49 protein-coding genes and 1 tRNA gene (2 of these 50 running past the window's edge) are annotated in these 57337 nt (G+C 66.3%); 34 read left to right on the top strand and 16 right to left on the bottom strand.

The genetic code is table 11. From position 1 onward, the window contains the following. The 3 genes from AC1MLZ_RS07150 to AC1MLZ_RS07160 form a co-directional block, all read left to right on the top strand. Positions 1 to 739: the 3' end of a molybdopterin cofactor-binding domain-containing protein gene (locus AC1MLZ_RS07150; RefSeq protein ID WP_480961017.1), read on the top strand. 1466 nt of this gene lie to the left of the window's left edge; 739 of the gene's 2205 nt are visible here — the last part of the coding sequence; its start codon lies beyond the left edge, outside the window; it ends in the stop codon at positions 737 to 739. A 116-nt stretch (positions 740 to 855) separates the two neighbouring features. Beyond that, complete coding sequence (locus tag AC1MLZ_RS07155; protein WP_480961018.1) at positions 856 to 1779, top strand: XdhC family protein; 924 nt, start codon at positions 856 to 858, stop codon at positions 1777 to 1779. Continuing rightward, positions 1766 to 2383: a nucleotidyltransferase family protein gene (locus AC1MLZ_RS07160; protein WP_480961019.1), complete on the top strand. Its 618-nt coding sequence runs from the start codon at positions 1766 to 1768 to the stop codon at positions 2381 to 2383. The genes AC1MLZ_RS07155 and AC1MLZ_RS07160 overlap by 14 nt, the downstream gene beginning before the upstream one ends. On the opposite strand, the gene AC1MLZ_RS07165 is transcribed toward AC1MLZ_RS07160, so the two are convergent. The 4 genes from AC1MLZ_RS07165 to AC1MLZ_RS07180 all read right to left on the bottom strand — a co-directional run bounded on the left by AC1MLZ_RS07165 (position 2358) and on the right by AC1MLZ_RS07180 (position 7215). After that, complete coding sequence (locus AC1MLZ_RS07165) at positions 2358 to 3566, bottom strand: ABC transporter permease (protein WP_480961020.1); 1209 nt, start codon at positions 3564 to 3566, stop codon at positions 2358 to 2360. The genes AC1MLZ_RS07160 and AC1MLZ_RS07165 overlap by 26 nt on opposite strands. A 70-nt stretch (positions 3567 to 3636) precedes the next feature. Then, on the bottom strand, positions 3637 to 4293 hold the full coding sequence (locus AC1MLZ_RS07170; RefSeq protein WP_480961488.1) for an ABC transporter ATP-binding protein: 657 nt from the start codon (positions 4291 to 4293) through the stop codon (positions 3637 to 3639). Between the two features lie 55 nt (positions 4294 to 4348). Beyond that, positions 4349 to 5734: an efflux RND transporter periplasmic adaptor subunit gene (locus AC1MLZ_RS07175; RefSeq protein ID WP_480961021.1), complete on the bottom strand. Its 1386-nt coding sequence runs from the start codon at positions 5732 to 5734 to the stop codon at positions 4349 to 4351. Beyond that, entirely contained in the window at positions 5734 to 7215 is a 1482-nt protein-coding gene (locus tag AC1MLZ_RS07180; protein ID WP_480961022.1) for an efflux transporter outer membrane subunit, read from the bottom strand. Before AC1MLZ_RS07180 ends, AC1MLZ_RS07175 begins: the two co-directional genes overlap by 1 nt. Before the next feature lie 556 nt (positions 7216 to 7771). Here AC1MLZ_RS07180 and otsB point away from each other — a divergent pair. From otsB to AC1MLZ_RS07195, 3 genes are read left to right on the top strand one after another with little or no spacing between them, the layout of a single operon-like run. Beyond that, positions 7772 to 8545, top strand: a complete 774-nt coding sequence (gene otsB / locus AC1MLZ_RS07185) for a trehalose-phosphatase (protein ID WP_480961023.1) — start codon at positions 7772 to 7774, stop codon at positions 8543 to 8545. Further along, a complete protein-coding gene (locus AC1MLZ_RS07190; protein WP_480961024.1) occupies positions 8545 to 10341 on the top strand; it encodes a glycoside hydrolase family 15 protein in 1797 nt (598 codons plus the stop codon). The genes otsB and AC1MLZ_RS07190 overlap by 1 nt, the downstream gene beginning before the upstream one ends. Continuing rightward, on the top strand, positions 10338 to 11726 hold the full coding sequence (locus AC1MLZ_RS07195; RefSeq protein ID WP_480961025.1) for an alpha,alpha-trehalose-phosphate synthase (UDP-forming): 1389 nt from the start codon (positions 10338 to 10340) through the stop codon (positions 11724 to 11726). Before AC1MLZ_RS07190 ends, AC1MLZ_RS07195 begins: the two co-directional genes overlap by 4 nt. A 128-nt stretch (positions 11727 to 11854) precedes the next feature. Here AC1MLZ_RS07195 and AC1MLZ_RS07200 read toward each other — a convergent pair whose 3' ends face one another. Beyond that, complete coding sequence (locus tag AC1MLZ_RS07200) at positions 11855 to 12940, bottom strand: mechanosensitive ion channel family protein (RefSeq protein WP_480961026.1); 1086 nt, start codon at positions 12938 to 12940, stop codon at positions 11855 to 11857. A gap of 265 nt (positions 12941 to 13205) precedes the next feature. Between AC1MLZ_RS07200 and AC1MLZ_RS07205 the strand changes: the two genes are divergently transcribed. The 6 genes from AC1MLZ_RS07205 (at position 13206) to AC1MLZ_RS07230 (ending at position 20944) form a co-directional block, all read left to right on the top strand. After that, on the top strand, positions 13206 to 14876 hold the full coding sequence (locus AC1MLZ_RS07205) for an MFS transporter (RefSeq protein WP_480961027.1): 1671 nt from the start codon (positions 13206 to 13208) through the stop codon (positions 14874 to 14876). Beyond that, positions 14873 to 16048, top strand: coding sequence for an HlyD family secretion protein (locus AC1MLZ_RS07210; RefSeq protein ID WP_480961028.1), 1176 nt, complete (start codon positions 14873 to 14875; stop codon positions 16046 to 16048). Before AC1MLZ_RS07205 ends, AC1MLZ_RS07210 begins: the two co-directional genes overlap by 4 nt. Beyond that, entirely contained in the window at positions 16048 to 17625 is a 1578-nt protein-coding gene (locus AC1MLZ_RS07215; RefSeq protein WP_480961029.1) for an efflux transporter outer membrane subunit, read from the top strand. The genes AC1MLZ_RS07210 and AC1MLZ_RS07215 overlap by 1 nt, the downstream gene beginning before the upstream one ends. 217 nt (positions 17626 to 17842) lie before the next feature. After that, entirely contained in the window at positions 17843 to 18562 is a 720-nt protein-coding gene (locus tag AC1MLZ_RS07220) for a phosphocholine cytidylyltransferase family protein (RefSeq protein WP_480961030.1), read from the top strand. Then, positions 18559 to 19671, top strand: a complete 1113-nt coding sequence (locus tag AC1MLZ_RS07225) for a hypothetical protein (RefSeq protein WP_480961031.1) — start codon at positions 18559 to 18561, stop codon at positions 19669 to 19671. Before AC1MLZ_RS07220 ends, AC1MLZ_RS07225 begins: the two co-directional genes overlap by 4 nt. Before the next feature lie 154 nt (positions 19672 to 19825). Beyond that, the gene (locus AC1MLZ_RS07230; protein ID WP_480961032.1) at positions 19826 to 20944 is read left to right on the top strand and encodes a CDP-alcohol phosphatidyltransferase family protein; all 1119 of its coding nucleotides are present in this window, start codon (positions 19826 to 19828) and stop codon (positions 20942 to 20944) included. Positions 20945 to 21070: 126 nt separating this feature from the next. On the opposite strand, the gene asnB is transcribed toward AC1MLZ_RS07230, so the two are convergent. Further along, entirely contained in the window at positions 21071 to 22999 is a 1929-nt protein-coding gene (gene asnB / locus AC1MLZ_RS07235) for an asparagine synthase (glutamine-hydrolyzing) (protein ID WP_480961033.1), read from the bottom strand. A gap of 122 nt (positions 23000 to 23121) precedes the next feature. Between asnB and AC1MLZ_RS07240 the strand changes: the two genes are divergently transcribed. From AC1MLZ_RS07240 to AC1MLZ_RS07310, 15 genes are all read left to right on the top strand, one after another. After that, positions 23122 to 24465: a lipopolysaccharide biosynthesis protein gene (locus tag AC1MLZ_RS07240; protein ID WP_480961034.1), complete on the top strand. Its 1344-nt coding sequence runs from the start codon at positions 23122 to 23124 to the stop codon at positions 24463 to 24465. Between the two features lie 109 nt (positions 24466 to 24574). Further along, a complete protein-coding gene (locus AC1MLZ_RS07245; RefSeq protein WP_480961035.1) occupies positions 24575 to 25039 on the top strand; it encodes a DUF2141 domain-containing protein in 465 nt (154 codons plus the stop codon). A gap of 176 nt (positions 25040 to 25215) precedes the next feature. Beyond that, entirely contained in the window at positions 25216 to 26208 is a 993-nt protein-coding gene (locus AC1MLZ_RS07250; protein ID WP_480961036.1) for a diacylglycerol/lipid kinase family protein, read from the top strand. A gap of 13 nt (positions 26209 to 26221) precedes the next feature. Continuing rightward, positions 26222 to 27127, top strand: coding sequence for a hypothetical protein (locus tag AC1MLZ_RS07255; protein ID WP_480961037.1), 906 nt, complete (start codon positions 26222 to 26224; stop codon positions 27125 to 27127). Further along, entirely contained in the window at positions 27124 to 27879 is a 756-nt protein-coding gene (locus AC1MLZ_RS07260) for a nucleotidyltransferase family protein (protein ID WP_480961038.1), read from the top strand. Before AC1MLZ_RS07255 ends, AC1MLZ_RS07260 begins: the two co-directional genes overlap by 4 nt. A 158-nt stretch (positions 27880 to 28037) precedes the next feature. Then, positions 28038 to 28766 carry a 4-hydroxy-tetrahydrodipicolinate reductase gene (gene dapB, locus AC1MLZ_RS07265; RefSeq protein ID WP_480961489.1) on the top strand — a complete coding sequence of 243 codons (729 nt, stop codon included), beginning with the start codon at positions 28038 to 28040 and terminating at the stop codon, positions 28764 to 28766. Continuing rightward, a complete protein-coding gene (gene nth / locus AC1MLZ_RS07270) occupies positions 28763 to 29452 on the top strand; it encodes an endonuclease III (RefSeq protein WP_480961039.1) in 690 nt (229 codons plus the stop codon). The genes dapB and nth overlap by 4 nt, the downstream gene beginning before the upstream one ends. A gap of 51 nt (positions 29453 to 29503) precedes the next feature. Next, positions 29504 to 29580, top strand: a tRNA-Arg gene (locus tag AC1MLZ_RS07275). A gap of 486 nt (positions 29581 to 30066) precedes the next feature. Next, entirely contained in the window at positions 30067 to 30774 is a 708-nt protein-coding gene (locus AC1MLZ_RS07280) for a sugar transferase (protein ID WP_480961040.1), read from the top strand. A gap of 83 nt (positions 30775 to 30857) precedes the next feature. Beyond that, positions 30858 to 31988 carry a glycosyltransferase gene (locus AC1MLZ_RS07285; RefSeq protein WP_480961041.1) on the top strand — a complete coding sequence of 377 codons (1131 nt, stop codon included), beginning with the start codon at positions 30858 to 30860 and terminating at the stop codon, positions 31986 to 31988. Beyond that, on the top strand, positions 31985 to 33121 hold the full coding sequence (locus tag AC1MLZ_RS07290) for a glycosyltransferase (protein ID WP_480961042.1): 1137 nt from the start codon (positions 31985 to 31987) through the stop codon (positions 33119 to 33121). Before AC1MLZ_RS07285 ends, AC1MLZ_RS07290 begins: the two co-directional genes overlap by 4 nt. Further along, positions 33118 to 34092 carry a glycosyltransferase family 2 protein gene (locus AC1MLZ_RS07295; protein ID WP_480961043.1) on the top strand — a complete coding sequence of 325 codons (975 nt, stop codon included), beginning with the start codon at positions 33118 to 33120 and terminating at the stop codon, positions 34090 to 34092. The genes AC1MLZ_RS07290 and AC1MLZ_RS07295 overlap by 4 nt, the downstream gene beginning before the upstream one ends. Positions 34093 to 34144: 52 nt before the next feature. Beyond that, positions 34145 to 34717 (top strand): polysaccharide biosynthesis/export family protein, encoded by a 573-nt coding sequence (locus AC1MLZ_RS07300; RefSeq protein WP_480961044.1) that lies wholly within the window; start codon positions 34145 to 34147, stop codon positions 34715 to 34717. A gap of 5 nt (positions 34718 to 34722) precedes the next feature. Continuing rightward, a complete protein-coding gene (locus AC1MLZ_RS07305) occupies positions 34723 to 36027 on the top strand; it encodes an outer membrane beta-barrel protein (protein ID WP_480961045.1) in 1305 nt (434 codons plus the stop codon). 5 nt (positions 36028 to 36032) lie between these two features. Beyond that, positions 36033 to 38192, top strand: coding sequence for a GumC family protein (locus AC1MLZ_RS07310; RefSeq protein ID WP_480961046.1), 2160 nt, complete (start codon positions 36033 to 36035; stop codon positions 38190 to 38192). A gap of 13 nt (positions 38193 to 38205) precedes the next feature. Here AC1MLZ_RS07310 and AC1MLZ_RS07315 read toward each other — a convergent pair whose 3' ends face one another. Then, a complete protein-coding gene (locus tag AC1MLZ_RS07315; protein WP_480961047.1) occupies positions 38206 to 39117 on the bottom strand; it encodes a glycoside hydrolase family 26 protein in 912 nt (303 codons plus the stop codon). Positions 39118 to 39335: 218 nt separating this feature from the next. Here AC1MLZ_RS07315 and AC1MLZ_RS07320 point away from each other — a divergent pair, with 218 nt between their 5' ends. Then, complete coding sequence (locus AC1MLZ_RS07320; protein ID WP_480961048.1) at positions 39336 to 40646, top strand: hypothetical protein; 1311 nt, start codon at positions 39336 to 39338, stop codon at positions 40644 to 40646. Here the strand turns inward: AC1MLZ_RS07320 and AC1MLZ_RS07325 are convergent. Both AC1MLZ_RS07325 and AC1MLZ_RS07330 read right to left on the bottom strand, forming a co-directional pair. After that, positions 40633 to 40824: a hypothetical protein gene (locus tag AC1MLZ_RS07325; RefSeq protein WP_480961049.1), complete on the bottom strand. Its 192-nt coding sequence runs from the start codon at positions 40822 to 40824 to the stop codon at positions 40633 to 40635. The two genes, AC1MLZ_RS07320 and AC1MLZ_RS07325, sit on opposite strands and share 14 nt — an antisense overlap. 189 nt (positions 40825 to 41013) lie before the next feature. Further along, the gene (locus AC1MLZ_RS07330) at positions 41014 to 41967 is read right to left on the bottom strand and encodes a glycosyltransferase family 2 protein (protein WP_480961050.1); all 954 of its coding nucleotides are present in this window, start codon (positions 41965 to 41967) and stop codon (positions 41014 to 41016) included. Between the two features lie 71 nt (positions 41968 to 42038). Between AC1MLZ_RS07330 and AC1MLZ_RS07335 the strand changes: the two genes are divergently transcribed. After that, complete coding sequence (locus AC1MLZ_RS07335) at positions 42039 to 43016, top strand: glycosyltransferase family 2 protein (RefSeq protein WP_480961051.1); 978 nt, start codon at positions 42039 to 42041, stop codon at positions 43014 to 43016. Next, on the top strand, positions 43013 to 44509 hold the full coding sequence (locus AC1MLZ_RS07340) for a lipopolysaccharide biosynthesis protein (protein WP_480961052.1): 1497 nt from the start codon (positions 43013 to 43015) through the stop codon (positions 44507 to 44509). The genes AC1MLZ_RS07335 and AC1MLZ_RS07340 overlap by 4 nt, the downstream gene beginning before the upstream one ends. Before the next feature lie 163 nt (positions 44510 to 44672). Here AC1MLZ_RS07340 and AC1MLZ_RS07345 read toward each other — a convergent pair whose 3' ends face one another. Next, the gene (locus AC1MLZ_RS07345; RefSeq protein ID WP_480961053.1) at positions 44673 to 45689 is read right to left on the bottom strand and encodes a polysaccharide pyruvyl transferase family protein; all 1017 of its coding nucleotides are present in this window, start codon (positions 45687 to 45689) and stop codon (positions 44673 to 44675) included. A gap of 586 nt (positions 45690 to 46275) precedes the next feature. On the opposite strand from AC1MLZ_RS07345, the gene AC1MLZ_RS07350 reads away from it, so the two are divergent. From AC1MLZ_RS07350 to paoC, 4 genes are all read left to right on the top strand, one after another. Beyond that, positions 46276 to 47184 carry a LysR substrate-binding domain-containing protein gene (locus AC1MLZ_RS07350; RefSeq protein WP_480961054.1) on the top strand — a complete coding sequence of 303 codons (909 nt, stop codon included), beginning with the start codon at positions 46276 to 46278 and terminating at the stop codon, positions 47182 to 47184. 279 nt (positions 47185 to 47463) lie between these two features. Beyond that, the gene (gene paoA / locus AC1MLZ_RS07355) at positions 47464 to 48105 is read left to right on the top strand and encodes an aldehyde dehydrogenase iron-sulfur subunit PaoA (RefSeq protein WP_480961055.1); all 642 of its coding nucleotides are present in this window, start codon (positions 47464 to 47466) and stop codon (positions 48103 to 48105) included. Beyond that, a complete protein-coding gene (locus AC1MLZ_RS07360) occupies positions 48102 to 49049 on the top strand; it encodes an FAD binding domain-containing protein (RefSeq protein ID WP_480961056.1) in 948 nt (315 codons plus the stop codon). Before paoA ends, AC1MLZ_RS07360 begins: the two co-directional genes overlap by 4 nt. Then, positions 49046 to 51241 (top strand): aldehyde oxidoreductase molybdenum-binding subunit PaoC, encoded by a 2196-nt coding sequence (paoC, locus tag AC1MLZ_RS07365; RefSeq protein ID WP_480961057.1) that lies wholly within the window; start codon positions 49046 to 49048, stop codon positions 51239 to 51241. Before AC1MLZ_RS07360 ends, paoC begins: the two co-directional genes overlap by 4 nt. 164 nt (positions 51242 to 51405) lie before the next feature. On the opposite strand, the gene AC1MLZ_RS07370 is transcribed toward paoC, so the two are convergent. The 6 genes in view from AC1MLZ_RS07370 to AC1MLZ_RS07395 are tightly spaced (at most 5 nt apart) and all read right to left on the bottom strand, a layout consistent with a single transcriptional unit that may run on beyond the window. Further along, on the bottom strand, positions 51406 to 52257 hold the full coding sequence (locus AC1MLZ_RS07370; RefSeq protein WP_480961058.1) for an HpcH/HpaI aldolase/citrate lyase family protein: 852 nt from the start codon (positions 52255 to 52257) through the stop codon (positions 51406 to 51408). Continuing rightward, complete coding sequence (locus tag AC1MLZ_RS07375) at positions 52254 to 52706, bottom strand: MaoC family dehydratase (protein ID WP_480961490.1); 453 nt, start codon at positions 52704 to 52706, stop codon at positions 52254 to 52256. Before AC1MLZ_RS07375 ends, AC1MLZ_RS07370 begins: the two co-directional genes overlap by 4 nt. Then, positions 52706 to 54559, bottom strand: coding sequence for an acetyl/propionyl/methylcrotonyl-CoA carboxylase subunit alpha (locus tag AC1MLZ_RS07380; protein WP_480961059.1), 1854 nt, complete (start codon positions 54557 to 54559; stop codon positions 52706 to 52708). The genes AC1MLZ_RS07375 and AC1MLZ_RS07380 overlap by 1 nt, the downstream gene beginning before the upstream one ends. Positions 54560 to 54561: 2 nt before the next feature. Then, complete coding sequence (locus tag AC1MLZ_RS07385) at positions 54562 to 54837, bottom strand: barstar family protein (protein ID WP_480961060.1); 276 nt, start codon at positions 54835 to 54837, stop codon at positions 54562 to 54564. A gap of 5 nt (positions 54838 to 54842) precedes the next feature. Next, on the bottom strand, positions 54843 to 56438 hold the full coding sequence (locus AC1MLZ_RS07390) for a carboxyl transferase domain-containing protein (protein ID WP_480961061.1): 1596 nt from the start codon (positions 56436 to 56438) through the stop codon (positions 54843 to 54845). After that, on the bottom strand, positions 56438 to 57337 hold the 3' portion of the coding sequence (locus AC1MLZ_RS07395) for an isovaleryl-CoA dehydrogenase (RefSeq protein ID WP_480961062.1). The gene runs 270 nt beyond the window's last position; only the last 900 of its 1170 coding nucleotides appear in the window; the start codon falls outside the window, past its right edge; its stop codon occupies positions 56438 to 56440. The genes AC1MLZ_RS07390 and AC1MLZ_RS07395 overlap by 1 nt, the downstream gene beginning before the upstream one ends.

Below are 57337 nucleotides of genomic sequence, written 5' to 3' on the forward strand. Positions count from 1 at the left end.
GCCAGTGACCGACGTGAACGTGCGGCTCGGTGATACCGACTTCCCGCCGAGCGCGGGGTCGGGCGGGTCGTTCGGGGCGGGCAGCGCGTGTTCGGCCGTGGTCCTGGCGTGCGAGGATATCCTTGGCGAACTCGCGCTCAGGATGAATGCGGCGCCCGAGGATCTGAGCCTGCACGATGGCTGCGTGAGCGCGGGCGGTCGTCAGGTGAAGCTGGCCGATCTCGTCCGCGGCGAACCGATCGTGGCGATGGGCAAGACCGGGCCGGGTGCCGAGAGCAAGCGCACCAGCCAGGCGAGCCACGGCGCGCACTTCGTCGAGGTCGCGGTGAATGCGGTGACGGGCGAAACGCGCGTACGGCGGATGCTGGGTGTGTTCGACGTCGGGCGGGTGCTCAACCGCAAGACTGCGACGAGCCAGATCACCGGCGGGATGGCGTGGGGGATCGCCTATGCGCTGAGCGAGGAGGGCATCGTCGACACGCGGACGGGGGCATTCGTGAACCCCGATTTCGGCGAGTATCATGTCGCGGTGAATGCGGACATCCCGCAGCTCGAGGTGCATTTCATCGAGGAGATCGACACGTCCGCGAACCCGGTCGGGGCGAAGGGCGTTGGGGAGCTTGGCATTTCGGGTGCGGGGGCTGCGGTCGCGAATGCTATCTATAATGCGACGGGTGTAAGGGTTCGGGCCTTTCCGGTGACGCTCGACAAGCTGTTGGCGGGTTTGCCGGCTATTTGACGGAACTCCTCCGTCACCCCGGACTTGTTCCGGGGTCCACCGGACCGCACATCGAACGCTGAGGGTTTGCGGCACCGTGGATGCCGGAACAAGCCCGGCATGACGGAAGAGACAACATGGCCGAAAACGATAGCGTGCTTGCTGCTGCGAAGAGCTGGAAGGGCGAACCGATGGCGATCGCCACGGTGGTCTCGACCTGGGGGTCCGCACCGCGGCCCAAGGGGAGCCATATGCTCGTCCATGCCGATGGGCGGTTCGAAGGGTCGGTGTCGGGCGGGTGCGTCGAGAGCGACATCCTCGCGACCGCTGCCGAGGTGATCGCCGGGGCGCCGTTCCAGGTGCGGAACTACGGCGTGGCAGATGCGGCTGCGTGGGAGGTCGGGCTGCCCTGCGGTGGCGAGATCGCGGTGATGGTGCAGCCGGTGTCGGCCGAGGGGTTCGATCCCGAACTGTTCGACCGGATCGCCGATGCTCGCGATCGAGGCGATGCGCTGACGGTGACGACCGATCTCAATACCGGGCACAGCGACGCGCGGCCGCTGGAAACGGGGGAGGTGTTCGTCAACCGATACGATCCGCCGCGCCGCCTGCTGATCGTCGGCGCGGTGCAGATCGCGCAGGCCTTGGCCGGGCTCGCGCGCGAACTCGGAATCGAGACGGTAGTAATCGATCCGCGCGCGCGCTTCCTGACCGAGGAGCGCTTTCCGGGCGTGACGCTCGACGATCGCTGGCCGGACGAGGCGATCGCCGCCTATCGCCCGGGGCCGTCGACCGCGGTCGTGACGCTGAGCCACGACATCAAGATCGACGACCCCGCGCTGATCGCTGCACTCGCGTCCGATGCCGCGTATGTCGGTGCGCTCGGCAGTCGCAAGAGCCATGCGGCGCGGCGCGAGCGGCTTGCCTCGGAGGGCGTTACGCCCGAGAACATCGACCGGATCGATGCGCCGGTCGGGCTCGACATCGGCGCGATCGGACCTTCCGAGATTGCGCTGTCGGTCGCCGCGGCGATGATAGGAGCGTTCAATGATCGCCGCTGAAGACGTCTTCCTGATCCTGCTGGCCGCGGGCCGCTCGGAGCGGTTCGGCATCCCGAACAAGCTCGAGGTGCCGTTCCTGAACAAGCCGCTCGGCATGCATGTCGTCACCGCGTTCGAGAACATTCCCTTCAAGCGGCGGCTGGTGGTCACCGACGGATGCAAGCTGGACTTTATCAGCCACCATTTCGAGGTGGTGCATAACGACGATCCGTCGTCGGGCATGTCGCAGTCGGTGAAACTTGGCGTGCAGTGCGCGAAGGACGAGGGCGCGCAAGCCGTGCTGATCGCGCTCGCCGACATGCCGCGCGTGACCGCGGCGCATATCTACCGGATGCTCGATGCCGCCGACAGCGCGGACGCGGTGGTCGCGTCGAGCGATGGCGAGAAGCCGTCGCCCCCTGCCCTGTTCGGACGCGAGCGGTTCGATTTCCTGCTGACGCTGGACGGCGATGCGGGCGCGCGCGATCTGGTGAAGGCGGGGCGGCACGTCGTGACTGCGCCCGCCGAGCTGATCGATATCGACACGCCCGAGGATCTGGACCGGCTGCAGGCGCTGGTCCATGATCCCAAGGCTGCGATCACTCGTGCCTTAACGCGTCGATAGGGTTCATCGCCGCCGCGCGTCGCGCCGGGAAATAGCCGAAGACGACGCCGATCACGGCCGAGATGGCGAAGGCGAAGATGTTGATCTCGGGCACGAACAGCCACTGAACCTTGATCAGTGGCGCGATGATCGCGATCGCGGCCTGCGCGACGATCAGGCCTATGACGCCGCCAAGACACGAGAGCGCGATCGCCTCGACGAGGAACTGCATCAGCACCTCGCGCGCGACCGCGCCGATCGCGAGGCGGATACCGATCTCGCGCGTGCGCTCGGTCACCGACACCAGCATGATGTTCATGATGCCGATTCCACCGACCACCAGGCTGATCCCGGCGACCGCGGCAACGATGCCGGTGAGCAGCGTGGTGGTGCCGGTCAACGTGTCCGAAATCTGCTTCGTGTCGAAGATGTTGAAGTCGTCTTCCTTGCCCGCGGTGATCGTGCGGCGTTCGCGGAGCAGGTCGGTGATCGAGGCCTGGACGGTCGCGGTTGAGAATTTCTGGTCGACGCCGACGAGCATCAGGCGGATATCGCGGCTGCCGGTGAAGCGGCGCTGGACCGCCTTGATCGGCATGATGACCACGTCGTCCTGATCGCCGCCGAATCCGGCCTGGCCGCGGGCGGAGAGCACGCCGACCACGTCGCAGCTGATCGCGCCGATCCGCATCCGCAGGCCGACCGCGTCGCCGCCGCGGAAGAGGTTGGTGCGGACCGTGTTGCCGATGATGCAGACGGCCTTGCCCGCGGCTTCCTCGACCGGCGAGAAGATGCGGCCCGCGGCGAGCGGCCAGGGCTGGACCTGGAAATAGGCGGAGGTGGTGCCGTTGATCGTGGTCGACCAGTTCGCGCCTTCGTAGATCGCGGTGGCGGTGGCCTGCGCTTGCGGTGCGACTGCGGTGACTCCGGCGATCTGGTTGCCGATGGCGTCGACGTCTTCCGGCTTGAAGTCGGGCGGACGCGGCCCGCCGCCGCCGCGACCGAAGCCCTGGCCGGGGCGGATCTGGAGGATGTTGGTGCCGAGCGCGGAGATCGATTGCTGGACGGCCGCGGTGGTGGCCTTGCCGAGGGTGACCATCGTCACCACCGCGCCGACGCCGATGACGATGCCGAGGATGGTGAGGAACGACCGCAGGAGGTGGCGGCGGATCGAGCGGAGCGCGAGGGAAAGCGTGGTGCCGAACATTAGACTTCTTCCCCGCGCAAGACTTCTGCCCCCCCACCCGCTTGCGGGAGGGGGGAAGATAGTGGCGCGCTCACGATTCCACGCTTTCGCCTCGGCGGTGCTGGCTTTCGATGCGTTCCACCAGGCCGTCCTTGAAGTGGACCACCGTCCGGGCGAACGCCGCCATGTCGGGTTCGTGGGTGACCATCAATACCGTGATGTTCTTTTCCGCGTTGAGGCGCGTGAGGAGCTGCATGATCTCCACCGAGCGTTCGCTGTCGAGGTTGCCGGTCGGTTCGTCGGCAAGCAGCACGTCGGGGCTCGTCACCAGCGCGCGGGCGATCGCGACTCGCTGTTGCTGGCCGCCGGAGAGTTCCGCCGGGGTGTGATCCCACCAGTCCGCGAGGCCGACCGTGTCGAGGCTCGCCATCGCCGCATCGCGACGCGCGCGCTTTTCGTCGCCGCGGTAGAGCAAGGGCAGTTCGACATTCTCCAACGCGGAGGTGCGCGAGAGGAGGTTGAAGCCTTGGAACACGAAGCCGAGATATTTCCGCCGGAGCAGCGCGCGCTGGTCGCGGTCGAGCGTCTCGACATGATGCCCGCGGAACAGGAAGGTGCCGTCGGTCGGCACGTCTAGGCAGCCGAGGATGTTCATCGTCGTCGACTTGCCCGACCCGGACGGCCCCATCACCGCGACGAAATCGCCCGCCGCGATATCCAGGTCGACGCCCTTGAGCGCCTGGAACATCGTCGCGCCCTGCCCGTACGTCTTGGTGACGCCGCGTAGGGAGATCAAAGGATCGTTACTGGCCACCGCCCCCGCCCTTGCTCGCGCCGCCCGAGCGGCGTGCGCCGCCGCTGCGCTTGGTGTCGTCGCCGCCGCTGGCGAGCTGTCCGGTGATGACCTGCGCGCCGGGCTGGAGATTGCCCGACAGGACTTCGGTCATCGTGCCGTTGGTGTCGCCGGTGGTGATCTGCACGGGCTGCGGCGTGCCGTCCGCGCCCTTGACGTAGACCGTCTGCTGGGCGCCGCGGCCGAGCGTCGCGGTCCGCTCCGCACCGCCGCCGCCACGACGTGGCCGGAAGGTCAGCGAGCCCGCGATGCCGCCACCTGCATCGCCCGTCGCAGCGCTCGGCTTGAAGCGCAGCGCGGCGTTCGGGACGAGCATCACGTTGCGCTTGTCCGAGGTGACGATGTCGGCGGTCGCGGTCATGCCGGGACGCAACGTCAGCGACGGGTTCGCAACGGTGAGGTCGGCGGCATAGGACACGACCTGCCCCGTGGTGGCCGTCGTCGTGGTCGAGGTGGACGAGGTCGCCGAACTGACCGTCAGGTTCGAACCGAGATCGACGCGGCTGATCGTCGCGGGGAAGGTCTGGCCGGGGAACGCGTCGACCGTGAAGCTGGCCTTCTGGCCGATCTTGACCTCGCCGACGTCCGCCTCGTCGATCGCGACCTCCAGCTTCATCTTGGTGAGGTCTTCGGCGATCACGAACAGTGTCGGCGTGTTGAACGACGAGGCGACGGTCTGGCCCGGATCGATCTGGCGCGCGAGCACGACGCCGGTGACGGGCGAGCGGATGATCGCGCGCGCGCGCTGCGTCTGGTTCTGCGCGAGGAGCGCGCGGCTGGCGGCGACGTTGGCCTCGGCGACCTTCTGTGCGGCGACTGCACGCTGGTAATTCGCGCGGCCGGTCTGGAGTTCGGTCTTCGACGGCACCCGACCACCCGACAGGCGCGAGACCTCTTCGAGGCGGTTCAACTGCGCGCGCGCCTCGGCGACGGTGGCCTGCGCCTGCGCGACCTGCGCCTGGTTCGCCGCGAGCTGTGCGCTGGTCTGGCGGATCTGGTCGTCGAGCTGTTCGGGATCGATCAGCGCGAGTGGCTGGCCTGCGACGACGCGATCGTTGACGTCGACGACGACCTGGGTGACGAGACCCGACAGCTGCGAGCCGACCGTGACCTGCGTCGTCGGCGCGAGCTTGCCGGTCGCCGAGACCGTCACCGTAAGGTTCCCGCGTTGCGCAGGTGCACTCGAATATTGCGTCTGTTCCTTCGCCGCGAAGCAGCGTGCGAGCAACAGGCAGAGCAGGACCACGCCGATCGCGATCGCGACCCACTTCACATAGCGTTTCCAGGGGGCCTGCGGCTTTACGCCGAGGAAGTCGTCGATCGATGCGTCGGCCATCAGCGTGCCTCTGGATTGGTTGGCGCGCGAACCGGCGCTTCTGGAATGACGGTGGAGTCCCAGCCGCCGCCTAGTGCCGCGTAGAGGGCGATAAGCGCGGTCGCGGCGTCGGCGCGCGCTTGCGTCGCGCCGTTGCGCGCGGACAGGAGCGCGGTTTCCTGCTGGTTGAGCGTGGTGAAATCGGTGAGGCCGGCGCGGTACTGGCTGCGGCTGAGGATCGCGGAATTGTTCGAAGCGTCGAGCGCGATGGCGAACTGGCGCTCGCGTTCCTGCGCAGTCTGCAGCGCGACGACGGCGTTCTCGACATCCTCCAGCGCGGTGAGGACGGTGGATTTGTAGAGCGCGAGCGCGCCGTCGGCGGCGGCTTCGCTGGTGCGGACTTGGCTTCGCAACCGTCCGCCGTTGAAGATCGCCTGCGTCAGGCCGGCGAACAGGCTGCCCGTGATCGCATCGCCGATGTTGCCGATCGAGGTCGCATTGGTGTTCAGATTGCCGGTGATCGCGAGCGCCGGGTAGAGCTGCGCCTTCGCGACACCGATCCGCGCGGTGGCGGCGGCGAGCGCGCGTTCGGCCGAGCGGATGTCAGGGCGCTGGCGCAGCGTGTCGCCGGGGATGCCGACGCCGACCGCGGCGGGACCGGTCGGGATCGCCTTTGCGGGCGCCATCAGCGGGCGCAGCGCGCCGGGAGCCTGGCCGATCAGCACGCCGATCCGCGCGACGGCGGCGGCATATTGCTGGTCGAGGCTGGGGATCGTCGCGGCGGTCTGGGCACGCTGGGCGCGCGCCTGTTCGACGTCGACGCTGGAGACGAGGCCGGCCTGGACGCGGAAGCCGGCGATTTCGAGGTTGTCGTCCTGGATCGCGAGCGAGGCGCGGGCGTTGGCGAGCTGCTGTTGGTAGAGGCGCGCGAGGACGTAGTTGCGCGCGACCTCGCTCTCGACCGAGATCAGGACGGTGGCGTAGTCGTAGCCGGATGCGGCGTAGTCCGCGCGGCTGGCCTCGACGGTGCGGCGGATCTCTCCGAAGACGCCGACCTGGTAGCTGGCGCTGGCGCCGAGCGTGAAGCTGTTGGCCCCGCCACCGCCGGTATCGACGACGGTACCGTCGGGCAGCGTGAACGAGCGCCCGCCGCCGCGGACGTTCTCGTTGCGCTGGTACCCGGCCGAGCCGTTGACCGTAGGGAGGAGTGACGCGCGGTTCTGGAGCAGGCTTTCGCGGGCCTGGCGGAGGCGGGCGACGGACTGTGCGATGTCGAGGTTGGCGGCGGCGGCCTGCTCGACGAGCTGGCCGAGGACGGGGTCGTCGAACTTCTGCCACCAGCGGGTTAGGTCTTCGGGGCTGGTCGTGGGGGTGACCGAATAGGCGTCGGGGACGCCGAGCTCTGCCGCCGCCTTGGGGTGGTAGTCGGGGCCGACGGTGCAGCCGGCTAGCAGGACGCCCGCGGATACGGGTGCGAAGAGAAGGACGCGGACGCGGGACATGGGCGGCAGGCATGACCAAGCGGCGTTTGCTAGTCCAGCGGTTTTGTGTCGCGAGGTGTCGCAGAGGGGGTGGATGGGGGGGGGCGGCAGCTTTGACTAGCCCCGTCAACGCGGGCTTGCTTCGCAGCTGTTCCGATGGGACGCGGATGCGCTGTCCAACGCAGGTCGCGGCCGCTGCTTTGTTCTCCCGCGAAGGCGGGAGTCCAGTCTGGGTCCCCGCCTTCGCGGGGAAACAAGGTTTGCTGGCGCCTCCGTCGCCCCGGACTTGTTCCGGGGTCCACCGGTCCGCATTCTCTCGAGGTTCTGAAGATGCGGAACGGTGGATGCCGGAACAAGCCCGGAATGACGGAGGGGGTGTGAAGTGCGCATCCGCCACACACCACCACCCCGGCGAAGACCTGGGGGCCAGAGTTACGGGCGGTGCGCTGCTGGGTCCTGGGCTCCTGCGTTCGCAGGAGAACATGAAGGGGCGGTCGCGTCAGTCGATCGCTCCGCCCTAAAAATCGAACCGCACCCGTTCCAATTTTGCAGTGCAGCGGAACGGAGCGATGGCGCCATGGGTTCAGGGATGATGCTAGCCGAACGCCAGCCCGCGACTGATGTCCTCGCGCCGCCTCTTGCCGTGCCCGACGCCGTGAGCCTGTTCTTCGATTTCGACGGCACGCTCGTCGATCTTGCCGCGACGCCCGATGCGGTCGTGATCGACCAGACCCTGCTCGATGCACTCGATACGCTCGCCGAGCGCTTCCGTGGACGGGTAGCAATCATCAGCGGGCGATCGATCGCGCAGCTTGACGCGATGCTCGGGCGACACGCGCATCTGTTCGCGGTCGCAGGCAGTCACGGGGCCGAAACGCGTACGCCCGACAACGGCCATGTCGCTGCCGAGCGCCCTGCCTCGCTCGAAGCCGCGGCCGACGCGTTGCGCGCCTTCGCCGATGCCAACGGCCTCGTCTACGAAGCCAAGAGCCTTGGCGCCGGGCTGCACTACCGGATGGCACCGGACTTCGAACCCGCCGCCGTCCGCCTCGCCGAGGACCTCGCCGTCGCCCACGGCCTCAAGCTTCAGCGCGGCAAGATGATGGTCGAACTGCGCACCCCCGGCGACAAGGGTTCGGCGATCCGCGCACTGATCGCCGCGCCGGAAATGGCGGGCAGCACGCCGTTCTTCTTCGGCGACGACGTCACCGACGAGGACGGGTTCGAGGCCGCGCGCGATCTCGGTGGAGCGGGCATATTGATCGGCGAGCTGCGCCCTACCGCCGCCACCTACCGCCTCGGCGACGTCGCCGCGCTTCGCGGCTGGATTGCCGCCATACTGGAATTATGATGACTGCACCGACAAAAACCGCCGACATGAACCTCTGGCCGATCGGCAATTGCCAAGTCTCCGCGCTGATCGACAAGACCGGCACGTTCGTCTGGGGCTGCGTGCCCCGGGTCGACGGCGACCCGGCATTCTGCGCGTTGCTTGGCGGCGATGCGCCCAAGACCGGGTTCTGGGCGATCGAACTCGAGGGCGGTGCGAAAACCACGCAAGCCTATATCCGCAACACGCCGATCCTGGTAACCCGGCATGAGGACGAGGCGGGCAATGCGGTCGAGGTGATCGATTTCTGCCCGCGGTTCGTCCGTGAAGGCCGCACCTATCGTCCGACCAGCTTCGTGCGGATCGTCAAGCCGGTCGCCGGCTCGCCGCGGATCCGCGTCCGCATGCGCGTTGCGACCGATTGGGGAAAGCCGACCGAGCATACGCAGGGCTCGAACCACATCCGTTTCCTGATGGATGATCAGACGTTGCGCCTCACCACCGATGCGCCCGTCGGGCATATCGTCGGCGAGAACTGGTTCCGGCTCGAGCGCCAGATGCACCTGTTCCTCGGTCCCGACGAGAGTTTCGCGGGCGTGCTCCACGAGGCCGCCGAGGCGATGCTGTCGCGGACCAAGGACGAGTGGCGCCACTGGGTGCGCGGCCTCGCGACGCCGGTCGAGTGGCAGGACGTCGTCATCCGGGCAGCGATCACGCTGAAGCTCTGCCAGCACGAAGAGACCGGCGCGATCGTTGCCGCGCTGACCACCTCGATCCCTGAGCATGAGGGGTCGGAGCGCAACTGGGACTATCGCTACTGCTGGATCCGCGACGCCTACTATACGGTGCAGGCGCTCAACCGGCTTGGCGCGCTCGACGTGCTGGAGGGGTATCTCGAATATCTGCGCAACATCGTCGATGCGTCGAAGGGCGGCCATGTCCAGCCGCTGTACGGGGTCGGTGGCGAGGCGACGCTGATCGAGCGGATCGAGAGCGACTTGCCCGGCTATCGCGGGATGGGCCCGGTGCGCGTCGGCAACCAGGCGTACGAGCAGATCCAGCACGACGCGTACGGCCAGATCATCCTCTCCGACGTCCAGGCGTTCTTCGACAAGCGGCTGTTCCGGATGTCGAGCGCGGAGGACTTCAAGAGCCTCGAACTGGTCGGCGACCGCGCGTGGGAGACGTACGACAAGCCTGACGCGGGGTTGTGGGAGTTGCGCACCAAGGCGCACGTCCACACCTATTCGGCGGCAATGTGCTGGGCGGCGTGTGATCGGCTGGCCAACGCAGCGGAGGTGCTCGGGCTCGAGGATCGCCGGACGTTCTGGGAAGAGCGCGCGAGCACGATCCGGGCGACGATCGAGCAATCGGCATGGCGCGAGGATACGCAGCGTATCTCGGCGACGTTCGGTGGCGACGATCTCGACGCGAGCCTGATCCAGTTGCTCGACCTGCGCTTCTTCGCGCCCGACGATCCGCGGTTCCAGTCGACGCTGAAGGCGGTCGAGGAGGGTCTACGGCGCGGCAGCCACATGCTGCGCTATGCGACCGAGGATGATTTCGGACTGCCACATACCGCGTTCAACGTCTGCACCTTCTGGCTGATCGAGGCGCTGCATGCGACCGGCCGGACTGCGGACGCGCGCGCGCTGTTCGAGGAAATGGTCGCGCGGCGCACCCCTGCCGGGCTGTTGTCGGAAGATATCGATCCAACGACTGGCGAACTGTGGGGCAATTACCCGCAGACCTATTCGCTGGTTGGGCTGATCAATTGCGCGGTCCTGCTCAGCAAGCCGTGGAGTGCCGTCCGATGAGCCGCCTCGTCGTCATTTCGAACCGCGTCCAGTCGGTCGATGCGCCTTCGGGCAACCAGGGCGGCCTCGCGGTCGCACTGCTCGCGGCGCTTCGCGAAAAGGGTGGCGTGTGGTTTGGCTGGTCGGGCGAGATCACCGATACCTTCACCGGCCACATCAACTTCCAGCAGGGCAAGGGCGTCACCACCGCGACGATCGACCTCGAAGAGCAGGATTTCGACGAATATTATAATGGGTACGCGAACCGCACGCTGTGGCCGCTGTTCCATTACCGGATCGACCTGACCGAGTTCGAACGCGATTTCTCCAGCGGGTACGCGCGCGTCAACAAGCGGTTTGCGGAGACGGTGCTGCCGCTGATCGAGCCCGACGATCTGGTGTGGGTGCACGACTATCATCATGTCCCGCTTGGCCAGGAACTGCGCAAGCTCGGCGTCGAGAACAAGATCGGGTTCTTCCTCCATATCCCGTGGCCGCCGATGGCGATGCTGTTGTCGCTGCCTAGCCACCGGGCACTCGTCGAATCGATGTTCGCGTATGACGTGGTCGGGTTCCAGACGCAGGACTGGCTCGACAGCTTCCTGCATTACGTCACCAGCCAGCTCGATGGCGTGGTCGGCAACGATGGCTGGGTGACGGTCGGCGACCGCACCATCAAGGCGATCACCACGCCGATCGGGATCGAGACCGCGGATTTCGAGAAGTCGGCGAACAGCGACACGGCGCGCCATTCCAAGGAGCGGATGTATATGTCGGCGACCGGGCGCAGCCTGATAGTCGGGGTCGACCGGCTCGATTATTCCAAGGGTCTGGCCGAGCGGTTTGCCGGCTACGAGCGCTTCCTTGGCGCAAATCCCGATCGGCGCGGGCTGGTCTACATGCTCCAGATCGCGCCGCCCTCGCGCGAGAAGGTGGATACGTATCAGGAGATCCGCGCGAACCTCGATTCGCTGTCGGGGCGGATCAACGGCGAATATTCCGACATCGACTGGACGCCGATCCGCTACGTCAACCAGGGCTTTCCGCGCGATGTGCTGGCCGGGATTTATCGCGCCGCTCGCGTCGGGCTGGTGACGCCCCTGCGCGACGGGATGAACCTAGTCGCGAAGGAGTATGTCGCGGCGCAGGACCCCGAGGATCCGGGCGTGCTGATCCTCTCGCAGTTCGCGGGGGCCGCGGCACAGTTGCCGGACGCGGTGCTGGTCAATCCGTACAGCCCGGAGGAACTGTCCGACGCGATCGCGCGGGCGCTGAAGATGCCGTTGGCCGAGCGGAAAGAGCGTTGGGAAAAGCTGATCGACAACGTCCGCAAGGAGGACGTGATGTGGTGGTGCGAGCTGTTCATCACCGCGCTCGAGGCTGTGCCGGAGCATGTCGAAGCCTAAACCGCCTCCCCAATCGCCCCGTCATCCCGGACTTGTTCCGGGATCCACCGGTGCCCCTGCTCATCGGCCATTGATTGCGCGGACGGGTGGATGCCGGAACAAGTCCGGCATGACGGACGATTTTGGGGTTAGTTCGGAGGACGGCTAACCGGGTCCGTGGCCATCAGCAGGCGGTTGCGCGGGATCGCTTCGGGCATGTCTTCACGGATATATTTCAGTAGCGCCTCTCGCACGTCACAGCGCAGATCGAACGCGATCGCGGCGTCCTTCGCGGTCATCAGTCCGCGCAGTTCGATGCAGTCCGTCTTCACGTCGGTGACCTGGAGGTTGTAGAACCGCTTGTCCCAACGCGGGTTGGCGGTAACGATCTCGCCCAGTTTCTCGCGCAGTCGCGGCACGTCGGTTGCCGGGTCCACGTACCAGAACACCGACCCGAGCAACTGGCTAGTCTCACGCGTCCAGTTCTGGAAGCTCTGTTCGAGGAACTTCGACACCGGCACGACCAGGCGGCGTTCGTCCCAGATCTTGATGACCACGAAGGTCAGGTTGATCTGCTCGACGCGCCCCCATTCTCCGTCGACGATCAGCACGTCGTCGAGACGGATCGGCTCGGTGAACGCCATCTGCACGCCGGCGATCAGGTTCTTCAGCGCAGGCTGAGCGGCCGCACCGACGACCAGGCCGGCGATACCCGCCGACGCCATCAGCGTGACGCCGATCGAGCGAATGCCAGGTACGCTCAGCAGCATCAGGCAGACGCTGATGAAGACGATGAAGAACGTCCCGATCCGCCCGAGGATCGCCGCGCGCGTGCGCTTGCGGCGGGCGCGCAGATTATCCTCGACGGTGATGTCGGATCGGATCTCGATCACGTCCTGGAACGCACGCAGCGCCGCGACCGCGAGCCAGCCGAGCAGCGCGGGAACGAGGAAGCCGAGCATCTGCTTCCACAAATCCTCGATGTCGTTGTCCATCGGCAGGATCCGCGCGACGAACGCCACGGAGACGGCGACGAACACCGCGCGTAGCGGGCGCCGGACGCGGGCGAGGACGAGACCGTCGGTCTTGGCCGTGGTGCGGCGCTGGGCATGGCCGGCGATCCGCATCGTCAGCCAATGCGCGACCAGCGCGAGGAGGATGGCCGCCGAGACGACGGCGACGCTCTCCAGCCAGACCCATTCGGAGGGGACGTGGAGCGATCTGAACATGCGCATTCAGGCGCAACGGTCGGGCGCGGGAGGGGTTCCGCTGCGGTGCAGCATTTTGGTTGGGGCCGTATTCGAGAGTACCACCACCCCGGCGAAGGCCGGGGCCCAGTTGGGGGACGGAATTCACTGCGGGCAGTCCGTCGTTACTCCAACCTTTCCAACTGGGCCCCGGCCTTCGCCGGGGTGGTGCGCGCTTTCAAATTCCGGTTGCGCATGATCACCACTGTTAGCCGATGACGTCCCTCCACGATCATGCCAGAACCACCCAACCATGATCGCCCAGAGAATCAGACACTTCCTGAGCGAAGAGGACTGGCAGTTCGCCGATCACGAACGTCCCATCCTGCCGGGCTCGCCAGGCTCCCCGCTGCACCCGCGACGCCGCCAGATTGCCTATGCCCTGATCGGCGTCCTCCTCGGCCTGACGGTCGGCTTCGGCAACGCGCTGATCAGTGCCAACACCTACACGCTGCAGGGCGCGCTCGGGCTCGACCCGGCCGAGATCGCGTGGCTGCCGACGGTGTATGTGATGACCAACGTCAGCATAAATCTGTTGATGATCAAGTTCCGTGCGCAGTTCGGCCTGCGTCCGTTCGCGATGATCTTCCTCCTGCTCTACGTGCTGATCACGCTCGCGCATCTGTTCGTGCACGGCTTCGCGACCGCGATTGCGGTGCGCGCGATCAGCGGGATGGCGGGCGCCGCGCTGAGCAGCCTGTGCCTGTATTACGTGATGCAGTCGCTCCCGGCGAAATGGCGGCTGAAGGCAGTCGTGCTCGGCATCGGCATCCCGCAATGCGCGACGCCGCTCGCCCGCCTGTTCTCGCCGGACCTGCTGGCGATGTCGCAATGGCGCACGCTGTACCTGTTCGAACTCGGCCTCGCACTGCTCTCGCTCGCCGCGGTCGCCGCTCTGCGCCTGCCGCCGACGACGCGGAGCAAGGCATTCGAGCCGCTCGATTTCCTGACCTTCGTCCTGTTCGCAGGCTCGACCGCGCTGTTCGCCGCCGTGCTGGGGCTCGGGCGGATCGTGTGGTGGACCAACGCGCCGTGGATCGGTTGGGCGCTGATCGTCGCGATCCCGATGTTCGCCGCCGCGATCGTCGTCGAGCACCACCGCGCCAACCCGCTACTCAACACGCGCTGGCTGGGCAGCGCCGACATCGTCCGCTTCACCATCGTCATCGTAATGGCGCGGATCGTGCTGTCGGAGCAGACCTATGCGTCGGTCGGGCTGCTGACGGTGCTAGGCCAGAACAACGACCAGCTCGTGCCGTTCTTCCTGATCATCTTCGTCGCGTCGGTCGCGGGCGTGATCGCGAGCGCGGTGACGCTCGACGTCGAGCGGCTCGGCCACCCGATCATGCTCGCCATCGGTCTGGTCGCGGTGGCGGCGTGGTTCGATTCCTACGCGACCAGCCTGACGCGTGCGCCGCAGATGTACGTGACGCAGGCGATCATCGGCTTTTCCGCGACGTTCTTCCTCGGGCCGGCGTTGCTGTTCGGGATGACCCGCGCGCTCAAGGAGGGCGCGGGGCACATCATCAGCTTCATCGCGCTGTTCGGGATCATCAATTCGCTCGGCGGGCTCGGCGGCACCGCGTTGCTCGGCAGCTATCAGGTGATCCGCGAGAAGGCGAACAGCGCGGCCCTGGTCCAGCAGATCTCGCCGACTGACCCGATCGTCACGCAACGTCTGGCCGCCGGCGGCGCCGCAGTCAGCCGGGTGATCGTCGACCCGACCCTGCGCAACGCCGAGGGTGCGGCGATCCTGTCGCAAACCACGACACGCGAGGCGAACGTGCTTGCGTATGCCGACGTCTTCCGGTTGATCGCCGTTCTTGCTGGCGGGACGTTCGGGTATCTGCTGTTCCTGCTGGCGAGACGCGCACGACGCGAACGGCGTGCGCGGCTGGAGGGCCCGGCTGAGGGGATGACATGAGCGACGCACGCAGCCCGGTAGCCGAGGAGCCGGCGACCGAAGAGAGACTGGCGGAAGAGAAATTGGCCGAGGTGGCGCCGACACCTGCTGCGCCCGTAACGCCGGTCGGCTCGGGTTGGCGTCCGCAACCGCCGAGCGGTACGGTCATCGTCGTCATCGTCCTTCTCGCGATCGCCGGCGTGTGTGCGGTGCTGGCGGCGTGGCGCCTGCCGCCGTTCGCGACCGCGTATCAGTCGACCGACAACGCCTATGTGCGCGGCCGGACGACGGTGATCAGCCCGCAGGTCAGCGGCTATGTGACGCAGGTACTGGTGCGCGACTTCGCCGACGTGAAGCAGGGCGATCCGCTGGTGAAGATCGACGACCGCATCTACCGCCAGCGGGTCGATCAGGCGCAGGCGCAGCTCGACGCGCAAGCGGCGACGCTGGCGAACAGCCGCCAGACCGCCGCCAGTCGCGAAGCGAGCCTGGCGGCGCAGGATGCCGCGGTCGCCAATGCGGCGGCGCAGTTGATGCGCGCGCAGGCGGACATGGCGCGGGTCAACGATCTGGTCGTGGACGGCTCGGTATCCTTGCGAGAGCGCGACCAGACGCTGGCGGCGCTGCGACAGGCTCAAGCGCAGGTCCAGCAGGCCAAGGCCGCGCGCGAAATCGCCCGGCAGGATATCCGCACCGTCGAAGTCGGCCGCGGCGGCCAGCAGGCCGGTGTCTCCGGCGCGGAAGCCGCACGCCAGCTAGCGCGGATCGACCTCGCCAACACCGTGATCCGCGCGCCCGAGACGGGGCGGTTGAGCGAGGTCGGCGTGCGGCTCGGGCAATATGTGACGGCCGGGTCACAGCTGATGTTCCTCGTACCGCCCGAAACCTGGGTGATCGCGAACTTCAAGGAAGCGCAGACCGCGCGGATGACGGTCGGTCAGTCCGCGTCGTTCACGGTGGACGGATTGGCGAATGAACGGCTGACCGGGCGTGTCGAGCGAATCTCCCCCGCGGCGGGGTCGGAGTTCGCGGTGCTGAAGGCGGACAATGCGACGGGGAATTTCACGAAAGTGCCGCAACGGATCGCGGTGCGGATTCGGGTGGATGCAGGGCAGCGCTTGAGCGCGCGGTTGCGGCCGGGGATGTCGGTGCAGGCTCGGGTGGATACGGCCGGTGGGCCGGGGTTTCGGTGATGCTGCCGAGATCAAGCATTACCCCCACGTCTTTCCCGGACCACGTACCGGGTGACGCGCGCTCACAATCAGACGACAGCTCTCCCTTCCTTGTTCTCCCGCGAAGGCGGGAGCCCAGTCTGGGTCCCCGCCTTCGCGGGGAAACAAGCTTTGCAGTCGTCGAGAGCAACACGCGCCGAACACATCCGGGTAGTTGGAATGTCGGCGCCTTAACCCTCGCCCTCCTCGCCACGGCCTGTATCGGCCCCCGACCCGAAGCCCCCGCCGCCACCGCCGTCACCCCGCCCCCCGCATGGCGCACCGCGCTCGGCCCCGGCGCGCCGATCCGCGCCGACTGGTGGAGCGCGTTCGGCGATCCCGTCCTCACCGATCTCGTCACCCGAGCGCTCGCCAACAGCCCAGACCTAGGATCCGCCGCCGCGCGCATCGACGAAGCCCGCGCCGCAACCCGTCTTGCCCGCGCGCAGCAGACGCCGCTGGTCAGCGGTTCGGCGCCCGGCACCACCGGCCAGACCGTCAGCCCGCTCGGCACCGCCTCCGACGCGCTCGGCGCGCAACCGGCAGTGGCGATCAGCTACGACCTCGACCTGTTCGGCCGCCTCCGCCAGGCGACTCGCGCCGCCCGTGCGCAGTTGCTCGCCAGCGAGGCCGCGCGCGACACCGTCCGCCTCGGGATCGCGAGCAGCGTCGCCACCGGCTACATCACGCTGCGCGCACTGGACCTGCGCCTCGCGGTCGCGCGCCAGACGCTGGCGGCGCGTGCCGAGGGATTGAGGATCGCACGCCGACGGGCCGAGTCCGGCTACACCTCGAACCTCGAACTCCGGCAATCGGACGCGGAATATCACGCCACCGAACAGCTCGTCCCCGCCGCCGAATTGGCGATCAGCCGGCAGGAAAATGCGCTCAGCCTGTTGCTGGGCGACACGCCCGGCCCGATCGCGCGCGGCCGTACGCTCGACCAGCTCGCCGCGCCCGCGATCCCGGACGGCCTGCCCGCAGACCTGCTCCGCCGCCGCCCCGATCTCTACCAGGCCGAGCAGACCCTGGTCGCCACCGATCGCTCGCTCGACAGCGCCCGCGCGGCGATGTTGCCCAACCTCGCGCTGACCGGCTCGGCAGGCGTGGTGCTCTCCAGCGCGCTCGCCAACCCGATCGCGGTATTCTCGATCGGCGCGAGCGTGCTCAGCCCGATCTTCGACGGCGGGCGGCTGGGGGCGCAGACCGATGCCGCGACCGCGCGCCGCGATCAGGCCGCGTTCGCCTATCGCCGCACCGCGCTCCAGGCGTTCCGCGAGGTCGACGACAGCCTCGCGGGCGTCCAGCGCTCGGGCGAGCAGGCGGTGGCGCTCGCCGGGCAGCGCGATGCGCTCGCGGGGGCCTTGCGCAATGCCTCGAACCGCTACCGCGCGGGCTATTCGGCGTATATCGATCAGCTCGATGCGCAACGCGGGCTGCTGACCGCGGAACTGTCGCTGGTGCAGGCCCGGGCGGATCGGCTGACGGCGTATGTGACTCTGTACCAGGCGATGGGCGGCGGCTGGTCTCGTGCGGATGCCGAGGCGGTGCGGCGATAGTCGCGACCCGCACGCTCGTCACCCCGGACCTGTTCCGGGGTCTACCGTTCCGCAAACTCGATGGTGGAGAGCATGCGGAACGGTGGATGCCGGAACGAGGCTCTCCTGAGCTTGTCGAAGGGCCCGGCATGACGGAGTGGATTACGCAGCGTTGCGTCCTCCCAACCCTCTACCGCATGCATTTTCCTGCCACACTTCGCCCGTACAGCCTCACCCCATGAAGGCCATCATCCTTGCCGCGGGTCACGGATCGCGGCTCCTGCCGCTCACGCTCACCACGCCGAAATGCCTGGTCGAAGTGGGTGGTCGCGCGATCCTCGATCACCAGCTCGACGCGGTCGCCGCGGCGGGCTTTGACGGCGCGGTGATCGTCGGCGGCTACCGGATCGACCAGATCGCGGCACACCTGACCGCGCGCAACGGTGGCCTGCCGACCGAGCTCGTCTTCAACCCGTTCTGGGGAATCGCCAACAGCATCGGCAGCGTGTGGGCGGCTCGTGCGTATCTCGAAGCACCGTTCGCGTTGATGAACGGCGACACCGTGTTCGAGCCGACGATCCTGCGCACCGCGCTCGGCGGCGGCAGCGCGGGCGGCGTGGCGTTGCTGGTCGAGCCGCTCGACGATGCCGGCCTTGATGACATGCTGGTCGAGGCGGACGGCGACCGCGTGATCGCGGTCGGCAAGCACCTCGTCGACCATGAGGCGACCGATCGCTCGCTCGGGCTGATCGTGTCGCATGGTGGCTCAGCCTATGCCGACGCCCTGCGCGCGGTGATCGGTGAGGAGAACGGCATCCACGCCTACCACCACGCCGTCGTCGCGCGGGTCGCACAGGGGCCGGGCGTGACGGCGGTGCGGATCGCGACCGGCGCGCACTGGCAGGAGATCGACCGGCCCGAGGATATCGCGCTGTGGGAACGCGATCCCCGGCCATGACACAAAAGGTCGCGTTTCTGTTCCTCGGCGAGACGCTGTTGATCCCGCATCTCTATCCGATCGTCGAGGCACTGGCCGCGACGTCGGACGTGCCGATCGAACTCTGGGTCAGCACCTCGATCCACGAGACGTTGCTGACACGCTGGACCGCCCCCTTCCCGACCGTCCGCATCCGCCGCACGCCGGGCTTTCGCGCGGTCGCCGACGATGGCAGCGGGCGCAATCCCGTGCTGCCGGCCAAGATGCCGATGCTGCTCCGGCTGCTTCCCTACCTACGCAGCGCCAGCATCGTGGTGTGCGCCGAACAGACCAGCCTTTGGCTCCCCCGGCTGTTCCCGATGCGTGCGAAGTTCGTGAAGACGTCGCACGGCGTCGGCTCGATGAGCGCGCGCGACGACCCGCGCCGGCGTGCCGCGGCGTTGACACTGGTGCCGAGCGAGCTGGAGCGACGGACCTATCTCGATCGCGGGTTCGCGCCTGACCGGTTCGTCGCGACCGGCTATGTGAAGGCCGATTTCACGCATCGGACGCACGCAGCGCCCCCATTTGCGGATACCCGACCGGTCGTTCTGTATACGCCGCACTGGCAGCAGCATCGCTCGTCATGGTGGCGCTGGGGAGCGGAGGTCGTGCGGCGGATCGTCGCGGACGGGCGCTACAATCTGATCTTCGCGCCGCACCAGCGGCTGGTGGAACGCGCGCCCGAAGTCGCGGATTTGATGCGCGAGATCGGCGACTTGCCGCATGTGCATTGCGACATCGATGGGTTCGCGATGGTCGACGGGAGCTATACCGGCGTCGCGGACGTGTATCTCGGCGATACGTCGAGCCAGGTGATCGAATTCCTGATGCGACCGCGGCCGTGCGTGTTTCTCAACGCGGGGGGTGCCGCGTGGGAGGGCGATCCGAACTATGCGATGTGGGCGTGTGGTGAGGTGGTCGGCGACGTCGCGGACGTGGTCGCGGCGGTGGACCGGGCGGCGTTGAGGCATGCGGGGTATGCTGGGGTGCAGGCAGAGTTTGCGGCACGATCGCTCGGCGCGGTTGAAGGGGGTTCGGTGCGCGCTGCCGGGGAGATCGTTCGACTGCTGGAAGCCACACCGGTCTAAAAATAACCGTTCTCCCGCGAAGGCGGGGCGCCAGGATACCAACCGCAGCGCTGCTTGATCCTGGGCCCCCGCCTTCGCGGGGGAACTAGACGCGATCGCGGACCGAGAGCGCTCACCTCTCGCTTTCGCGACCAGATCGGGTAACGGGTGCCGCATGGTAGATCCAACCTCCCCCACGCCAGCGCTCCGGACCGTCCGGGCGAACGACACGCTGCTCTGGGGCATGACCAATGCCGAGCGGATACGCCGCATAGGCGTCGCACAGGGGCTGCCGGACGACGACGGAAGCGGACCAGTGATCCTCGCCAACCTCTGCTATGCGTTCGATCCGGTGTGGATCGCGCATCTGAAGACGCGGCCCGGTACGGTCGTGACGCGCACCGGCGTCCCCGTCCTCGCGCATGTCCGCAACCCCGACGAGCGCGAGCGCATGACCGCCGCGATGCTCGGCGAAGCGCCGCTAGTGTCCGGCCTGACGGTGATCGCTGCCGAGGCCGAAGATGGCATCCTCAACGAGGCGCTCCGCAAGCGCGAGCGTCCGTTCGCCGAACTGCTGACCCCCGCCGCGGTGCCCGCGATCGAGCGCGCGAGCTATGTCGGCGCGTACAAGGGCGTTACCGACGTGCTGACCAAGTATCTCTGGCCGGAATGGGCGCTGGCGATCACGCGGGTCTGCGCGCGCGCCGGGATCACGCCGAACCAAGTGACCGCGCTCGGATCGGTGCTCTGCATCGTCGCGACCGTGGCGTTCTGGTATGGCTGGTTCTGGACCGGGCTCGCCACGGGGCTGTTCTTCATGGTGCTCGACACCGTCGACGGGAAGCTTGCGCGCTGCACGATCACCTCGTCGAAGCTCGGCAATGCGTGGGATCACGGCGTCGACCTGGTCCATCCGCCGTTCTGGTGGTGGGCCTGGGCCGCGGGGTGCGCGCCGTACGGCCGACCGCTCGACGACACGACGTTCTGGGCGGTGATCGGCACGATGCTGTTCGGTTATGTCGCGCAACGCCTGATCGAGGGCGCGTTCATCGTCCGCTTCGGGATGCACATCCATGTGTGGGAACGGTTCGACAGCTGGTTCCGCCTGATCACTGCGCGGCGGAACCCGAACATGGTCATCCTGTTCGCGGCGCTGGTGGTGATGCGGCCCGACTGGGGGATCATCGGGGTGGCGGCTTGGACGGCGATCTCTCTGGTGGTGCATCTGGTGCGGCTGGTGCAGGCGATGATGCGCAAGGCGAAGGGTGAGACGTTGGTGAGTTGGCTGGCGTAACAATCCTCCCCCGCCAGGGGGAGGTGGCACCGCAGGTGACGGAGGGGGAGGACACGCAACGTCGGTGATCGCCTGCCTCCCCCTCCGTCTGGCAAGGGCCAGCCACCTCCCCCTTGCGGGGGAGGATCAGGGTATGTGGAGCGCCTTGGGCCGCCCGATCCACCACAGGCAATAGATCGCCAGCGCATACAGGAACCGGCTGTAATCCCGCTTCCCCGCCCGGTGATCCGCAAACACCTTGTCGACCGCCCCGGCACGCCAGATGCCCTGCTCGCGCACGCCACTGTCGCGCCAGAGCTGCTCGGCATACGCCCCGAAGTCGCCGGCGAACCACGCGGCGAGCGGCATCTGAAAGCCCTGTTTGCGCCGGTCGAGGATCCCTTCCGGCAACCACGGTGCGATTGCCTGGCGGATGACGTATTTGCCGACCTTGCCGTTCAGCTTCATGTCGGCGGGCATCGACAGCGCGAGGTCGACCATGCCCTGCCCCAGCATCGGCACGCGCACCTCGAGCGAATGCGCCATGCTTGCGCGGTCGACCTTGGTCAGCATCGCGCCGGGGAGGTTGAGCGCGAGGTCGGCGAGGCCGAACTGCTCGAGCGTGTCCGTCGAGATCGCGGCGGGATCGGGGAAATATTCCGCGACCAGCGCAGCAATCCCGCCCTCCTCCTCGGCGATAAACTCCGCGGAGAATATCTCGCGCCGGAAGGCGTCGTTGGTGATCTGGGTCTTGGCGAAGAACCGCGCTACGCCGTTCGGCAGTGCGGCGCTGCCGGTGGTTTTCCGCCAGCGTTGCAACACCGCGTTCGCGTGGCGCGACGGCAAGGTCGGCACCGCATCCAGCGCGCGCGCCAAGCGACGCAACGGCGCCGGTAGCGACCCGATCCGCCGCTCGGTCGCATGCCGCTTGTACCCGAAGAACAGCTCATCGCCGCCATCGCCCGACAGCGCGACCTTCACCTCCTGCGCGGCGATCTGGCTGACGTACCAGGTCGGCACCGCGGAAGGGTCGGCGAACGGCTCGTCGTAACAATGCTGGACCTCGGGCAGCATCGCCTGCGCATCCGCCAACTCCAGCGTGCGCGTTACGTGATGGCAACCGAGATGCCGCGCGATCGCCTCCGCATGCTGCGATTCGTCGAAGCGCGGATCGGGAAAGCCGATCGTGAACGTGCGGACCGGGCGATCCGAGACCCGCGCCATCGCGGCGACCACTGCGGAGGAATCCACGCCGCCCGACAGGAACGCACCGACATCGACGTCGGCGACCATCTGCTTGCCGATCGTGTCGAGCCACTCGTCGCGAAACTGCTCGATCCACTGCGCTTCGGACTGAGGCTCGCCGGGGTGATAGGCGGGCGTCCAATAAGCGCGCATCGTCGGCGTGCTGCTCGCCTCGACGGTCATCACGTGACCCGGCGGCAAGGTCCGCACCTGTGCGTAGATCGAGCGTGGCGTGCGGACATGGCCGAAACTGAAATAATCGTGGAGCGAGCGCCGATCGACGTCGAACGCCATTCCCGGCAGCAGCGTCAGTGTCTTCAACTCGGAGCCGAAGGCGAACCCCGCGGCCTGATCGGTATAATATAGCGGCTTGATGCCGATCGGATCGCGCGCGAGGATCAGGCGCCGGGCGAGCGTATCCCACACCGCGACCGCGAACATCCCGTCGAGCCTCGCCCAGACGTCGTCGCCCCAGCGTTCGTAGCCGGCGAGGATCACCTCGGTATCGCCCGCGCTCTCGAACACGCGCCCCAGCGCCTGCAACTCACGTCGAAGTTCGCGGAAATTGTAGATCTCGCCGTTGAAGACCAGCGCGTAGCGGCCGTCGGGCGAATGGAACGGCTGGTGTCCGCCTTCGATGTCGATGATGCTCAACCGGCGCATGCCGAAGCCGAAATCGCCGTCGGTCAGCACGCCCTGGTCGTCGGGCCCGCGGTGGAGGATCGCGTCGCACTGCGCGGTAACGAGGCGGGGCGAGACGACACCGCTTCCTCGCGCGTAAAGGCCGGCAATTCCGCAGATGGAGAAGTATCCTCGATACCCGGGCCGCACGCTCGCCCGATCGTCCGCGATCTATAAGCCGCTCGGCACTTTGTCACCTCCGGCATTCCGAAGCACCTCCGTACCGCGCCGCACTTGCCGCGTCGGGTAACGCGTTATAGGGGCCGGACTGCATGGTTCAGGCCCCCGCTCCTCCCCCGGCACCGGCGTCTACGCCGGCTCCAGCCGGCACGACCGGGATCTTCCGGGCGGCGGCGCGCAACCTCGGCTGGCTACTCGCCAGTCGCAGCGTGCTGGCGATCCTGTCGCTCTTCTATCTCGGCTTCGCGACGCGGACGTTGGGCGTGGTCGATTTCGGCCGGTTCGCGCTCATCAGCGGGGCCGCGCAGGCTTTGGCGACGTTCGTCGGCTTCCAGACGTGGCAGATCATCGTCCAATACGGCGTCGAGCCGATCCAGACCGGCGACACGCCAAGGCTGGCGCGGTTGCTGCGGCTGTCTGGGATTCTCGATTTATGCAGCGCATTGCTCGGTGCGGTGCTCAGCGTGGCAATCCTGTGGACGTGGAGCGAGAGCTTCGGCATCCCGCCGGACCTGATGCGCGACACGTTGATGTTCGCGGTGGTGCAGTTGATCACGATCCGATCGACCCCGCTCGGCATCCTGCGCCTGCGCGATAAATTCTCGTTGTCAGCGGTGGCGGACAGCATGACCCCGATCATGCGCTTCATCGGTGCCGGTGCGGCGATCCTGTTCGAACCGACGATCCGTGGGTTCATGATCGCCTGGGCGGTGGCGGAGATCGTGACCGCAGGGACCTATTGGCTGATGGTGGCGAAAAGCGGCGACCTCGACCTTCTCGCAAAGGGTCGCGGAACCTGGCGGCAGATCCGCGACGAGAACCCCGGCATCGTCCGCTTTTCGCTCAGCACCAACGCCAGTGCCACGCTGGGCCTGTCCAGCAAGCAGATTCCGCTGCTCCTGGTCGGTGCGTCGATTGGCCCGGCGGCGGCCGGCGCGTTCCGGCTCGCGACGCAGTTGGCGCAGGCTTTGGCCAAGCTGTCGCAAATGCTGTCGCGCGCTGCCTTCCCCGAGATCGTTCGCGCGGTGCGAACCGCGGAGCCCACGCGCTTGCGCCGGATCCTGCTGCGGACGATGCTGGCGAGCACGGCGGCGGCGCTCGTCATCCTCGCGATCGTTGCGCTGGTCGGCGAACCGATCCTGAAGCTGGTCGGCGGCAAGTCCTTCGGCCACGCCTACCCCGTGCTCCTGTGGCTGGCCGCGGCGGGCTGTTTCGACCTGGCGACCGTCAGCCTCGACACGGTAATGACGGCGTTGCACCGCGCCGGCACGGTGTTCGCGATCCGGGCCGTCGGCGTCCTGCTGCTGTTCGTCACGGCCTTTGCGCTCATGCCGGCCTATGCTTCGACCGGTGTCGCCGCCGCGGTCGCGGTCGGTTCGATGGCAGTCGCGATCCTGCTCGGCTTCGCGGCAGCACGGATGACGCGCCTGCATTGAGCGGGCAGACGCGCGAAATAGCGCGGCAAAGACGATAAAGGCGGCGTTCACGTGTGCAATGTCATCGCGGCGCCCCGCTATCGCCACTTTTCCGGGTCTTTATCCGCCGATGAAATACGTAGTATCTTTGGGATTGTCCGCGCTTGTCGGTATCGTCACGCCTGTTCAGGCCAGCGCAGCCGAGACGTGCGTGGGCACGGCCGGTAACGGCAATGCAAAGTTGATCCTCGAAGCGACGACGATGCACAATGCCGTCGGCGAGGTCGCCTTCACCGTCTATCCCGACGACAAGAAACGGTTTTTGGCAAAGGGCGCGAAGCTGGCGCGAGTGCGTGTCGCCGCCACCACGCCGCGCGCCTGCTTCTGGCTGAAGCCTGGCTATTACGCGATCGCGCAATATCATGACGAGAACAGCGACCACAATTTCAACCGCACGCTGTTCACCCCCAAGGAGGGGTTCGGCTTTTCCAACGATGCTCCGACGTCGATCGGGTTGCCGTCGTTCGAGGCGGTTCGAGTCGCGTTGCCGGCGTCCGGTACGATCGTGCGCATGAAGATGCGATACCGCCGTTAGGGTGAACCGGTCTCCGCTGACGCGGAACCGAAATCTTCCTGACATAAATTTGTAGCGGTTACGCGCCGCGACGGGTAGTTTGTATTGTGGCCGATGCTGTTTCCAACTTTCAAGCTTTCAGAGGGCCTGCTCTGGTGCCGCCGGCGCTGTCGCCGCCGGCATGGATGCCCGACGTCATGCCGGAGCCCCTCGGCGTGAGCCCGCGCGATGCGGCGGCGCGTATCCGTACCGGGATCATCTGCAACCCCAAGAGCCATCGCAATCGCAGCAGCGTCGAGGCAACCAAGCCGTTCCTTTCGGGCACCGTGCTCGCGGTGACACCGCGTACGCAAGCCGAACTCGCCGAAGTGCTGACCGATTTCGCGCGCCACGGCATCGAACTGCTCGTGATCGACGGCGGCGACGGGACGATTCGCGACGTGATGACCGCCGCCGCGCGCGTCTGGACCGGCGCGGCACCACGGGTTGCGATCGTGCCCTCGGGCAAGACCAACGCACTCGCACTCGATCTCGGCATCCCTGACAGCTGGACGCTCGACCAGGCGCTCACCGCGGCGCGCGACGGCAACGTCAAGACCCGCAGCCCGATCGAGATCGTCCGCAAGGACAATGGCACGCGTCTGCACGGCTTCCTGTTCGGGGCGGGCGCGTTCGTCCAGGCCACGGCGCTGGCGCAGCGCACCCACCGCGCTGGCGCGTTCAATGGCGTCGCCGTCGGGCTGGCCTTGTGCTGGGCGATCCTCCAAACGCTGTTCGGCGGCGCCAACAGCGCGTGGCGCGCAGGTACGCGGATGCGGATCCGTTTTCAGGGCGGCGATACTTCGGGTCCGCACGCCCCGGGTGCGAATACCAACTCGGATCGCGCACGCTACATCATGCTGGCGTCGACGCTGAAGCGCATGCCGGTCGGCATCCGCCCCTTCGGCGTACCGCGCGCCGGGATGAAGACGCTGGTCGTCGACGCGCCGCCACGCTGGCTGGCGGCAGCGACACCGTTGATCGTGACGGGGTCGCCTGCGGCCTGGCTCGATCGTGCGGGCTATCACCGGATCGACGCGCCCTCGCTCGACCTGTCGATGGAGTCGGGCTTCATCCTCGACGGCGAGATCTATCCCGGCGGCGATCTGATCGTCCGCGAAGGCAAGCCGCTCCGCTTCGTCGTACCTTGACCAGGCTCAGGCCGTGACGACCCTCGACGATGTTGTTCGGCGTCAGCTCCGCGCGTCGACGATCCCGGCGGTACGCGATGTCGCGGCCCTGCTCGCCGAGACATCCGACGCGGTGGCGATACTGTTCTACGGCTCGAACCTGCGCACCGGGCTGACCGAGGGCGTGCTCGACTTCTACGTGCTGACCGCCGGCCCGCCCGAGCGTGGCATCTGGCCGACCGTGAGCTACCGCGAGTTCGCACTGCACGGCGAAACGCTGCGCGCGAAAATCGCGACGATGCGGCTGGCGACGTTCGCAAAGGCTGCGGCGGCACGGACGCTCGACACCACGATCTGGACACGGTTCGTCCAGCCCTCTGCCTTGGTATGGGTCCGCAATGAGGCGACCACCCAGGCGGTGGCAATGGCCATTGGCGATGCGGCGAAGTCGGCAGCGCGGTTCGCCGCGGCGCTCGGCCCCGACAGCGGGACAGCGGACGAGTATTGGCGGGCGCTGTTCCGCCAGACCTATGCCGCCGAACTCCGCGTCGAACGCAAGGGCCGCGAAGGGCAGATCCTCCAGTTCGACCCGGAGCGCTACGACGCGCTGCTGCCGCTGGCATGGGCGGCGGATGGTATCGCGTTTACCGATGACGGCGGCGCGCTGAAACCTGCGCTCGCCCCTGCCAGTCGCGCGCGGCTGTTGCGGGCATGGCGCCATCGCCGGCGCGCGGGGAAACCGATCAATATCGTTCGCCTCGTCCGTGCCGCCTTCACCTTCGAAGGTGCCGCGCGCTACGGTGCCTGGAAAGTCGAGCGCCATACGGGAATCCCCGTGCCGATGACGCCGTGGCGCGAGAAGCACCCGATCCTCGCTGCCCCCGGCGTATTCTGGCGGGTGTGGCGTGCGCGCGCGAACGAGGCTGCGAAGCTGGCATGAGCACGGGCTTCAGCGCGCTGATTCTCGCGGGTTCACGTGGCGGCATCGATCCGGTCGCAGCCTACGGCGACGCGTCGCACAAGGCGCTCATCCTGCTCGACGGCAAGACCCTGCTCACGCGCGTCGCCGAGTCGCTGCGAGACGCGGGTGCGACGCGGATCGCCGTTTCGGTATCGGACGACATGGTCCGCGCCCACGCGATCGCGCTAGGCCTTACCGTGCTGACGGCCGCCGCCGGCCCTAGCCTCAGCGTCCGCGAAGGTATCGAGGCACTCGGCACGCCGCTGCTCGTGACCACCGCGGACCACGCGCTGCTCCAGCCCGAATGGATCACGCGCTTCCTCGCCGATGCGCCCCCGGAGGCCGACGTCGCCGCATTACTCGCGCGCCAGGACGTGATCGAAGCCGCCGCCCCCGGCACCCGCCGCACCTATCTGCGGTTTGCCGACGGGGCATGGTCTGGCTGCAATCTGTTTTACTTCTCTACCCCTCGCTCGGTTACCGCGCTCGATCTGTGGTCGCAGGTCGAAGCGGATCGCAAGCGGCCATGGCGGATCGTCCGCCGGCTCGGCATCGGCACGCTGCTTCGCTATCTTTCTGGCCGGCTGACCGTGGTCGCGGCGGTTGCACATTTGGGGCGGCTTGCCGGCCTCGACGCAGCAGCGATAGCGAGCCCGTTCGGGCTTGCGGCGGTCGATGTCGACAAACCCGCCGATCTCGATCTGGTCCGGAGCTTGATCGCGAACCGCTGAGCCGGCGGAGCTACGACAAAGCCACTGCGACGGCCTGCGCCAATTCCACGAAGAAATAGCGCGACCGGCCGGTTCGCCCCTGTCCCCAATGGCTGGCTTGGTGCAAAGCGCCGCGCATGCAAACGTTCGCACCCCAAACCGCCCCGCACGCCAGCGGCATGACCTCGATCGGCATCTACGGCAGCGCGGGACGCATGGGTCGCGCGATCGTCGACGCGATCGAAGCCGCGGGTGCTACGCTCGCTGGGGGCGTCGACGCACGCGAGGATCCCAACGCGCTCGCACGGACGGCCGACGTGCTGGTCGATTTCTCGACCGCTTCTGCGGTTGAAGCACACCTCGCCGCTGCGCGTGCCGCTGGTACCGCTATCGTCATCGGCACCACCGGCCTCTCGCCGCAGCACCAGTCGATGATCGACGCGGCCGCCAACGATATCGCCGTACTGCAGACCGGTAACACGTCGCTTGGCGTGACCTTGCTCGGCATCCTGGTGCGCGAAGCCGCCGCGCGACTGGGCTCGGACTGGGACATCGAGATCGTCGAGATGCACCACAAGCACAAGGTCGATGCCCCCTCCGGCACCGCCCTGTTGCTCGGCGAAGCGGCAGCCAAGGGACGCGGCACGACGCTGGCCGAACTCCGCGTCGACAGCCGCGCCGGGCTCGTCGGTGCGCGGACCGAGGGGACGATCGGATTCGCGTCGCTTCGTGGCGGCTCGGTGATCGGCGACCATAGCGTGATCTTCGCTGGCGAAGGCGAGCGGATCGAACTCAACCACCGCGGCGACGATCGCTCGATCTTCGCCCGCGGCGCCGTACGCGCGGCGATCTGGCTCGCCGGACAGCCCGCCGGGCGCTACCGGATGGGCGACGTGCTCGGGCTGTGAAGAAGGCGGACGTCGTCGAATTCTACGCGCGTCTGGCGGAAGCCGATCCGCACCCCGAGACCGAGCTGGAATTCGTCAATCCCTACACGCTCGTCGTGGCGGTCGCCCTCTCCGCCCAAGCTACCGATGTCGGCGTCAACAAGGCGACGCGCGCGTTGTTCCGCGAGGCCGACACGCCAGAGAAGATGGTCGCGCTGGGCATCGACGAACTCAAGCGCCACATCAAGACGATCGGCCTGTTCAACACCAAGGCGAAGAACGTCATCGCATTGTCGCAGATGCTGATCGATGATTTCGGCGGCGACGTGCCCGCGGACCGCGAGTCGCTCGAACGCCTGCCGGGAGTCGGCCGCAAGACCGCCAACGTCGTGATGAACGTCGCGTTCGGCGCGGAGACGTTCGCCGTCGACACGCACATCTTCCGCGTCGGCAACCGCACGGGCCTCGCACGGGGCAAGACCCCATTGGCGGTCGAGCTCAAACTCGACAAGGCGACGCCGCAGCCGTTCCGCCTCCATGCGCATCACTGGCTCATTTTGCACGGTCGCTATGTCTGCAAGGCGCGGACGCCCGAATGCTGGCGGTGCATCGTCAGCGACCTCTGCGCGTTCAAACCGAAGACGACGCCGCCGAAGGTCAAACCGCGACCTGATGTCGACCCCTATTCGGCAACTGGAGAGCCATGAACGCGAAAACGTCTGGCGCGCAGGGTTTGGCTTTGCTAGGCGAACCGTCCGGCACCCGTAGCTCAGCTGGATAGAGCGCTGCCCTCCGAAGGCAGAGGCCACTGGTTCGAATCCAGTCGGGTGCACCAAGTCCTTTCCGCGATATCCTGACATAATTCAGATCGCGTGTGCCGGTATTGTCCCGGGCCATTGGAAGATGGACGAGCTTTCGAGACATGCGGCAGGCCGAACGTGCCTGGGCATTTGCGCCTTGCCCTTACTATGATCGCGCTGCCCTTCTTCAGAGCGGGCTCGATGCAGCGGAATCAGACAGACTCAGGTGACCAATAGCGGCGAAGCTGACATGTTCCGCGAAACCGCATGCCCGACGATCGGCACCGGGGATCCGCAAATGTTCAATCTACTGTGATCTGAATAGTTAACACTTCGCTAAAATGCGGAACAAGTCAGATTTTAGACAGAACGTGCCAATGCCGCGGCCAGTTTCAGCGGATTTGCTGCAATGCGACGAATAGTCCGAAAGCTGGGTCAGCTAGCGCTACGGCATCTAGGCAAATGCAGCCGTATCTGAAATATTGCACTGCAGCGATACACATCAGTCAAGAGGTGCGGCCATGGTTTTTTATGGCGACGTGCGTACTCGTTTTCGAGTGCATTCGGGACTAAATGGCGCGCTTGGGATGGCGTCTCGCGCTAGCCTGAGGCGCAAGGTGGACGGCAATATATCGAGACTGATCGATATTGTCTTTTCATCGACGGCCTTTCTTATTCTTTTCCCCGTTATCGTTTTAATTTGCATAGCAATCGTTGTGCAGGACGGTGGCTCGCCTTTCTTCGTGCATCGCCGCATCGGCCGGGGTGGACGGATGTTCCCGTGCCTTAAATTGCGTACCATGGTGCTTGATTCCGAGGTTCGGCTGCGTCGACACCTCGAAGCAAATCCTGAGGCGCAGGCCGAATGGGCGCTTGACCAGAAATTGCGCAACGATCCCAGGATTACGCCGCTCGGCGTGTTCCTGCGCAAGTCGAGCCTGGACGAACTGCCGCAGCTTCTGAACGTCGTCTGGGGTCACATGAGCCTCGTCGGGCCTCGGCCGATCGTGCCCGCCGAAGTGCCGCGCTACGGCCGGTACATGGAGTTCTACTGCACCATGCGGCCCGGCATCACCGGACTGTGGCAGGTCAGCGGCCGCAACGACATCAGCTATCGACGGCGGGTGGCGATGGATACGATCTACAGCCGGACGCGGTGGTTCGGTGGCGATATCTGGATCATGGTCCGTACCGTTCCGGCGGTGTTTGCGAGCAAGGGTTCGTTCTGAATACCGCCCCGCTCGTGTCGCGCGCAGGCGCGACGCTCGCCGGCCCGGTAGATAAGGGCGTGGATCATCTCCCGCTCCGATCGGTGCTCCTTGTCGATCCCTCGCTTTTTACCGCACCCTATAACGCTGCGCTGTCCAGTGGCCTGCAAGCCAATGGCGTGCAGCCATCCTGGGCGACCCGCGCGCTCCGTTCGCAAGAGGAGGATTTGCTGGCGATGACCCCGTGCCTCCCGTTTTTCTATCCGTTCACCGACGGACCGAGGCGCCGGACGGGCTCAGCCTGGCGGGCCGTCAAAGGGCTCGAGCATGTCGTCGGATTGCAGCGCCTCCGGAAGGAAGCCGCGCGGTTCGACCTGGTCCATTTCCAATGGGCTCCGTTGCCGATGCTCGACGTCCGCGCCGTGCGTCGTATCCGCCGGAGCCGTCCGGTGGTGCTGACCGTGCACGACGTCGAACCCTTCAACGGTCGCCCCGTCAGCGCCGCGCAGAGCGGTGGCTATCATGCGATGCTGGGCACGTTCGACCGGTTGATCGTGCATACCGAGCAAGGCCGCGAGGCGCTGCGCGTGCGAGGTCTTCCAGCGGAGCGTATTCATGTCATCCCGCACGGCGTGTTGCCGTTGCGTGCCGCCGCCCCGGAGCCGCGCGCGGACGATGGCCGCTGGCGTATCGTGCTGTTCGGGCGATTGCAGGCGTATAAGGGCGTCGACCTGCTCGTAGAGGCGCTCGGCCTGATCGATCCGGAAACCCGCGCCCGCATCGAAGTGATCGTCGCAGGCGAAACGCAGATGCCGATCGAGCCTATCCTGGCACGTGCCGAAGACCTCAAGCTCGGCGCGAGCTTCACGTTGCGCGCTGGCCGGTTGTCGGAGGACGCGATGGCGGCACTGCTGCGGAGCGCCGACGCGTTCGTCTTTCCCTATCGCGCGATCGACGCGAGCGGCGTCCTGCACCTCGTTGCCGATCTCCACCGCTGGCTGATCGCGAGCGACATCGGCGCATTCCGAACGATGATCGGCAAGTCCGAGGATACGGGCGATCTCGTCCCTCCTGCCGATGTTCAGGCGCTGGCGGACGCGATCGTCCGCTCGATCGGCCGACGTCCGCTGGCACCGCCCGACACCGGCGTGTCCGACTGGACGCAGATCGGTGCGATGACTCGCGACGTATACGACGCGGCGCTCGCCGATCGCGGTCGGAGCGCAGCGTCATGAGCCGGTCGCTCCTCATCCTGCAGGACAGCCCCGAGTTCGGAGGGCACGAAGCGATGTTTCTCCGCTTCCTTCCGGCGCTCGTGGAGGACGGCGGCTACGATCGGATCGTCGTTCGGCATCCGGTATCCAACGCCAAACTGGCCGAGCGACTCCAGCCTTACGCATCGGACACATTCGAGGTGAAGCCCTGGGGTTTCGTCAAGCAACGTGCCGAACCCTATTTTGCAGGCTTCCGCCGAACCTACGCGCAGGCGGTACGGCAGGTGTTCGCCGAATTTCAGCCGACGGCCACGCTGCTGCTTCAAGGCAGGATCGAGAATTGCGCCGTCCCCCTGCTCGCAGCACCACGCGGGAGCTTCGTCGTCAGCTACGTACCGATGGCGCACAAGATGGCTGAGCTAGGCCGACGCACGGTGCCAGGCGACTGGGTTCGCCGCCGCCTGTACCGTCGCCCCGATCGCTTCATCGTTCCTGGCCCGGCGGTCGTCGGCCAGGTCCGCGCCGCGGGCGGGCGCTCGCCAGTAGTGGTCGCCGACAACGTCGTCGCGCCGCCGCCCCGGCCCGATCGTGCGCAGGCCCGGGAAGCGCTTGGGCTTGCCCCGGATGCACGCGTCGCCCTGTTCCTGGGACGGCTCGACGTGCGCCAGAAGGGGCTCAACAGCCTTGCCGATGCGATCCGTCGTGATGCCGCGAGGCTCGGCGGGTGGACGTTCCTGTTCGTCGGTGCGGGCGAAGGGCAAGCCGATCTCGAAACGCTGGCCCGCGATCTCGCCGGCAAGGTCGATATCCGCTGTTCGAACTGGACCGACAGTCCTCACGCGACGTTGGCGGCCGCCGATCTGTTGCTGATGCCGTCGCGTTGGGAGGGCGTGCCGCTCGTCATGCTCGAGGCGATGACCTACGGCATCCCGATTCTCGCCTCGCAGATCGACGTCTTCCACGACTATCTGCCGCCTGCCAATCGCATCGATTTCGCGAACGCCGACCTCTCGGAGGCAATGGCGCATGCGATCTCCCTGTCCGTCGCCGACAGCTACCGCGCGCATGTCGGCGCGCGCTTGGCCGCGACCGATCTCCAGCGATCGAGCATGCGCTTCGTCGAGGCGTTGCGCCCGGAAAGCGATCCGGCATGACGGCGACGGTCATCATCCCCACCCTCAACGAGATCGCGCATATCGACACGCTCCTCTCGAAGCTGCTCGCCGAGCCAGCGACGGTGGTCGGCGAGATACTGGTCGCCGATGGCGGCAGCAGCGATGGCACGCGCGAAGTCGTAGCGGATTTTGCAACACGCTCGTCGCGGGTGCGGTTGATCGATAACCCGGAGAGGATCCAGGCCGCGGGCGTCAATCGCGCGGTAGCGGTGGCGGATCGGCGTTTCGAGGTGATCGTCCGGGTCGATGCGCATGCGCTCTACCCAGCCGATTATGTCTCCCGCCTGCTCGCATCCTTGGACGCCAGCAAGGCGGACTCGGTCGTCGTTCAGCTTACGACCCGCGGTCATGGCGGCTTTCAACGTGCCGTTGCGATCGCGCAGAACAGTAAGATCGGCACCGGGGGTTCCGCACACCGCATGGGTAACGCCTCGGGCTGGGTCGATCACGGCCATCATGCCGCGTTCCGTCGCGATTTGTTCGAGCGGGCGGGCGGGTACGACACCAGTTTCGAAGCGAACGAGGATGCCGAGCTCGACGCAAGACTGCGGGCGCTCGGCGGCCGGATCTGGCTCGATGCGACGATCCCGGTCATCTATTACCCCCGCGCCACGCTTCGCGGTCTCGCGCGGCAGTATTTCCGCTATGGCTCGGGCCGGGCGCGGACCAGCTACAAGCACGGTGAGCGGCTACGCTTGCGCCAGATGGTGCCTCCTGTGGTCGCATTGGCGATCGGGTTCAGCCTGCTCGGGGCCGTCCTGGCCCCTGCCCTGCTCGTCGTTCCGCTGCTCTACGCACTTGCGCTGCTCGCGGCGTCGAGCCAGTTCGTCGTCAAGGAGCGATGGCTCGGCGCGCTCATGGGCGCACCGGCATTGGGGACGATGCATATCGCTTGGGGCGCAGGCTTCCTGAGGCGCAAAGCGGTCCAGATTCGACAAGGAAACCGATGATCGATACCGAGATCAAGCGCCTCCGCGGTGTGGAACGTAGTGGAGAAGCGATATGAACCGGCAATTCGCAAGGGCCTTTGCGGCGGCCTGTGCGGCGTCTGTCTGGCTGACGGGCTGCACCGCAGATATCGCGCAGACCCCGGCGGGCACCCCGCCCACCGCCGCCTATGTCTACCGGCTCGCGCCCGACGATCGGCTGCGGATCAACGTCTATAACGAGCCCGGCGTGACGGGCGAATATGCCGTCAACAGCGAAGGCGACATCTCGTTTCCGCTGGTCGGCATGATCAAGGCACAGGGGCAGACGCTCGGCGAGTTCTCGGCGACGCTGACGCAGACGCTCCAGGCGCGGTATTTCAAGAACGCGCATCTGGTGGTGGACCTTGTCGCCTCGCGGCCGATCTACGTGCTGGGCGAAGTGAACAAGGCGGGCCAGTTCCCCTATCAATCGGGGATGACGGTGCTGGGCGCAGTCGCGACGGCGGGTGGCTTCACCTATCGCGCCAACCAGAAGACCGTGATGATCCGCCATACCGGACAGGCCGCCGAACAACGCGAGCCGCTGACCGCGGACGTGATCGTACAGCCTGGTGATACCGTCCGAATCCGAGAGCGAAACTTCTAGCGCCCGTGCTGTTTCGCCCTCCGTATTGGCTTCGTCACGTCGCCCGCACCAGCGCGTTGGGCAGCGCGATGTTGTGCCCGCAATTGGTCCATGCCCAGGAGGCGCCGCTTTTGCCCGAGGAAAAGCCACAGATCGATACGCGGCATACCGCCGTGCTCGAGCGCGTGCAGCCGGGCTATGTCGCGCCTGGAATCCCGCTCGGCGGGTTCCAGCTTGCGCCGTCGGTCGAGGTCACCGGCATCTACGACGACAACATCTTCGGTACGCAGGACGACCGGGTCGCCGACGGCCTGTTGCGCATCCAGCCGCAGGCGAAACTGCAATCACAATGGGCGCGCAACAGCCTCAGCCTCGAAGCCAGGGGCAAGATCGACCGATACCTGAACCGCAGCACCGAGAACGTCGCGGATTATTCGGTCACCGGCCGCGGCGTCTATGAATTCAATCACGCGACCGCGCTCACCGCCGCGATCCGTGCCGAAGGCATCCACCAGTCGCGCCTGTCGCAGGACATCTTCTCGCAGACGATCAAGCCGATCTATTACACGCAGCAATCGGGCGCGATGCTGCTCGCGCATGATTTCGACAAGCTGCGGCTGTCGGCGACGGCGCGCGTGGCCCGGTTCGATTTCCGCGATGGCCAGCTGCCCGACGGTTCGATCGCGGATTACCAGCCGAGCGACAATATGAGCTACCGAGTCGGCCTGCGCGCCTCCTATGCGCAGACGCCGTCGATCGCGTGGTTCACCAGCGCGAGCTACAATATCCGCCGGTTCCGGGTCGGCACGATCGAGACGCCCAAGCGCAATTCGGAAGGATTCGAACTGCTCGCAGGCGTCAGCTTCGAACCGGCGGCGCTGATCCGCGGCAGTATCGGCATCGGCTACATCCAGCAACGGTTCCGCCTGCCCTTCTACAACGATCTGGGCGGTCTCGGCTTCAACGCCACGGTGCAGTTCTTCCCGACCCAGCTGACGACTGTTACCATCAGGGGCAACCGATCGGTGCTCGACTCCGGCATCCCCGGCTCGGGCGGCTATCTGTCGACGCAGGGCAGCATCCAGGTCGATCACGAATGGCTGCGTCAGCTGATCCTGTCCGCGTCGATCGGATACCAGGACAGCCGGTTCAACAATCTCGATCGCACCGATGGCCGCATCAGCGCCAAGGCGAGCGCGACCTACCGTATCAACCGCCATGCCGGGCTCAAGTTCGGCATCGAACGGCTCGACCAATCCTCCAACGGCACTGATCGTTACCGCGCGTTCAAGGACAACCGCGCGACGATCGGCCTGACGCTGACAAGGTGAACGCCATGGACGACTTCCGCTCCAGCCAGACTGCCGAACCCCGTGCGAAAGGGCGATTGGCCGCAACGATCGCCGATCCGATGGACAGCATCCGCCGCGCGTTCGCGGCTGCACGCCACCGGAAATGGCTCGCGATCGGGGTGTTCCTGAGCGCGTTGGCACTGGTGCTCGCCTACGGGTTCACGCGGACCAAGCTGTATACCGCCTCGGCGGGCATGGTCGTCAATTCGCGCGAGCTGAACGTGTCCGAGAAGGACAAGGAGGTCCTGCCCGGCCTGTCGACTGCCGACACCGCGGTTGCGACCGAGGTCGAGATCATGCGTTCGTCGGCGGTTGCGCTCGGCACGGTTCGCGCGCTGAACCTCGTCAACAATCCGGTGTTCGCCGCGAGCATCTCGAAGCTACCGGCCACCAACCAGGAAACCGCGGCCACCGGCATGGTGATCGGCGGGACCAAGATCGTCCGGCCGGGTGAATCAAGCGTCGTCTCGATCGCGTATACGGCGTCGGACCCGATGCTCGCCAAGGCGGTGGCGGATCAGATCGGCCACCAATATCTCGCGGTGAAGGAAAAATCCCGCCGTGCCGCCGTCGAGCAGGTCGGCCGCGGGCTCGGCAACGAACTCGACAATCTCCGCATCCAGCTCGAAGCGGCAGATACCGAAGTCGCCCGATACCGCGCGCAGCACGATCTGTTCGACAGCCAGGGCGCGACCTTCACGCAGCAGGAACTGTCGCTGTACAAGCAGCAGCAGGCTGCAGCGCAAGCCGCACTGGCCGACGCGCAGGCCAAGCTCAGCACTGCGCGTGGGCAGACGCGCAAGGGCGATACCGGCGGCGTCGGTGCGGTCCTGCAATCCCCGGTGATCCAGCAGTTGCGCAACCAACGTGCGTTGCTAGCGACCACCTATGCCGACATGCAGGGCCGGTACCAGCCCGACCACCCCGATCTGATCCGTACCAAGGACCAGGTCGAAGCGCTCGACCGCGCGATCGGCGCGGAAACGAGCCGGCAGCTCGCCAATCTGAACGCCAACGCGCAGATCGCCCGCGATCAGGTCGCCAACGCGGCCGGTATCGTCGCGCGGACGACGGGTACGCTCGCGAGCGACAACACCGCGTCGGTCCAGTTGTCGCAACTCCAGCGCAAGGCGGATGGCCTGCGTGCGACCTATCAGGCCCTGCTCGAACGCAAGAATTTGATCAGCAGCCAGGCGCTGATCGCAGATGAGGACGCGCGGATCTTCTCGCCGGCCGCGCTGCCGCAGCGTCCGACGTCGCCCAACAAGCCGCTGATCCTGATGATCGGGCTCGTGCTGGCAACGATCGCCGCAGGTGCGGCAGTGTGGATCGCGGAAGCGTTCGATCGCAAGCTGAACTCGTCGGCCGACATCGAGCGAAAGCTCGGGCTGCCGCATATCGCCAACGTGCCGGAGATCGCGTCGATCGCCCGGCCCGGCGAGGAAGGGATTTCACCGATCGATTTCCCGGTGGAGCGTCCCTTGTCGCTCTACGCCGAACAGTTGCGCGCCGTGCGGCTGGCGGTGGTGCGCAAGGGTCGAACCGGCATGACAAGCGTGGGCATAACCTCCGCACGCCCGAGCGAAGGCAAGACCACGCTCGCGATCTCGCTCGCACGGACATCGGCGATGGCGGGTAGCCGCACGTTGCTCGTCGATGCCGATCTCCGCCGGGCATCCGTGTCGCGGGCAATGGGCCTGCCGCCGCATGCCGGCATGGTGCAGGTCCTGCGCCGGACCGCAACGCTGGACGAGGCGCTGATCCACGATGCGGTCAGCGGGATGTACGTGCTGCCTGCAGGGGATACGACCGAGAACCGACAGGATCTTTTCGCCGCGGCGAATATCGGCGCGTTGCTGGCCGAGGCGGAAAAGCGCTTCGATCTGGTCATCTTCGATGCGGCGCCCGCACTTGCCGTCACCGACGCCCGGTTGCTGCTACGCCAGGTCGACGAGGTGCTGATGGCATTGCGCTGGAACGACACGCCGAGCCAGACTGCGGCGGTGACGCTGAAGCGGATGCGCGCGCTCGACATCGAGCCGCTCGGTGTGGTCGCGACCCGTGTCGACATGCGCGCATTGGCCGCCTTCGGCCACGGCGATGTCGACCGGGATCACGCCGACTACGGGGCCTATTATGCCTGAGTCAGTCGGCCGCTCACTTCGCGAACTCCTCCTTGTAGGCTGCAAGGGCCCGCGGGAATTTACCGGCCGACATCGTCGCATCGTAATCGGACGCGGTGAAATCCCAATAGCTCTCATAGGCGACCCGGTGCGCGCGCATCCAGGCGGCCATGTTGTGGATGAACGTCGGGTCGTCGCCGTATCCATGCCCGTCGGGCCGCGTGCCGGTGCCCCATTCGGGAACGACGATCGGCTTGCGGTGCGCGGCCGCGAACTTCGCCACCCAGTTCAGGCCGTAATTTGCCGTGAGGTAACCCTGCCAACGCGTGGCGGGGTCGGTATCCTGCGGGCGCCAGCTCTGGTTGTAGATATCGATACCGATCAGGTCGACGGCATCGTCGCCGGGCCACAGCGAATCGGGGGTGTTCACGCCAGTGGCGAGCGAAGGGTTCCACACGATCCGGAAATGCTGGCCGGGCACGGCGCGCAGAACCTGGACGACGTGACGGAACGCGCCGACGAACGATACCGGGTCCTTTTCAGCGGCCCATGCATACCAGTTGCCATTGAACTCCCAGCCGAGCCGGATCACCGTATCCGCGCGCCCCTTGGCGACGAGCAGTTCGCCGATCTTGCGGAACTCACCATCATATTCACCAGCAGCCGCCGAACTCAGCGTACCACCCTTGACGACAAGCGGAACGCCGAGGGCGAGGCGGACGGGCTGGTTCTGCCAGCAGGTCAGCGCCCATTGCGCGCCGCTCTGCAGCTGTGCCCAGCTTTCGGCCGACAGGAAGTCGGACACGCCGTCGAGCTTGCGGCCCATCACGCCCTGATAGCGTGGCAGCCGATCCTTGCCGTCGCAGCCGGCGCCCTTGTAGACGTACATCAGCGGGTTGGCTTGCGCGGGGGTTGCTGCCAACGCGGTGGCAGCAAGTGCGATCATAACGGCAGTCCGGACCATGAGGCGGCACTCCAGCCCGGCCGGAATGGGATAGCACCGCACCGGCCGGCCGGGCGACGGCGGTGGCGATCGATCCTCTACCGGTCTGCTCTATGGCAGCGCTCGCCAAGCGATACCCGCTCTGGAACCCGCGTAAAAGCACCGCGCCACGCGACGCCCCGCGCGCGAGACGAGGCGAGTTGGTTAACGCCATGAGTACCATGTCCGTCTCCCGAGATTATGCTCTCCGATACGACGCTTTGCGAGATGGCATTGCGGCGGACGAGCAGGACCAGTCGGAACGCAACAGCCGGATCTTCGTCCATGGCACGTTGATCGCCTGCCTGATCCTGCAACGCTTCGGCGCGATGCCGGGTGGGAGCGCGGTGTTCATCAGCCTGCCGGCGTTTGGACTGCTGCTCGGATGGGGGCTCTCCAGCGGCATCGCGACGCTGCGCCCGCGCGGTGTGGCGCTGTATCTCGCCTTTGCCGCGTGCACGCTGATCTCGACGCTGATCGCGCTGACCACGCCCGATGGCCGTTTCGGCACCAGCGTCAGTTCGGTGGTCGCGATCCTGGTGACGTACGGCTTCACCATGGTCGGCCCCAGCGCACGGTTCGACCGGACGACCGTGTTCCGCCTGTTCCTCACCTATACGCGCGTCATCGCGGCGGCGGGCATCGTCCAGTGGCTGGTGCAGTTCGCCGGCATCCGCATCTTCTCGTTCATGGTGACGGTGCCCGCGCTCAAACCGGTGCTGGTCGAGCAGCTGTATAACTTCAATCCGATCATGCATTACGGGTCGACCGTCATGCGCTCCAACGGCTTCTTCCTGCTCGAGCCGAGCATGTTGTCGCAGACGCTCGTGATCGCAGTCGTGATCGAATATTTCATTCTCGGCCGCATCAAGTATCTGCCGCTGTACCTGGTCTCCTACATCCTGTCCTTCTCGGGCACCGGCGCCTTGTCGCTCGCGCTCACGGTGCCGTTCTATGCGTGTCTGTCGGCAAAGAATTTCGGGCGTGTTGCCGGGTTCGTGATCGCCGGCGTGGTCGCGCTGACGCTCGGGTCTTTTATCTTTCCCGAACAGATCGGATCGATCCTCGGCCGCACCAACGAGCTCAGCTATTCGGGATCGAGCGGCTATGCGCGCTTCATCGGCCCGTTCCTGCCGATCGCGGAGCTCAGCCACGAAGCGCGTATCCTGGTCGGTTGGGGGCCGGGCGCGACCGAACGCTATCTCTATTACAAGGAGGGCACGGGCAATTCGATTGCCAAGCTGATCACCGATTACGGTGCGATCGGGATCACCGCGTTCATGGCGATGTTCGTCGGCACGCTGTGGCGGCGTGAGATCGCGATCCTGACGATACTGGCGCTGACCACCTTCCTGATCGGCGGCGGCTATCTGCTGTTCACGCCGATGCTGGTGCTGCTGTTCCTGCTCTGCATCTGGGGCGGCGTGCCATCGGATGCGGCGGATGCGGCGGATGCTCGTTATGCAACAGACCGCGACTTCAGATCAGCGTGATGATCACCATCCACAGCATGATCCCGATGACGGCCGCGACACCCCAGGCGGTAAGCGAGATTCGACGGCTCTCGGGCGCCTGCTGCCACGGCATGTCCGTCGGGCGATGGGCATCAGTATCGGAGAAGGATGCCGCACTTCGGTTCAGCGGTTCGGGCGCGATCGGCGCACGAGTCATCGACTCGCTCTCTTTTCCCGTAGGATCGTTGCCAATCATTCCTGCCTCTCCGGCCGCTAATGTTCTGCAGTGCCCAGCTGGCATATGACACAGCACACGCGAATGCTGCCCCGTTCCGACCGGACTTACTGCTCTTATCGCCCCGATATAGGACAATCTCTAAATATTAGCTTGCGGAATCCGCCGACATCATGTGTCGGCGGCGACGTCCTGATCACGAAAGCGCAGGCGGGATACGAAGGTGCGGTTGGTACGTCGCTGCACCTCGGCTGCGACGATCATCGCGACGCGCTTCGGCGAGGGTTCGAGACGCAGCGCGCCGAGCATCAGCCGCCGCGCATCGCGGAAGCGACGCATGGTGAAGTTCACCCGGCCGCATTCCCACATCTGGCTGGCGCGCATCGCCCGTTCCAGCTTGCGCCATGTCGCGGCGGAAAACCGCGCGCGGATCCCCGCGTTGCCGCCGATCGTGTCGAGACAGGGCTGATGATTGGTCCAGTCGACCGAAAGGCCACCCGACGAACTGCCCGGCCGGACCCGCAGCGAAAACACCTCGGGCTCGGTCCCGATAAACGCGAACTGGCCCTCGGCGGCGAGCCGGCACCAGAACTCCCAATCCTCGCTCAACCGCAGCCGCGTATCGAAGCCGCCGAGCTGGCGCGCCACGTCGGTCCGGATCAGGACATGGCCGCCATTGGCAAGGAAATTGCCGCGCAGCATCGTCTCCAGCACGTCGCCGTCGGGATAGCGGTGCAGCGCGAGCGGCTTCTGTCCCGGATAGGGCGCGCCGCTCGGCAGGATCTTGAGAAACGTGCCGAACGCCGCCACCGCTTGCTGCCGAGTATCGAGGGCAGCGGCGAGGCGCGCGAACGCGGTCGGGTTGAGAACGTCGTCGCCGTCGAGGAACATCACGAACTTACCGCGAGCGAGCGCAAGGCCGTGATTTCGCGCGGCGGAGACGCCGGCGTTTTTTTGCTGCACCAGCGAAATGCGAGGGTCGTCGAGCGTGCGTATCTCGTCCGCGGTGGCGTCCGTCGAGCCGTCGTCGACGACGATCGCCTGCCAGTCGTCGCGCGATTGGGCCATGATGGATGCCAGACAGGGCAGGATGAGTCCCGCCACGTTGTATGCTGGTACGATCACCGTAATCTGGGGGTCCGACATCATGCTCCTTTCGAGCAGCGATCCCGGAAACCCGCCTTGAGGGAACCCGTATGATCCAGGCCAGCGTCATTATTCCGGCCTATAATGCCGGGCAGTATATCCAGGCGACGATCGCTTCTGCAATGCAGCAAAAGGGGTGCGATCTGGAGATCATCGTGGTCGATGACCGGTCGACCGATAACACCGCTGCGATCGTCGCCGAGATCGCCCGCGGCGACGCCCGCGTGTCGCTGCTCGCGCTGCCGCACAACGGCGGGCCATCGGTCGCGCGCAATGCCGGGATCAGCGCGGCGCGCGGGACGTGGATCGCGCTGCTCGACGCGGACGACGCGTTCATGCCGGGCAGGCTCGCAGCGTTGATCGCGCTCGGCGAACAGAAGAACGCCGACATGGTCGCGGACAATCTGCTGCTCGTTGATCAGGCGGATGGGTCCGAACTGCCCATGCTTGCGCCCGGTGCGATGACCGCGCCCTGTCAGATCGATCTGCGCGAATTCATCGCACGCAACATCTCCGCGCCGGAAGCACCGCGCACCAATTACGGTTTTCTCAAACCGCTGATGCGGCGTGATTTCCTGACGCGACACGGCCTGCGCTATGACGAGAATGTCCGATTCGCGGAAGATTTCGCGCTGTATGTCGCGTGTCTGCGGGCCGGTGCCCGGTGGTGGCTGCATCCCGAACCCTTCTATCGGTATCTAGTCCGCCCGGATTCGCTGACGCAGATCCAGACGACCGGCGATCTCGACGCATTGCGGCGCCGCCAGCGCGCGCTGCTCGCCGAGGCGCAGGCGACGGGAGACGGTCCGTTGGCAGCTCTTGTCCGCCAGCATCTTCGTACCGTCGACCGCTGCTATTATTATCGCGGCTTCACCGACGAACTGAAGGCACGCAACCCGCGCGCCGCGCTCGGCTATCTGTTCGCCAGCACCGACAGCACGTTGCTCGTCGCGCAGGAGGGAGCGCGCCAACTGCCGCTGATCCTGCGCAAGGCGTTGCAGGGTGGCTACAAGAAGGCGGCTCGATGAGCGATATCGCAATGCCGCCGGAATTCTCTCCCGAAGGCGATTCCTCCGCGTTGAAGCGCCGGTCAGCGATGGGCGCGGTCATCACCATGGGGGGCCAGGGCAGCAAGTTCGTGCTGCAGTTCGGCAGCCAGGTCGCGCTCGCCCGCCTGCTGTTGCCGACCGACTTCGGATTGCTGGCGATGGTCGGCCCGCTAGTCACGGCGGCCTTGCTGATGACCGACCTCGGTCTCTCCGCCGCCACCATCCAGCGACCGACGATCAGCCAGACCGAATTGTCGAGCCTGTTCTGGCTCAACGTCCTGATCGGCGTTTGCCTCGCCGGCCTCGCAGTTGCGGCTGCGCCCCTTGCCGCGACATTCTATGCCACCCCCGCAGTGACGCCGGTGATGATGGCGATGTCGGCGGCGCTGCTGTTGTCCAGCCTCGCCGCGCAGCATCTCGCGCTGCTCAACCGGCGGATGCAGTTCGGCGCGATCGCCATGATCGAGGTCGGTGCGCTGGTTGCGGGCGTCATCGTCGGCGTCGGCGGCGCGCTTGCCGGCTTCGGCTATTGGTCGCTGGTCGCGATGCAGATCACCAACGGCCTCGCCACACTGATCCTCGCCTGCGTATTCTCGCGGTGGCGACCCTCGCGGCCGGGGATCTCGCGCGATGCGCTCCATTTGCTCCGCTTCGGCGGCACCGTGACCGGCTATAATCTGCTTGGCTATCTGATCACCAACCTCGGCAATATCCTGATCGGCGCGCGTTTCGGCGCGGGGCCGCTCGGGATCTACGATCGTGCGTACAAGCTGATGTTCCAGCCACTGTGGCAGATGACCGCGCCTGCCGCGCGCGTGGCTGTCCCCTTGCTGTCGCGGCTTGCGGGTGACGACGCCGGCTATCGTAGCGCGTACCTCGCGATGCTCGGCGGCGTATTGACGCTCACGACACCCGGGATCCTCTGCGCGATCGTCTTTGCGAAACCCGTCATCCTCGTCCTGCTCGGCGAGCGTTGGCTGGACGTCGTGCCGACGTTCGCGTGGCTCGGCGGCGCCGCGCTGACGCTCCAGTTGCGCCAAGCCGCATCCTGGCTGTTCGTCAGTCAGGGTCGCGCGAAGGAACAGCTCAAATGGGGCGGGCTGGGATCGGCGGCGATCATCGTCGGCTATCTGATCGGCATCTTCTGGGGACCGAAGGGCATTGCCATGTCCGCCGCGATCTCCAGCGCGCTGGTGCAGATCCCGATGATGTGGTGGGCGGTCACGCGTAGCGGTCCGGTGACGCGTGCCGATGCGATCCAGCTGGCGATCCCGATCGCGTTTGCGACGGCGATCAGCGGCGGGTTGCTTGCGCTGGCGGCACGCGAACCCATTTGGGGCAGCCTGCCGATGCTCGCGGTTGCCGGGATGCTTGCCTATGCGCTGTTCATCGGTTCGCTGGCGCTGTTCCCGAACGGTCGGGCCCAGTTATCGAAGGCCGGCGGGATCGTCCGGAGGTTGGCGAAGCGCTAGTCCGGCGCGACAAGCCTCCGTATCCGTCATGCCGGGCCCGTTCCGGCATCCACGGTTCCGCAAAATCGATAGGATTGATTTGCGGAACGGTGGACCCCGGAACCAGTCCGGGGTGACGGAGCGATTTGGGCTACGACGCCTGAATACAGAACGGCGACGCGCGCTAAGCTGCGCGGACCTCTGCGATCAGACCCTCAACGGCCTGTTCGAGCTGGCCGAGACGATCGGCGAAGATCGCGTCCTTGCTGAGATAGCTCTGCCCCGCCGCCGCCGCCTTCAGGGCACGGCTCGCGTTTGCCAGCCGACGACCGTCGAACCGCGTCGCTGCCGTCTTCAGCAAGGCCTTGATTGCTCCCGGTGCCGCAACGGCGCCGATCACTGCGGGCTCCTCGCGGAATCGGTCCTGGAAATCGGCGATCAGCACCGCGTCGTCCACGCTGGCTGAATCGGTATGCGCGACGCTGCGCCCACCCGCCTGCGTCAGGCGGCTGATGCGATCGTAGCGAAACGCCTCCAGTCGCGCGGTCGGCGGCAGCGCGACCGGCCGGTAGGCAAGATCGAGCGACCCTGCCCAATCGCGCCATTTGAAGATGCTGACCTCGGGCGAGATCATCACCGGGATCCACGGGATACGCAGCGTATCCGCGACGATCGCACCGTGCATCGCCTCGGTCACGACCAGCTTGGCGCGGCCATAGCAGGCAAGGATGCGATCGGGCGTCCATTGCGGGTCGACGAAGGTCATCCCCGCCTGCTCGGCCGCCGCCTGCCAGCGACTGTTCACCAGCGTCCGGTGATGCGGCATGAACAGGATCTCGTCGGGGTTTGCAGACCGCGGCACCAGATCGGGAAGCTTGGCGAGCAACGCGGCACTGTCCGTCACCGCGGCTTCGGGGCGGCCGATCACCGTGGCAGTCAACGGCCCGCGTACGGCGCAATAGGTCCAGCGCGCGTAATCGTCGGGCAAGCGGCCATACGCCGCCCCCGATCCGAGCACGAACACGCGCTTGTCGACCGTCACGACATCGCGAAACCGCGCCTCGTCGAGCAGGCTGCCAATGCCTACCAGCACGGTATCAGGCGCCGCCCGCACGTCGTCGGGCAAGACCCTGGGCCAGATCAGTTCGTTCAGGTCATCGCCGAAATTGCCGACGGCATCCTTGTAGTAGACGATCTGCATCTGTGTTCCTGTCTCAGTCGTTGGCCAGCGCGACCGCGATAGAGCGGAACGGGCGTTTGAACCCGATCTGCCGATCGTCGAACCGTGCGGAGCGGGAGATAGACGCTATGTGACAGTCCGCCGTCGCAACGCGCGCACGTGAGCGCTGCGTAGGCAGGCATGTCGCAGCAAGGGCGGTGGCATCGATCACGATTGTATTGCACCGCAACACGATCGTCCATGCAAGCGGGCAGACCCGTGGATCGGGACGCACCGTGCCGCTTTCGCGGTTATTCCAGGCTTGAATGCTTAATACACGCACCGGAGCAAGGCGAAGCGACGGACCTTTGACCCGAGGGCTGGCACGGCGCGCATGCTCACTTTGCTGCGACGCAACGGAGTGCTTGTTCGATGCCCAGTATTTGCAGACCCTCGCTACGTACAGCGCCGTGCCCGGCCGTGCGGCGCACGATCACCACATCGCGGCCGCCACGAAGCCCGGACCATCTTGACGCTTGTGCGAGGCCGGATCGTCGGTGCAGGACGTCGCCGGATCGGTCGACCACCGGCCGGTTCACCAGGTCCGCGTGGGAAACAGGATATCGGAATGAAGCTCAGTCGATCCGATCTGGCCGATTTCACCTATTTTCTCGCGATCGCCCGTCACCGCAGCTTTCGCCTTGCCGGCCTGGAACTGGGGGTGAGTGCCTCCGCCCTCAGCCATGCCCTGAAAGGACTGGAGGCGCGGATCGGCGTGCGGCTGCTCAACCGTACCAACCGCAGCGTGACGCTGACCGCCGCCGGCGAGGCCTTGCGCAACGTGATCGCCACCCCGTTCGACCAAATTGGCGAAGCGGTCGAGGTGCTGAACCGCTTTCGCGATGCCCCGGCCGGCCGGTTTCGACTCAGCGTTTCCGAAGACGCCGCGATCCACCTGCTCGCGCCGGTGCTACCCGCGTTCGTCGCCGCCTATCCGGATATCGAAGTCGACATTTCGGTGAACAACCGGTTGATCGACATGACCGACGGTGGCTTTGACGCCGGCATTCGCTTTGGCGGCACAGTCCCAGAGGACATGATCACGCAGCGCCTGTCCGCCGACATCCGATGGGTCATCGTCGGGTCACCGGGCTATTTTGAACGGCATAGTACGCCAATCCACCCGAACGACCTGTTGCAACATCGCTGCATCCGGTTCCGCCTGGGTAACGAGCGGATCTATCGGTGGGAGTTCGAACGCGGCGGAGAGGAGATCGCGATCACCGCACCGGGATCGATAATGATGGATGCGACCGGGTTTGCTCAGACGCTCGCCGAACGCGGTGCCGGGCTGATGTATGCGTCCGAACCGTCCGTAGCGGCATCAATCAAAGCCGGACTTTTGCGGATTGCGCTCGACGACTGGGCGCCGATGGGCCCGGCATATCATATCTATTACTCGAGCCGCCGGCAGGTGCCCGTAGGTCTGCGCCTGCTGGTGGACATGATCCGGAAGATTGCTCCACTGGGGCTTTGACAGCGTTCTGGAATATCTGCGAGAAGCGACGCAGGTTTCCAGTCGCTTGTACGGTCTGGCTCGACCGATGCTCGCATGGCGCAGTTCGGGTCTCTGACCGGCCACGTTCCATGAGCAAAACTCATCGGTGCATCAATCAACGCACATCACAAAATAAGCAAACTCTCAGGTTACAATGAGTTATAGCCGATTGGTTGCGGGGTTAGCGCGCGGGTAGCCGTTCATTTGCCATCCAATCCTTCCGGACGGACGCAACGGCATGCACAGAGGACGATGACGATGAACGGATCAGGGGAAATCGACGTGTCACGTCGTGGAATTCTTATTGGGGGTGCCGCGTCTGCGGCGATGGTTGCGGTTCCGACCAGCGGCGCGGAGGCGGCCGTCGCACAGCCGCAGCCACAACCGAGCATGATGCCGGTATCGTTCGAGGTGAACGGCAAGCGCCGGACGCTGCAGGTCGATACGCGCACCACGCTGCTCGATGCGCTGCGCGAGAACATGAAGCTGACCGGCACCAAGAAGGGCTGCGACCACGGCCAGTGCGGCGCGTGCACGGTCATCGTCGACGGCAAGCGGATCAACTCCTGCCTCAGCCTCGCGGTGATGCACGAGGGTGACAAGATCACGACTATCGAAGGCCTCGGCACCGTCAAGGATTTGCACCCGATGCAGGCCGCGTTCGTCAAGCATGACGGCTATCAGTGCGGCTATTGCACGCCCGGCCAGATCTGTTCGGCGATCGCCGTGCTCGGCGAGATCAAGGCAGGCATCCCCAGCCACGTCACCGGCGATCTCACCGCCAAGCCGACCGCGTCCAACGCCGAAATGCGCGAACGGATGAGCGGCAACATCTGTCGCTGCGGCGCCTATTCCAACATTCTCGAAGCGATGACCGAAGTCGCCGGAGTCGACGCATGAAGCCCTTTACGTATGAGCGCGCCAAGACCGCGGCCGACGCCGCCAATGCCGCGCTCCGTCCCGGCACCAAGTTCATCGCGGGCGGCACCAACCTGCTCGACCTGATGAAGCTGCAGATCGAGGCACCGCAGCATCTCGTCGACGTCAACGGCCTTGGTTTCGACAAGATCGAGCGCACGTCGCAGGGTGGCCTCCGGATCGGTGCGCTCGTGACCAACAGCGATCTCGCCGCCGACACGCGCGTACGCCGCGATTACGGGGTGCTAACGCGCGCGATCGTCGCAGGCGCGTCGGGCCAGTTGCGCAACAAGGCGACCACCGCGGGCAACCTGCTTCAGCGCACCCGTTGCCCGTATTTCTACGACACCAACCAGGCGTGCAACAAGCGCAAGCCGGGCTCGGGCTGCGCGGCGATCGGTGGCTTCAGCCGCCAGCTCGGCGTAATCGGGACCAGCGACGCGTGCATCGCGACCTATCCCGGCGACATGGCGGTGGCGATGCGTGTGCTCGACGCGACGGTGGAGACGGTCAACGCGCAAGGGACCGCACGCTCGATTCCGGTCGCGGACTTCCACCGCCTCCCCGGTGCGACGCCGCATATCGAGACCGCGCTGGCGCCAGGCGAACTCATCACCGCGGTGACATTGCCCAAGCCGATCGGTGGCACGCACATCTATCGCAAGGTACGTGACCGCGCGTCCTATGCGTTCGCGCTCGTCTCCGTCGCGGTCGTCGTCCAGAAGGACGGCACCGGTCGCGTCGCCGTCGGCGGCATCGCGCCGCGGCCGTGGCGGGTCGAGGCGGCGGAGGCTGCCATGCCGCAGGGCGCAAAGGCGGTCACCACGCGGCTTCTCGCTGGCGCGAAACCAACCTCGGAGAACGCGTTCAAGGTATCCTTGACCGAACGCGCACTGGCATCGGCGATCGCGGAGGCACGCGCATGAAGTTCACCACGCCTGCGGGCACTAATCCGATCGACCAGATGAAGGTCATCGGCAAGCCGCACGTCCGTATCGATGGTCCGCTGAAGACCACCGGCGGCGCGCCCTACGCCTATGAGCATCATGAAGTCGCGAACCCGGCCTATGGCTACATCGTCGGTGCGGGCATCGCCAAGGGGCGCATCGCCTCGATGGACCTAGCCGATGCCAAGGCCGCGCCGGGCGTCCTCGCCATCGTCACCGCTGCCGATGCGGGCAAGCTCGGCAAGGGCAAGATGAACACCGCCAAACTGCTCGGCGGCCCTGAGATCGATCATTATCATCAGGCGATCGCCGTCGTCGTCGCGGAAACCTTCGAGCAGGCGCGCGCTGCTGCCGCGCTGGTCCGCGTCGACTATGCACGTGCCAAAGGCCGCTTCGATCTCGAGGCCGCCAAGCTGGGTGCAGCCAAGCTGACGGGTGAAAATGCCGACAGCGCGGTCGGCGATTTCGCGGGTGCCTTCGCGAGTGCGCCGGTCAAGCTCGACCAGACCTACACCACGCCCGATCAGAGCCACGCGATGATGGAGCCGCACGCGTCGATCGCGTCGTGGGACGGCGACAAGGTTACGGTGTGGACCTCGAACCAGTGGATCACGCCCAGCAAGGCCGATCTCGCCACCACGCTCGGCCTGCCGCCTGAGAATGTCCGCCTGATCTCGCCCTATGTCGGCGGCGGCTTCGGCGGTAAGCTGTTCCTTCGCGCGGACGCCGTCATGGCTGCGCTCGGCGCGCGTGCCGCCAAGCGTCCGGTCAAGATCGCCCTCACCCGGCCGATGATGACCAACAACGCGACGCACCGCCCTGCAACGATCCAGCGCGTCCGGATCGGTACCGACAAGGCCGGCAAGATCCTCGCGATCGGGCACGAAAGCTGGTCGGGCGATCTTCCCGACGGTGGCCCCGAAGCCGCCGTGCTCCAGACGCGATTGCTGTATGCGGGGGCCAACCGCCTGACGGCAATGCGCCTCGCGGTGCTCGATCTTCCTGAGGGCAACGCGATGCGTGCGCCCGGCGAGGCCCCTGGCCTGATGGTGCTCGAAATCGCGATGGACGAGATGGCGGAAAAGCTTGGGATCGATCCGATCGACTTCCGCGCGATGAACGACACGCAGACCGATCCGGAAAAGCCCGGCCGTCGCTTTTCGCAACGCCAGTTGGTGAAGTGCTTGCGCACCGGTGCCGATCAGTTCGGCTGGTCGCGCCGCAATCCGAAGCCGGCACAGGTGCAGGACGGCCGCTGGCTGGTCGGCATGGGTGTCGCTTCCGCCTTCCGCAACAACATGAACATGAAGTCCGGCGCGCGCGTCCGCCTCGACGGCAAGGGTATCGTCACGGTCGAGACCGACATGACCGATATCGGCACCGGCAGCTACACGATCATCGCGCAGACGGCGGCGGAGATGATGGGCGTCGACATGGACAAGGTCGTCGTCAAGCTGGGCGATTCGGCGATGCCGAGTTCGTCCGGTTCGGGCGGCCAGTGGGGCGCAAACAGCTCGACCGCGGGTGTCTACGCCGCCTGCGTCAAGTTGCGCGAGGCCGTCGCGCAGAAGCTCGGCTTCAACACGACCGACATCGCGTTCTCGGATGGCGAGGTCCGCTCGGGCGGCAACAGCGTTCCCATCGCCAAGGCTGCTGCCGGTGGCGAGATCGTCGTCGAGGACACGATCGAGTTCGGCGATCTCGACAAACAGTATCAGCAATCGACTTTCGGCGCGCATTTCGTCGAGGCAGGCGTCGATCGCTACACCGGTGAAGTCCGCATCCGGCGGATGCTTGCGGTCTGCGCGGCCGGCCGCATCCTGAACCCCACCACCGCGCGCAGCCAGGTGATCGGCGCAATGACGATGGGCGTCGGCGGCGCGTTGATGGAGGAACTGGCTGTCGACAAGCGCTTCGGCTTCTTCGTCAACCACGATCTCGCCAGCTACGAAGTCGCGGTCCATGCCGACATCCCGCACCAGGACGTCATCTTCCTCGACGAAGCCGATGCTACCACCTCGCCGATGAAGGCGAAGGGTGTCGGCGAGCTGGGTCTGTGCGGTGTCGGCGCGGCGATCGCCAACGCGGTCTACAACGCCACCGGCGTGCGGGTGCGCGACTACCCGATCACGCTCGAAAAGCATCTCGCCAAGCTGCCGCAGGTGGCGTGATGCGGCGGTGTCGGCGGAAACAGGTTCTGTCGGCACCGCCTCGACGATCGGTGATCGGCAAGCCCAACTGTGCCTGCAACGAATATGATACTTGCGATTGCCGATGGCGGAGCGACGCTGGCGCCCCGAAGACCAAACGCAGCAGTTGCGGGAGACGCGTTCGTTCAGGAGGTCCCGTCCGCGCGATCGAGTAGCCGGCGGGCCTGTTTGAGGTGTGGCGCGTCCACCATTCGGCCATCGACCTGCAACGCGCCTGCGTCCGGCTGGGAAGCGAAGGCGGCGACGATCGCGCGTGCCTGCGCGATCTGCGCGGCGTCGGGCGTGAACGCGGCGTTGATCGTTGCCACCTGCGCCGGGTGAATCGCCATCATGCCGGTAAAGCCGTCGCGCGCCGCGCGCCTCGCATACGCCTTCAGCCCCTCCATATCGCGAAATGCGGGATAGACCGTCTCGATCGCCGGTACGCCCGCCGCATGCGCGCCGAACAGCGCAAGCGACCGCACCATTTCGTAGGGCGGCGTATAACGGCCATCGTCCTCGCGTGAGGTTGCCGCGCCGATCGCGGCGGGCAGGTCCTCAGCCCCCCAGGTCAGCCCGGCCAGCGCGACGCCGCACCCGGCATAGCTGCCGAGCTGGAAGATCGCCGCCGGAGTCTCTGTCGCGATCGGCAGGATCGGTGCGTCGATTCCTGCCTCCGCCAGCCGGTCGGCGAGCAGGCGAACACTGGCGGCCCCTTCCGCCTTGGGCAGCACGATCGCATCCGGCGTCAGGCCGCGCAGCGCCGCAACGTCGTCGCGGCTCAAATTGGTATCGAGCGGATTGATCCGCACGAACACCGCGACGTCGCCACGCTCCGCTCGCAACCGCGCTGCAACCGCAGCCCGCGCGGCGTCCTTGGCCGATGCCGCAACCGAATCCTCAAGGTCGAGGATCAATGCGTCCGCACCGCTGGCGATGGCCTTGTCGAACCGTTCGGGTCGATCGCCCGGCACGAACAGCAACGATCGCAGCCTCATGCCGTCAACCGCTTGATGAGCGCGCTGCGCAGGCACTGGCACACGATTTCGTCACGTTGGTTCAGCAGGCGGTGCGCGAAGGTGACGATCCCGGCATCGGATCGCGACCGGCTCTCCTTCAGCGCATGCACCTCGGTCTCGGCACGCAGCGTGTCGCCGATGAACACCGGCTTCGGCATCACCAGCTTATCGTAGCCGAGGTTCGCGACCAGCGTGCCTAGCGTGGTGTCGCCCACCGACAGTCCGACCATCAGCGCGAAGGTGAAGGTGCCGTTGACCAGGATCTGGCCGAACTCGCTGGCGCGCGCCGCCTCTGCATCGAGGTGCAAAGGCTGCGGATTGTGCGTCATCACCGTGAACAACAGATTGTCGGTCTCGGTCACGGTGCGGCGGATCTCGTGGACGATCGTGCCGCCGATCGTCCAGTTGTCGTAGAAACGCCCGGCCATCATTCACTCCCCTTATCGATCAGCGCGAGCATCGTTCCCTCGGACACCTGCGCGCCTTCGGTTACCTTCAGCTCCGCGACGACGCCATCGAACGGCGCCAGCAACGCCTGCTCCATCTTCATTGCCTCGAGCACCAGCATCCGCTGGCCCTTGGTCACCGCCTGCCCGGCCTCGACCAGCACCGCGATGACGCGGCCTGGCATGGGGGCCAGGATCGCGCCATCGCCCTCGCCCGCACCGGCGATGTGATCGGCACGGCGTGGACCAAACGGCCATGCCTCGCCATCCAGAAACAGCACGCCGTCGGCGACGACCGCTGCCGAAGATCGGCGGTCGGCGACGAGATACGGCCTGCCTGCGATCTCAACCTCGACCTGCGTCGATGCGGCGGCGTTGGTGCGGAAGCCGCGCAGGCTGCTCCACGGATCGCCAGTCGCAGCAGGCAGGATCGCCGCAGCCGCCGCAGCGAGCACCGCTGGCGAAGGCTCGGCCGGTGGGATCAAGGCATCCGCATGCCGCTCGATGAACCCGGTATCGACCCGCCCTGCGACAAAATCGGGATGCGCCGCGGCACGCGCGAGGAAGGCGGCGTTAGTCCTGACCGGCCAGACCTGAGTGCCGCGCGCTGCCGCTGCCAGCTTGCCCGCCGCCTCGCCCCGCGTCGCGCCGTGGACGATCAGCTTGGCGATCATCGGGTCGTAATAGGGCGTGACCTGGTCGCCTTCCTCGACGCCGCTGTCGATGCGTACGCCATCCGGAAAGCGCAGCCGGTCGAGCGGGCCGGTCGACGGCAGGAACCCCGTGCTCGGGTTCTCGGCATAAAGCCGCGCTTCCATCGCCCAGCCGGTGATCGACAGCTCGTCCTGACGCTTCGGCAAAGGCTCTCCGCTCGCGACGCGCAACTGCCACTCGACGAGATCCTGTCCGGTGATCGCCTCGGTCACCGGATGCTCGACCTGAAGCCGGGTGTTCATCTCCATGAACCAGATCCGGTCGGCGCGCAGGCCTTCCGATCCATCGGCGATGAACTCGATCGTCCCCGCCCCGACATAGTCGACCGCGCGCGCCGCCTTCACTGCCGCCTCGCAGACCGCTGCCCGCGTCGCCGCGTCCATACCGGGTGCAGGCGCTTCCTCGATCACCTTCTGGTGGCGGCGTTGCAGCGAACAATCGCGCTCGAACAGATGGACCGCGCCGCCGTGCGTGTCGCCGAACACCTGCACCTCGATATGGCGCGGTGAGAGGATGTACTTCTCGATCAGCACCTGCGTGTTGCCGAACGACGCCGCGGCCTCGCGCCTGCAACTCTCCAACATCTCGGTGAAGTCGGTCGCGGCATCGACCTTGCGCATGCCCTTGCCACCACCGCCCGCCACCGCCTTGATGAGCACCGGATAGCCGATCGCGTCGGCCTCCGCCTGCAATCTTTCGGGCGACTGGTCCGCGCCCAGATACCCCGGCGTGACGGGGACGCCCGCGGCGATCATCCGTTCCTTGGCGGCGTCCTTCAGTCCCATCGCACGGATCGCGGCGGGCGGCGCACCGACCCAGACGAGGCCCGCGGCGATCACGCTCTCGGCGAACTCGGCATTCTCCGACAGAAAGCCGTAACCGGGATGGATCGCCTCCGCATTCGTGGTGCGCGCGGCCTCCAGCAGGCGGTCCTGCCGCAGATAGCTGTCGGCGGCGGGCGCAGTGCCGATGCACACCGCCTCGTCGGCCTCGCGGACGAACGGCATGCCGGCATCGACGTCGGAATGGACCGCGATCGTGCGGATGCCGAGCCGCCGCGCCGTGCGAATGATGCGGCGGGCAATCTCGCCGCGATTGGCGATGAGAAGACTCTGGATCATGCTTAGCTCTCCAGTCGCAGGGCGATAGCGTCGGTACCGCGTTCGGCGACCGCATCCAGGATAACGGTGACGATACGATCAAACCGCGCGCCGATGGTCGCGCGCGCGGCCGCGGCATTGACGATGTGCAGGCGGACCGGCGGCGCAACGACCGCGACGAGCAGATCGAACAACGCGTCGAGGCTACCGCCATACCACGCGACCCCCGATGCCTCGCGGATCAACGTATGGAAGGCGGCTTCGTCGGGAACCGTCGCGCCGTCGATGGTCAGGTCCATGCCCATCACATCCGGAACAGGCCGAACTGCGCGCGCTCGGGGATCGGCGCGTTCAGCGTGGCGGAAAAGGCGAGGCCGAGAACGTCGCGGGTCTGCGCGGGATCGATGATCCCGTCGTCCCACAGCCGCGCAGTGGCATAATAGGGATTGCCCTCGTCCTCGTATTTCTGGCGGACCGGCGCCTTGAAGGCTTCGGTCTCTTCCGGCGTCCAGGTTTCGGCGTCGCGGTGGACGGTCGCCAGCACGCTCGCCGCCTGCTCGCCGCCCATCACCGAAATCCGTGCATTGGGCCAGGTGAACAGAAAGCGCGGGGCAAAAGCACGGCCGCACATCCCGTAATTGCCCGCACCGAAGCTGCCGCCGATCAGCACGGTGATCTTCGGCACCGACGCGGTCGCCACCGCGGTCACCAGCTTGGCGCCGTTCTTGGCGATCCCTTCGGCCTCGTATTTGCCGCCGACCATGAAGCCCGAGATGTTCTGCAGGAACAGTAGAGGCACGCGGCGCTGGCATGCGAGTTCGATGAAATGCGCGCCCTTCAGCGCGGATTCTGAAAACAGCACGCCGTTATTGGCGAGGATCGCGACCGGCATGCCCCAGATCTTGGCGAAACCGCACACCAATGTCGTGCCGTACAACGCCTTGAATTCGTGGAACTCGGAGCCGTCGACGATCCGCGCGATCACCTCGCGCACGTCATACGGCGCGCGGACGTCCTGCGGAACGATGCCGTAGAGTTCCACCGGATCGAGTTTTGGCGGGCGTGGCGCGACGATCTCGATATCGACCGCCTTGGGCCGGTTCAGGGTCGCGACGATATCGCGGACGATCAGCAGCGCGTGCTCGTCATTCTCCGCGACGTGATCGACCACGCCCGACTTGCGGCCATGCGTTTCCGCCCCGCCCAGTTCCTCGGCAGAGATCACCTCGCCCGTCGCCGCCTTCACCAGCGGTGGCCCGGCGAGGAAGATCGTGCCCTGGTTTCGGACGATCACGCTCTCGTCCGACATCGCCGGTACATAGGCGCCGCCCGCGGTGCAGCTTCCCATCACGCAGGCAATCTGCGCGATGCCCTCCGCCGACATCTGCGCCTGGTTGAAGAAGATGCGGCCGAAATGATCGCGATCGGGAAACACCTCCGCCTGATGCGGCAGGTTGGCGCCGCCGCTGTCGACCAGATAGATGCACGGCAGTCGGTTTTCGCGCGCGATCTCCTGCGCGCGCAGATGCTTCTTCACGGTCATCGGGAAATAGGCGCCCCCCTTCACGGTGGCGTCGTTTGCGACGATCATGCACTCGCGCCCCGACACGCGGCCGATCCCGGCGATCATCCCCGCACCGGGCGCGCCGTCTTCGTACATGCCGTTCGAGGCCAGCGCACCGACCTCCAGGAACGGCGACCCCGGATCGAGCAGTCGCTCGACACGGTCGCGCGGCAACAATTTCCCCCGCGACACATGCCGCGCACGGTGCTGTTCCGATCCACCGAGCGCGGTCTTCGCGACGGTTGCGCGCAGCGTCTCGGCGAGCGCGCGGTTATGCGCCGCGTTCGCCTGGAACGCCTCGGACGTCGCATCGACCTGTGTCTTGAGCGTCGGCATTACTGCGCTTTCGGCGCGTCGTGGCCGATCAGCTCGCGCCCGACCAGCATCCGCCGAACCTCGTTCGTCCCCGCGCCGATATCGAGCAGCTTGGCATCGCGCCAGTAGCGCTCGACCGGCCAGTCCTTGGTATAGCCCGCCCCGCCCAGCGCCTGGATGGCCTCGTTCGCAACCTTCACCGCGTTCTCGGACGCCAGCAGGATGCACCCCGCCGCATCGAACCGCGTGGTCTGACCCGCGTCGCATGCCTTGGCGACCGCATAGACGTACGCGCGCGACGAATTGAGCGCGACGTACATGTCCGCGATTTTCGCCTGCATCAGCTGGAACTCGCCGATTGGCCGCCCGAATTGCTTCCGCTCGCGAACATAGGGCAGCACGACGTCGAGGCAGGCCTGCATGATCCCGAGCTGGATGCCCGACAGCACGACGCGCTCATAGTCCAGCCCCGACATCAGCACGCCGACGCCACCGTTCAGAGGCCCCATCACCTGGTCGTCCGCCACAAAGCAATCGTCGAACACGAGTTCCGCGGTCGGCGACCCGCGCATTCCGACCTTGTCAATCTTCTGCCCGATCGAGAAACCCGCAAAATCCTTCTCGATGAGGAACGCGGTGATACCCTTCGATCCGGCATCCGGGATCGTCTTGGCGTATACGACCAGCGTATCGGCATGGGTCGCGTTGGTGATCCAAAACTTGGTGCCGTTCAGCCGCCAGCCGCCGTCGACCTTGTCCGCACGCAGCTTCATCGACACGACGTCCGATCCCGCGCCCGCCTCCGACATGGCGAGACTGCCGACGTGCTCGCCCGAGATCAGCTTGGGCAGATACTTCGCCTTCTGCTCGGCATTCCCCCAGCGGCGAATCTGATTGACGCACAGATTCGAATGCGCACC

The sequence above is a fragment of the Sphingomonas sp. PEI4 genome (assembly GCF_056679955.1).

Bases quoted from the DNA above. Each gene is read 5' to 3' on its own strand.
- AC1MLZ_RS07155 (WP_480961018.1), top strand. From the start codon at position 856: ATGGCCGAAAACGATAGCGTGCTTGCTGCTGCGAAGAGCTGGAAGGGC.
- AC1MLZ_RS07160 (WP_480961019.1), top strand. From the start codon at position 1,766: ATGATCGCCGCTGAAGACGTCTTCCTGATCCTGCTGGCCGCGGGCCGC.
- AC1MLZ_RS07165 (WP_480961020.1), bottom strand. From the start codon at position 3,566: ATGTTCGGCACCACGCTTTCCCTCGCGCTCCGCTCGATCCGCCGCCAC.
- AC1MLZ_RS07170 (WP_480961488.1), bottom strand. From the start codon at position 4,293: ATGTTCCAGGCGCTCAAGGGCGTCGACCTGGATATCGCGGCGGGCGAT.
- AC1MLZ_RS07175 (WP_480961021.1), bottom strand. From the start codon at position 5,734: ATGGCCGACGCATCGATCGACGACTTCCTCGGCGTAAAGCCGCAGGCC.
- AC1MLZ_RS07180 (WP_480961022.1), bottom strand. From the start codon at position 7,215: ATGTCCCGCGTCCGCGTCCTTCTCTTCGCACCCGTATCCGCGGGCGTC.
- otsB (WP_480961023.1), top strand. From the start codon at position 7,772: ATGGGTTCAGGGATGATGCTAGCCGAACGCCAGCCCGCGACTGATGTC.
- AC1MLZ_RS07190 (WP_480961024.1), top strand. From the start codon at position 8,545: ATGACTGCACCGACAAAAACCGCCGACATGAACCTCTGGCCGATCGGC.
- AC1MLZ_RS07195 (WP_480961025.1), top strand. From the start codon at position 10,338: ATGAGCCGCCTCGTCGTCATTTCGAACCGCGTCCAGTCGGTCGATGCG.
- AC1MLZ_RS07200 (WP_480961026.1), bottom strand. From the start codon at position 12,940: ATGCGCATGTTCAGATCGCTCCACGTCCCCTCCGAATGGGTCTGGCTG.
- AC1MLZ_RS07205 (WP_480961027.1), top strand. From the start codon at position 13,206: ATGATCGCCCAGAGAATCAGACACTTCCTGAGCGAAGAGGACTGGCAG.
- AC1MLZ_RS07210 (WP_480961028.1), top strand. From the start codon at position 14,873: ATGAGCGACGCACGCAGCCCGGTAGCCGAGGAGCCGGCGACCGAAGAG.
- AC1MLZ_RS07215 (WP_480961029.1), top strand. From the start codon at position 16,048: ATGCTGCCGAGATCAAGCATTACCCCCACGTCTTTCCCGGACCACGTA.
- AC1MLZ_RS07220 (WP_480961030.1), top strand. From the start codon at position 17,843: ATGAAGGCCATCATCCTTGCCGCGGGTCACGGATCGCGGCTCCTGCCG.
- AC1MLZ_RS07225 (WP_480961031.1), top strand. From the start codon at position 18,559: ATGACACAAAAGGTCGCGTTTCTGTTCCTCGGCGAGACGCTGTTGATC.
- AC1MLZ_RS07230 (WP_480961032.1), top strand. From the start codon at position 19,826: ATGGTAGATCCAACCTCCCCCACGCCAGCGCTCCGGACCGTCCGGGCG.
- AC1MLZ_RS07240 (WP_480961034.1), top strand. From the start codon at position 23,122: ATGGTTCAGGCCCCCGCTCCTCCCCCGGCACCGGCGTCTACGCCGGCT.
- AC1MLZ_RS07245 (WP_480961035.1), top strand. From the start codon at position 24,575: ATGAAATACGTAGTATCTTTGGGATTGTCCGCGCTTGTCGGTATCGTC.
- AC1MLZ_RS07250 (WP_480961036.1), top strand. From the start codon at position 25,216: ATGCCGGAGCCCCTCGGCGTGAGCCCGCGCGATGCGGCGGCGCGTATC.
- AC1MLZ_RS07260 (WP_480961038.1), top strand. From the start codon at position 27,124: ATGAGCACGGGCTTCAGCGCGCTGATTCTCGCGGGTTCACGTGGCGGC.
- dapB (WP_480961489.1), top strand. From the start codon at position 28,038: ATGACCTCGATCGGCATCTACGGCAGCGCGGGACGCATGGGTCGCGCG.
- AC1MLZ_RS07280 (WP_480961040.1), top strand. From the start codon at position 30,067: ATGGTTTTTTATGGCGACGTGCGTACTCGTTTTCGAGTGCATTCGGGA.
- AC1MLZ_RS07290 (WP_480961042.1), top strand. From the start codon at position 31,985: ATGAGCCGGTCGCTCCTCATCCTGCAGGACAGCCCCGAGTTCGGAGGG.
- AC1MLZ_RS07295 (WP_480961043.1), top strand. From the start codon at position 33,118: ATGACGGCGACGGTCATCATCCCCACCCTCAACGAGATCGCGCATATC.
- AC1MLZ_RS07300 (WP_480961044.1), top strand. From the start codon at position 34,145: ATGAACCGGCAATTCGCAAGGGCCTTTGCGGCGGCCTGTGCGGCGTCT.
- AC1MLZ_RS07310 (WP_480961046.1), top strand. From the start codon at position 36,033: ATGGACGACTTCCGCTCCAGCCAGACTGCCGAACCCCGTGCGAAAGGG.
- AC1MLZ_RS07315 (WP_480961047.1), bottom strand. From the start codon at position 39,117: ATGATCGCACTTGCTGCCACCGCGTTGGCAGCAACCCCCGCGCAAGCC.
- AC1MLZ_RS07320 (WP_480961048.1), top strand. From the start codon at position 39,336: ATGTCCGTCTCCCGAGATTATGCTCTCCGATACGACGCTTTGCGAGAT.
- AC1MLZ_RS07325 (WP_480961049.1), bottom strand. From the start codon at position 40,824: ATGACTCGTGCGCCGATCGCGCCCGAACCGCTGAACCGAAGTGCGGCA.
- AC1MLZ_RS07335 (WP_480961051.1), top strand. From the start codon at position 42,039: ATGATCCAGGCCAGCGTCATTATTCCGGCCTATAATGCCGGGCAGTAT.
- AC1MLZ_RS07340 (WP_480961052.1), top strand. From the start codon at position 43,013: ATGAGCGATATCGCAATGCCGCCGGAATTCTCTCCCGAAGGCGATTCC.
- AC1MLZ_RS07345 (WP_480961053.1), bottom strand. From the start codon at position 45,689: ATGCAGATCGTCTACTACAAGGATGCCGTCGGCAATTTCGGCGATGAC.
- AC1MLZ_RS07350 (WP_480961054.1), top strand. From the start codon at position 46,276: ATGAAGCTCAGTCGATCCGATCTGGCCGATTTCACCTATTTTCTCGCG.
- paoA (WP_480961055.1), top strand. From the start codon at position 47,464: ATGAACGGATCAGGGGAAATCGACGTGTCACGTCGTGGAATTCTTATT.
- AC1MLZ_RS07360 (WP_480961056.1), top strand. From the start codon at position 48,102: ATGAAGCCCTTTACGTATGAGCGCGCCAAGACCGCGGCCGACGCCGCC.
- paoC (WP_480961057.1), top strand. From the start codon at position 49,046: ATGAAGTTCACCACGCCTGCGGGCACTAATCCGATCGACCAGATGAAG.
- AC1MLZ_RS07370 (WP_480961058.1), bottom strand. From the start codon at position 52,257: ATGAGGCTGCGATCGTTGCTGTTCGTGCCGGGCGATCGACCCGAACGG.
- AC1MLZ_RS07375 (WP_480961490.1), bottom strand. From the start codon at position 52,706: ATGGCCGGGCGTTTCTACGACAACTGGACGATCGGCGGCACGATCGTC.
- AC1MLZ_RS07380 (WP_480961059.1), bottom strand. From the start codon at position 54,559: ATGATCCAGAGTCTTCTCATCGCCAATCGCGGCGAGATTGCCCGCCGC.
- AC1MLZ_RS07385 (WP_480961060.1), bottom strand. From the start codon at position 54,837: ATGGACCTGACCATCGACGGCGCGACGGTTCCCGACGAAGCCGCCTTC.
- AC1MLZ_RS07390 (WP_480961061.1), bottom strand. From the start codon at position 56,438: ATGCCGACGCTCAAGACACAGGTCGATGCGACGTCCGAGGCGTTCCAG.